Source organism: Streptomyces sp. NPDC054047 (assembly GCF_055585065.1).
On record NZ_JBVJKV010000011.1, the window covers coordinates 57,037 to 113,944 of the forward strand.

Genomic DNA, 56,908 nt, shown 5'->3' on the forward strand with positions numbered 1-56,908 from the left:
TCGGCCGCGAGTTCATCCGCGTCTTCGAGCAGGCCCAGGCGGAGATCGTCGCCGAGGCGCCCGGTGACCAGCCCGTCGAGTTCCTCGTCCAGGGCACGCTCTACCCGGACGTCGTGGAGTCCGGCGGCGGCTCCGGCACCGCCAACATCAAGTCCCACCACAACGTGGGCGGCCTCCCCGAGGACCTCGAGTTCCAGCTGATCGAGCCGCTGCGCCAGCTCTTCAAGGACGAGGTGCGGATGGTCGGGCAGGAGCTCGGCCTGCCGGACGAGATCGTCCAGCGCCAGCCCTTCCCGGGCCCCGGCCTCGGCATCCGCATCGTCGGCGACGTCACCAAGGAGCGCCTCGACCTGCTCCGCGAGGCCGACGCGATCGCCCGCGAGGAGCTGACCGCCGCCGGTCTCGACCGGGAGATCTGGCAGTGCCCCGTGGTGCTGCTCGCCGACGTGCGCAGCGTGGGCGTGCAGGGCGACGGCCGGACGTACGGACACCCGATCGTGCTGCGGCCCGTCTCGTCCGAGGACGCCATGACCGCCGACTGGTCGCGCCTTCCGTACGACGTCCTGGCGAAGATCTCGACGCGCATCACGAACGAGGTCTCCGACGTGAACCGCGTCGTCCTCGACGTGACGAGCAAGCCGCCGGGCACCATCGAGTGGGAGTAGTCCACAGGGCCTGACGCAGGCCCCTCCCAGACTTGGCAAAGGTCTGAACGCCGGTGCCGCCGCCCCTCGAACCGGGCGGCGGCACCGGCGTTCTGCCGTCACGTCCGCCTGGTCGTCCGCGCCGGCGCACCCGGCTTCCACAGCTGCACCGCCAGATACTTCTCGTCCTCGATGTACGTACGGACCACCTCCGTCAGCTCCGTGCGGAAGAGGTGGAACGCGTCCGGGTCCGGCGGGTCCACCTCGCCCACGTACCGCGCGATGAGCTCGGGGTCCTCGGCCTCGATCGCCCGCCCGGAGATCCGGATGTCGCCCCCGGCCATCTCCGTGCCCGGTCCCGGGTTCGCCTGGAGCGAGAAGCGCGGATCGCGGCGCAGGTCGAGCGCCTTCATCGAGCCCGGCATCATGCCGAGCCACAACTCCCCGTGCAGGAAACGGACTTCGAGCCCGGTCGTGCGCGGCGACCCGTCCTTGCGGAGTGTGGCGAGGACGTGGTGCGTGAACAGGCCGAACCGCTCCTCCGCGGTCCGCGCGAAGGTGGGTTCTGCTGCGCTGAAGGCTGCCCAGTTCGTCGTCATGCGGCGAGTGTCCCGCCAATACCCGACACCTTCTGTCCGGCATGACGCACCGATCTCGGCCCGGCGCCGCGTCCCGGCTGCGCACTCTCTTCACAGGGGACCCCTGTCTTCCTGCGCTGACCGGCGGTAACTTCCGCTCCGTACAGTCAGGGATGGAGGACACATGCAGGCGCCCACACCGATACCCGTCGAGCGGTTGCAGTTCGCGATGCCGCCGGTGCACGAATCCTTGGCGGACGAACGGCGCCACCGCAAGGAACGGCTGGCCGGGGCGCTGCGGATCTTCGGGCGGCTCGGATACGAGGACGGGGTGTCCGGGCACATCACGGCACGGGACCCGGAGCACGAGGACTGTTTCTGGGTGAACCCCTTCGGGATGCCCTTCAAGCACGTCACCGTCGGCGATCTGGTCCTCGCCAACGCGGACGGGCAGGTCGTCGAGGGCCGCCACCACGTCAACCAGGCCGCCTTCACCGTGCACGCGCAGGCACACCTGGCGCGGCCCGACGTCGTCGCCGTCGCGCACTGCCACTCGCTGCACGGCCGCGCCCTGTCCACGCTCGGCGAACTCCTGGACCCGATCACTCAGGAGTCCTGCGCCTTCTACGAGACCCACGCGCTGTACGACGGCTACACGGGCGTCGTCGTCGACGCGGACGAGGGCCGGCGGATCGCCTCCGCGCTCGGCGACCACAAGGCGGTCATCCTGCGCAACCACGGGCTGCTCACCGTCGGCGACTCCGTCGACGCCGCCGCCTGGTGGTTCCTCACGATGGAGCGCTCCTGCCAGGTCCAGCTGAGCGCGCGGGCCGCGGGCCGCCCGATCCTCATCGGTCACAAGCAGGCGGTGGCGACCCGCGAGCAGCTCGGCAGCGATCTCGTCGCGTGGATCAACTACCAGTCCCTGTGGCAGGACATCAGCCGCAGCGAACCGGATCTGCTGGCCTGAGCCGATGATCTCCGCCGTCAACACGAGCGCGGGGCAATCACCCTCGCTGACCTGACCCGAGGAACCTGATCGCCTTCCAGTACGGCACAATCCCCTTTCATCGCAAGGAAGTTCACGTTTCGGTGTACGAACGAGGGCGGGGAAGGCGGCGTACGCGGTGGTGGCGGTGCAGGAGGCGCGGCAGGGCGCACACGGGGGCGGCTGCACATGCGGCGACTGCCCGCACGGCGCGCGCGAGGGGCATCGGCGTGCCGTGGCCGCGTTCCTCGCCAAACGCGACGAGCTGGCGGCGGGCCAGGGGCTGCCCGCGGCGGTCGCCCACTCGGCGGGCGCATCACGGCAGTGGGTGTCGGACGAGCTCACCCAGTCCGCGCGCGCCGTCGCCGAACGCGGCCGGGCCGAGGGCCAGGCCTGGCTCGGCCTGCTGTGGCGGCGCACCGTCGTGGTCGTCTGGGTGGCCGTGGGCGTCCTGCTCCTGGTCCAGGCGCTCACCGCGATCGGCACCGGGTGGACCATCGCCCGCACCGCCGGGGTGCTCGCGGCCGCGATCGTCGCCGCTCTGCTGACCGCCGCCGGATACGCGCACCGGACACGCGGCGGCGTACTCGCGCCGTTGATCGGCGAGGACAACCGCCTCTCCACCTCCCGCGCGGTGGCCGCCTGTTGGGTCCTCCTCGTCGTCTTCGCCGTGCTCGTCCTCGTGGGCGAGCTCGCCGGGGCTTCGGGGCACCGCGAGCGGGACGAGCTGATCGCCGGTCTCGACCTGGCCCGCGCCGCCGGGGCCGTGACCGTCCTCGCCGTGGTCTGCGCGGTGGCCGTGCTCGTACGCCGTGTGGTGGGCCTGCGCGTCCTTGGCCAGCGGCTGCAGAAGGTGCCCGCCGACCGCCCACGGGCCGCCGACCTGCTCACCGACGACGCGGGCCGCGGCAGCTTCGCGGACGCGCAGTACGTGCTGGTCAGCGCCGTCGCCGTGGTCTTCGCCGCCGTACGCCTCGCGCGCCGCCCCGAACAGTTGCCCGATCTGCCGTGGGGTCTTGCCCTCCTCGTCCTGGTGTCGGCGGCCACATACCTCGCGGGCAAGTACGCCGAGGGCGGTCGGCCCGTGATCCTCTCCGTGGTGCGCGCCCGCGAGGCGGGCGACCTCGACGCCCCCATCCGCACCGGCGACGACATCGAGATCCGCGGCGCCGGATTCGTGCCCCCCGGCGCGCAGACCGCCGATCGGCTCGCCCGTATGGTCGTTCGCATCGGAACCGTGCACGTCCATGTGCCGCTGGTCCCCGTGCCGGGCGGTTTCACCAACCCGACCGACGCGGCCCTGACCGTCCCCGTCCCGGTCGACGTGGAGCCGGGGCGTGTCGACGTCCAGGTGATCACCGCCGCGGGCGTGGAGACGAACCACTGCACGATCGACGTCACGGACTGAGGACCTTGGCCCGGCACCGGGCCGGTCCTCGCGAATTCGGTGCAAGCCACTGAGCAGGCCCCCTTGTTCGTACGTATCGTCAGATGACGGGTCCACGGGCGAAGCGGGTCAACGGGAGAGGCGGCGAGAGCGATGGCGCACGGCATGCGTACCGACAGCCACACCAGCTACGTCAGAAGCAGCGGCTGGCGGGAGAGCGCTTCCCGATACGCCCTGCTCCCGCTCCGGATCTTCCTCGGTGTCACCTTCATCTACGCGGGCCTGGACAAGCTCACCGACAGCGCCTTCATGTCGGCCAGCGGCGCGGGGTCCATCGGCGAGATGATGGAAGGCGTCCGCGACATCTCCGCCGTCCCGGCCCTCGTCGACCTCTCCCTCAAGAGCCCCGTCGGCTTTGGCTACGCCATCGCCCTCGGTGAACTGGCCGTCGGCATCGGCACCCTCGTCGGCCTCTTCGCCCGGATCGCCGCGCTCGGCGGTGCGCTGATCTCGCTCAGCCTCTGGCTGACCGTGAGCTGGTCCACCGAGCCCTACTACTACGGCAACGACCTGGCCTACCTGATGGCCTGGCTCCCGCTGATCCTCGCGGGGGCATCCATCTTCTCGGTCGACGCGATGATCGCGAACCGGCGCAAATACAGTTCGGGGCTCGGCTGAGCCGTCCGACGGGCCGAAGCGGGATGGGTCGGGCTTGGCCGAGCCGTGGGCCTGGTCGGTCCCGGCAGGGTCGGCTAGGCGTCTTTGGAGTCGTCGCCCGGGCGGTCGGGTATCCGGTCGGCTGTGGTGTCCGCCGGTCGGCTCGGGGCGCGGTCCGCCGAGCGGGCGGTGGGCCGGCCGCGTACGCCGTACGAGACGGCTGCCGCCGCGCCGCCGAGCAGCAGCCCCGCCAGCAGGAGCGGGAACGCCACGAACCACGGCGTGTCCCAGACGCCGCCCGCGTCGCCCGCATAGGCGATGGCCGTGATCAGGAGGAAGAGGCCGAGGACCAGCTTGCCGGGATGGAACTCATGACGTAGCACGGCTCACCTCCACCTGTCCGATGCCCATTTCGATGTGCAGCTCGAGCGTGCCGCCGTCCTTGCTGTCCGCGGGAGGATTCAGCGTCACCGACTTCTCCTTGCCCGGAGCGATGTCCACGTCGCTCTTGGGATCGTCCGGCAACTGGATGTCGCCGATGCCCACTTCCACGTTCAGCTTCACCGTGCTGTCCTTCGGCACGATCACCTTCACCTGCCCGGCCCCCACCTCGGCGCTGGTGCTCAGCGTCCGGCCCTTGCCGGGACCGGCGCGGGTCAGGTCGAGCGTGCCGATGCCCGACCCCAGTTCGTACTGGGGCGCGACCTGTGCCGCCGTGGTCGGCCGCCACTCCGTCTCCGCCCAACTGGTGCTGATGTCCTTGGGCAGTGCGGCGGAGCCCGCGAGGAGCCCGGCCGTGATCACCGCGAGCACGATCGAGCCCACGCCGGTGCGCCCGAGGAAGGCGCTGAGAGCGATGCCGATGCCGAACACGGCGAGGGCGAGGGCGAGGCCGGCCTGCAGGCTGGTGCCGAGCGGCTGCTCCTCCCAGGTGAGGCCGGTGCCGAGACCGCCGGCGAGCAGCGCTCCCAGGAAGACGGAGCCACCGATCCAACGGGGGCCGCGCTGCTGGGGCCGGGGGGCCGCCGCGGGCTCCCGCTGCCGTATCCGCCCGTGCGGTGGGTCGGGCTGATACTGGACGGTCACGCCCTCGGGCCCCCAGAAGTAGCCCGAGATCCCGTCGTGGGTGCCGTCCTTGACGATCGGGTCCCGCCACCACGACGGGACACCGGCCACCGGTGGAGCCTTCGCCTCGGGCGGTGCGTCCGCCACGGCCTGGGCCGCCACCGGGTCGGGATCGGTCGTGCCGCGCTGCTGCGACCAGTACCCCGCGCCCGCGAGGAGCAGGGCGAGGACGGCCGCGAAGGTGAGGGCCCCGCCGTTGTTCAGCAGGGAGAGGAAGACGCCGCAGCCGACGAGGGCGAAGAGCACTGCCGTCAGGGCCTGGCCGTCCACCCGGCCGGAGAGGAGCCGACGCGCCTCGTTCTCCTCCTCGTCCTCGAAGGGGACGAATAGCCACGCGAAGCCGTAGAAGACAAGGCCGAGCCCGCTGGTGACGGAGAGGAGCGCGAGCCCGATCCGGAAGATCACCGGATCCATGTCGCAGTGCTGACCCAGCCCCGCGCACACGCCGCCCAGCCTTTTGTGCCGCCGATCGCGGCGGAAGGCCCGCACGTCCCACGGCCCGCCCGGCTCCCGCGCCGTGGCGGCAAGGTGGTCGCGCGGTGCGGCCTGCGGGCCCGTCCCGGCGGGCTGCTCGTCTGTCATGTGTCCATGGTGACGGGCCCGAGGCCGCCGCGGCAGTCGGGACAACCCTGGCCGAACCCTGAGATCGCCCCTGACACGTCCCTGCCCCGACCTCCGCGCCCCGCCGTCCGGGTCGGAGATCAGGGACGTCTCGGGGGTCGACCCTGATGCCCGCGCCCGCGTACGCGTGTGAATATCGGAGACATGCCGGAAGCCGCAGCAGTATCCATCGAAGACGAGCGGCCGCTGCGAAAGCTCTATCGCAGCGGTGACGGCCGTTGGCTCGGCGGTGTCGCTCGCGGCCTCGCCGGTCATCTCGGGCTGCCCGTGGTCTGGGTGCGGCTGATCTTCGTCGGTCTGTTCATGGCGGACGGGCTGGGTGCGTTGCTGTACGCGGCGTTCTGGTTCTTCGTGCCGCTGGGTGTCGGCGGGGTCGACGCCGAGCGCCCGCCCACCGCCGTCACCACCGAGACGGCGTCCGACGGACGCCGCAGACTCGTGGCCCGCAAGCCGGACAAGGGCCAGCTCGTCGCGCTGCTGGCGATGGTCATCGTCGCCATGGTCTTCGTCGGGAACGTGGATCTGGGCAGCTCGACCAAGGCCTATCTGGTCCCGACCCTGCTCGTCGCCGCCGGTGTCGCCCTGGTCTGGCGGCAGGCGGACAACGCCCGCAGGGCCCGCTGGATGGCCGTCGGCCGCCGCAGGCGCACCCTGACCATCGCCCGCGCGGGGGCCGGAGTGCTGCTCGTCGGCGCCGGTGTCTCCGGCATCTTCGTGCTGCAGGGCTCCACCTCGCACCTCAGCTCCGTGCTGCAGGCCGCGCTGGCGGTGCTCGTCGGCGTCGCGCTGCTCGCTGGCCCCTACCTCGTGCGCATGATGCAGGACCTCTCCGAGGAGCGGCTGATGCGTATCCGCGCCCAGGAGAGGGCGGAGGTCGCCGCCCATGTGCACGACTCGGTCCTGCACACCCTGACCCTCATCCAGCGCAATGCCGAGAGTGCCTCAGAGGTGCGCCGCCTGGCCCGCGCCCAGGAGCGCGACCTGCGTCAATGGCTCTACAAACCGGAGGGCACCGGCAAGGACGAGGCGGATGAGCCCGACACCCTCGCCGAAGCGGTCCGGCGCGACGCCGCGGAGGTGGAGGACAAGCACGGCGTCCCCATCGAGGTCGTCATAGTCGGCGACTGCCCGCTCGACGACCGGCTGACGGCGCAGGCGCAGGCCGCGCGGGAAGCAATGGTGAACGCCGCCAAGTACGGTGGCGAGGGCGGTGCGGTGCAGGTCTTCGCCGAAGTCGAGGGGGAGACGGTGTTCGTGTCCGTCCGGGACCGTGGCCCCGGCTTCGATCTGGATTCCGTGCCGGACGACCGCATGGGCGTACGAGAATCGATCATCGGCCGTATGCAGCGCAACGGCGGCACGGCGCGCCTGCGCGCGGTGCCGGGGGGCGGCACGGAAGTCGAGCTGGAGATGGAGAGGACGGCGACGACATGAGCGACGCGAGCGAGCCCGTGGGGCCCAGGGGTGGATCGGACGGAGCAGTCGAACCGTCCGCGGCCGAAGCGAACACGTCTGCCGGGGCGAATGAACCGGCTCAGGCCGCCGGTGGGGCTGGCGCGGCCAGTGGTGCCGTGGGCGGTGACCAGGAGGGCCGCCGTGCGCGCGTCGTCCTCGTCGACGACCACCGGATGTTCCGCACGGGCGTCCAGGCGGAGATCGGCAGGACCGCGATCACCGGTGTCGAGGTCGTCGGCGAGGCGGCGGACGTCGACCAGGCGGTCACGGTCATCACGGCGACGCGTCCCGAGGTCGTGCTCCTCGACGTGCATCTTCCGGGCGGCGGCGGGGTCGAAGTGCTGCGCAGGTGCGCGCCGTTGATGTCCGATGCCGAGCGGCCCGTGCGGTTCCTCGCGCTGTCCGTGTCGGATGCCGCCGAGGACGTCATCGGAGTCATCCGCGGTGGTGCCCGCGGTTATGTCACCAAGACGATCACCGGTACGGACCTGGTCGACTCCATCTTCCGGGTGCAGGACGGCGACGCGGTCTTCTCGCCGCGCCTGGCCGGGTTCGTCCTCGACGCCTTCGCGTCGACCGACGCGCCCCCGGTCGACGAGGACCTGGACCGCCTCACGCAGCGCGAGCGCGAGGTGCTGAGGCTCATCGCGCGGGGGTACGCGTACAAGGAGATCGCCAAGCAGCTCTTCATCTCCGTGAAGACGGTCGAGTCGCATGTGTCGGCGGTGCTGAGGAAGCTGCAGCTGTCCAACCGGCACGAGCTGACGCGGTGGGCGACGGCGCGGCGGCTGGTCTGACGGTCCCCGCGGCCGGGGGCGGTCCTGGCTAGCGGTGCGCGCCGTTCGCAGCGGGGGCGGGGCCCAACTTCCGTATCGCCCAGCGGTAGTGGCCCACCGCCTTGGTGATGCCGATGAGGCCCGTCAGCCACAAGATGAGGCCCGTGCCCATGCCGAGCGCGACGTCGCTGTACGAGTCGCGTCCCGGCTCGGCGTAGGCGGCGGCCGCGAACGACGCCCACAGGCCGAGTGCGCACACGAGGAGGGACGAGAGGAGCCAGCAGAGGCTGAGGCCGGGGGAGCGGAGAGCGGAGTCCGACGCCGGGTGGCTGTCCAGGGCCAGCCAGCTGTCGGTGAGTTCGCGGGCCTTCCGGTCGTTGCGGATACCGACGACGACGCCGATCACGCAGGGCACGAGGGCCCCGAGGCCCAGGACCGCGCAGAGCGGGACCATGACGAAGGCCATCACGTCGTGGTCCTCGATCATTTCGAGCGGCACCGTCAGGAGCGCCCAGCCGACGACACAGCCGAGCGCGAACAGCCAGAGCAGCAGGATTCGGTGCACGCCCATGATCTGCCTGCGCAGCGCTTCGAGTGCCATGCCGCGGTCGTGCAGCAGCGCGTTCCGGTCCTGCCAGGTGCGCAGGTAGGCAGGTGGCGGAGGGGGCGGCAGCGTACGGCGGGGCATGGCCCTGACAGTACCTCCGGGTCCACAAGGCTTCTCACCCCGCCCGCAGTGCCCTACAACACCCTGCCCGCGATGCCCCGCGCCCCGCCGACAACGGCCTGCGCCCCCCTCACGTGACCTCTCACGCCACCCGCGTCGCGCCCGCGAAGGGCATCTGGCTGATCGGGGCGAGACGTACCGGAGCGCTCGGGTTCGGGGCGTGGATCATCTGGCCGTTGCCCACGTAGAGCCCCACATGGCTGATGCCCTGGTAGAAGAAGACCAGGTCGCCGGGCTGGAGTTGGGAGCGCGGGACCCGCTCGCCCGCCGCGATCTGCGCGTACGTCGTGCGCGGCAGGTCGACCCCCGCAGACCGGTAGGCGGCCTGGGTGAGCCCGGAGCAGTCGAAGGCGTTGGGACCGGTGGCGCCCCATACGTACGGGCTGCCGAGGGCCTTGTGGGCGTACGAGACGGCCGCTGAGGCACGGGCGTTGGGCGCCTTGGCCGGGGCGCCCGAGACGCCGTCGCGGCCCGCGGTGCGGGACGCCCTGTCCTCGCCCGCCAGCTCCGCGCGCTGGTCGCCGGTGAGCTGCGACAGGAGCCGCTTGGCCGCGTCCAGCTTTCCGTTGACCGTCTTCTTGTGCTTCTTCAGCTCCGCCTGGCGGGACTTGAGGTGCGCCAGAGTCCCGTCGGCCTCGGTGTGCAGTTGGTCGACCTCCTGGAGCTGCTTGCGCACTCCGGCCACGGCCGCGGCCTGGCGGCTGTCCGCCCGGTCGGCGAGCGCGGCGCGCTCGAGGTACTGGTCGGGATCGGAGGAGAGCGCGAGCTGGACGGCCGGGTCGATGCCGCCGCTGCGATACTGCGCGGCGGCGATCGAACCGAGGCCCTCGCGTGCCGAGTTGAGCTTCTCCGTCTTGCGGGCCGCCTCGTCCCGCAGTTCGCGCAGGGACTTCTCGGCGCCTTCGGCCTTCTCCTTGGCGCCGTTGTACTTCTCGGTGGCGATCTCCGCCTCGCGGTAGAGCGCGTCGACCTTGGACTTCACCTCGGCCGGACTGAGCCGCGGATCCGCGTGTCCTGTCCCGTCGAACGCGGTGGCCGTGGCGGCCCCCGCGAGGGCGATGGTGGCGGCGGTGCGGGCCGTATGGCCACTGAGCGAGCGCTGTCTGGGCTTGCGGTGCGCTGCCACGAAGGGGGGCTCCTTAAGGGTCCGGCGGCGGCCCGCACAGGGGGAGCGGACCGCCGCCGGATTCTCGGCGGTGGTGTCCGACTGCCGCCCCTGGTCCGGGCGGCGGTGGGGAGCCGGTCACCTGACGAAGGACGCTAAACCTGGCCGTCACGGCTTGGTGGCGGATTGTGCACAACTGACGCAAGTGTTCTAGACGGTGACCGTATGTGGCTGTTCGATCTCTCGGGCGAGGACCCTTCGCGTACGCGTGTGACCGATGCGCCGCTTGGGGCCCACCTGGCTACGGAGCGGTGATAAGGCCCCGGCTAGGCTCCGGAACCATGGACGTTCTCACCCATCTCTTCGTCGGCCTGCACATCATCGGCATCGCCTCCCTCCTGGGCGGCTTCCTTACCCAGATGAAGCAGATGGGCCAGGGCACGGCCCGCTTCAACCCGGCGATGCTGCACGGCGCGCTGACGATGCTCGTCACGGGCGTGATCCTGGTGGGTCTCAACCAGGCGGACGACAATCCGGTCAACAACGTCAAGATCGGCATCAAGATGGCCGTGCTGATCGTGATCCTCGCGCTGGTCTACGTGAAACGGGACGAGGAGAAGGTGGACAAGGCGATGTTCGGCGCCGTCGGGCTGCTGACCGTCGTGAACATCTTCATCGCGGTGCTGTGGACCTGACCCGGCCCGCAGAACTCGGCCCGTAGAAACCGGCCCGCAGAACCCGAGCCGCAGAAAAACGGCCCTCCACGCGCGCGTGGAGGGCCGTTTTCTCGTGTGTGTGACGGTTACGCGGGTCGCACGACGCTGTGGATCGGCATGTAGTAGATCGACTCGACGCGGACGTTCGCGCCCGGCTTCGGGGCGTGGATCATCTTGCCGTCGCCGATGTAGATCCCTACGTGGCTGATGTCGTCGTAGAAGAAGACCAGGTCACCCGGCTTGGCGTCGGCGGTCTTCACGGTCGTGCCGACCTTCACCTGGTCCCACGTCGTACGCGGCAGGGAGATCCCCGCGGCCTTCCACGCGTCCTGGGTGAGCCCGGAGCAGTCGTAGGAGTCGGGGCCGGTGGCGCCCCACACGTACGGCTTGCCGATCTGCGCCTCCGCGAAGTTGATCACCTTCGCGGCCTTCGTCGCGTAACCGCTGTCCGTGTCACCGGAGCCGGAGCCGGAACCCGTGCCGGTGTCGGTGCCGGTGTCGGAGCCGGAGTCCGGGGTCTCCTTGTTCTGCTCGCGTTCCTTGGCCGCCGCCTCTTCCGCCGCCTTGCGCTTGGCCTCCGCCTCGGCCTCCTGCTTGCGGGCCAGCTCGGCGGCCTTGCGCTTGGCCTCTTCTTCCTTCTTCTTCTCGATCGCCGCGAGCCGCGCCTTCTCCTCGGCGGTCAGCTCCGAGAGCATCGTGCGCGCCTGGCCCAGCTTCTTCTGGACGGTCTGCTTGCTCGTCCTGAGGTCGTCCCGCGAGTCGCTCAGCGTCTCCAGGCTCTTGGCGGCCTTCGTGCGCTGCTTCGTAGCCGACGCCTGCTGCGTCTGGTAGTCGTCGACCGCCTTCTTCTGGCGCGCGGTGAGCCGGTCCGACAGGTGGTTCTGGTCGAAGTACCCCTGCGGGTCGTCGGCGAGCATCATCGTGGCGGTCTCGGAGACGCCGCCGGTGCGGTACTGGGCCGCGGCGAACGTGCCCAGCTCCTGGCGGGCCTCGTTCAGCTTGTCGGTGCGCTTGGCCACGTCGTCCAGGAGTGTGTCGACCTTCTTGCGCTGCTTGTCGGTGCGCTCCTTGGCCGAGTTGTACTTCTGGGTGGCGACGCCCGCCTGGTGGTAGAGGTCGTCGACCTTCTTCTGGACCTCTTCGAGGCTGGGCTTCTGCGGAGCGGACGGTGCTGCCTGCGCGCTCTGTGACAGCAGGGCCACGGAGGTGAGGGCCGCCGTCGTGATGCCGAGGGCGGGAGTGGCGCGTAGGCCGGCCATGCGGGTCCGCGGCTTGCGGTGCGACGCCAAGGGAGGCGACTCCTTCCGTAGACCGCCTACCGGGTTAGCTGTCGGGTTCGGGCGGGTGGTTCCGGAAGGTTGCCCTACAGTCCCGTACTTCGTACGGGACCGATTCACCCCAAGTTCAAAGTGGGTCCCCGGCTCCGAGGAGATCGAACTCGGCGGAGGCCACCCGTTCCCGGCGGGGTTCGCCGGTGGGAGTGCGAGCGGCCCGGGCAGCAACCTAGCCAATTCGTGTGGCCCGTGTGAAGGTTGATGTTCGATATGCCCGATACGTTTTCGTTACTTTACGAAGCTCTTGACGCGGGCACGCCGTGCCATGGCGGAGCGTGACCGTCCGCGGGCGGGGCGTAGGCGGGCGTAGGCGGGGTGAGGTGGCCGGAACCCGGGGCGGGTTGTCAGTGGGGCCGCCTAGACTCGGGAGGCGATGAGCAGCCTCTTTGATGACAGCTTCCTGGCGGACCTCCAGCCCTCGCGGGCCTCGGAGGAGGAGCCCCCGCCGCCGCCCGAGGACAGTGCCCCGGAATCCGTTCCGGATGATCTGTTCGACGGGAAGTTCGACGCGCCCACACCCCGGGACGCGCACTACCGCGGCGGCGCCCCCCGCCCGGTGATCGACCCGGCGGCCCTGCTCGACGGGCTGAACGAGAACCAGCGAGCGGCCGTCGTGCACGCACACTCCCCGCTGCTCATCGTCGCCGGCGCGGGCTCGGGCAAGACCCGGGTCCTGACGCACCGCATCGCGTATCTCCTGGCCGAGCGGCACGTGCACCCGGGGCAGATCCTGGCGATCACGTTCACGAACAAGGCCGCGGGCGAGATGAAGGAGCGCGTCGAGCAGCTCGTCGGGCCGCGGGCCAACGCGATGTGGGTGTCGACGTTCCACAGCGCGTGCGTGCGGATACTGCGCCGCGAGTCGAAGACGATCGGCTTCACCTCCTCCTTCTCGATCTACGACGCCGCCGACTCCAAGCGGCTGATGGCCCTGGTCTGCCGGGACCTGGACATCGACCCGAAGAAGTTCCCGCCGAAGTCCTTCAGCGCCAAGATCTCGAACCTGAAGAACGAGCTGATCGACGAGGAGACCTTCGCGGGCCAGGCCGCCGACGGCTTCGAGAAGACGCTCGCCCAGGCGTACGCGATGTACCAGTCGCGGCTGCGCGAGGCGAACGCCCTCGACTTCGACGACCTGATCATGACGACGGTCAACATGTTCCGCGCGTTCCCGGACGTCGCCGCGCACTACCGCCGCCGCTTCCGCCACGTGATGGTCGACGAGTACCAGGACACCAACCACGCCCAGTACGCCCTGGTGCGCGAGCTGGTGGGTCCCGCGGACGGCGAGGGCAGCGAGGGCGAGGGACCCGCCGAGCTGTGCGTCGTGGGTGACGCGGACCAGTCGATCTACGCCTTCCGCGGCGCCACGATCCGCAACATCCTCCAGTTCGAGGAGGACTATCCGAACGCGACGACGATCCTCCTCGAGCAGAACTACCGCTCCACGCAGACGATCCTGACCGCGGCCAACGCCGTCATCGAGCGCAACGAAAGCCGCCGCCCGAAGAACCTGTGGACCAACGCGGGCGCGGGCGCGGGCATCACCGGCTACGTCGCCGACACCGAGCACGACGAGGCGCAGTTCGTCGCCGACGAGATCGACCGGCTCACCGACGCGGGCGACGCGAAGGCCGGTGACGTCGCGATCTTCTACCGGACGAACGCGCAGTCCCGTGTCTTCGAAGAGATCTTCATCCGCGTCGGCCTGCCGTACAAGGTCGTCGGCGGCGTCCGCTTCTACGAGCGCAAGGAGGTCCGGGACGTCCTCGCGTATCTGCGCGTGCTCGCCAATCCGGAGGACTCCGTCCCGCTGCGGCGCATTCTGAACGTACCCAAGAGGGGCATCGGCGACCGCGCGGAGGCGATGATCGACGCGCTCTCGCAGCGCGAGAAGATCTCCTTCCCGCAGGCGCTGAAGCGCGTCGACGAGGCGTACGGAATGGCGGCTCGCTCGGCGAACGCCGTCAAGCGGTTCAACGTGCTGATGGAGGAGCTGCGGACCGTCGTCGAGTCGGGCGCGGGTCCCGCCGTCGTCCTGGAGGCCGTGCTCGAACGGACCGGCTATCTCGCCGAGTTGCAGGCATCGACCGACCCGCAGGACGAGACGCGCATCGAGAACCTCCAGGAACTCGCCGCCGTGGCCCTGGAGTTCGAGCAGGACAGCGGTGAAGTCGGTGGCGCCGGTGAGGCCGGTGAAGCCGGTGAAGGTGCAGCGGAGACCGAGGACGCGGACGCAGGAGCGGACGCGGGCGCGGGCACAGGCGTGTCGGGCACCCTCTCCGAGTTCCTGGAGCGGGTCGCGCTCGTCGCCGACTCGGACCAGATTCCCGACGAGGAGGACGACGGCTCCGGAGTCATCACGCTGATGACGCTGCACACCGCCAAGGGCCTCGAGTTTCCGGTCGTCTTCCTGACCGGCATGGAGGACGGCGTCTTCCCGCACATGCGTTCCCTCGGCCAGGTCAAGGAGCTGGAGGAAGAGCGTCGCCTCGCGTACGTGGGCATCACGCGCGCGCGGGAGCGGCTCTACCTCACGCGGTCCTCGATGCGCAGCGCCTGGGGACAGCCCTCGTACAACCCGCCGTCGCGCTTCCTGGAGGAGATCCCGGAGGCCCACCTGGACTGGAAGCGGAAGGGTTCCGTCGGCGCACCGGCATCCTCCGGACCCGCGGCCGGGATCGCCTCCTCCTTGTCGTCGTCGCGCTCGCGCACCGGGGGCGCGCAGGGCTTCGCCACGCGCCGTGCGACGGAGAAGCCGGTGGTCGCGCTGGCGATCGGGGACCGGGTCACGCACGACCAGTTCGGCCTCGGAACCGTGGTCGGGGTGAAGGGCACGGGCGCGAACGCCGAGGCGACGGTGGACTTCGGAGAGCCCAAGCCCAAGCGGCTCCTGCTGCGGTACGCGCCGGTGGAGAAGCTCTAACGCCGCAGGCGGCGGCCCGAGTTGTGCGGGGTCGCCGCGCGGGCGGCGCCTTGAGTTACGTCGGGTCGAGGCCGTGGCTGCGCAGCCACGGCAGCGGGTCGATCGCCGAGCCGCCGCCGGGGCGCACCTCGAAGTGCAGGTGCGGTCCCGTGGAGTTGCCGGAGTTCCCGGAGAAGGCGATGGGGTCGCCCGCCTTGACGGGGCCGCTGGAGACCTTGTGCGTGGAGAGGTGGCAGTACCACGTCTCCGTGCCGTCCTTGGCGGTCACGATCGCCATGTTGCCGTAGGCGCTGTTCCACTTCGTGGAGACGGTGCCGTCGGTCGCGGCGAGGACCTCGGTGCCGTACGCCACCGGGAAGTCGATTCCGGAGTGCGCGGACATCCAGTTGATGCCGGCCTGGCCGTAGTACGCGCTCAGGCCCTGCTGCTTCACCGGCAGCGCGAACTTGGGGCGCAGGCGCTCCTTGCGCGCGGCTTCCTCGGCGGCCTTCTTCTCGGCGGCGACCTTCTCCGCCTTGAGGTCGATGCGCTCCTGGGTGCGGCTCGCGCGGTCGGCGAAGTCACCTGCGTCCGCGGAGAGGTTCGCCAGCTGCGTGTCGAGCTTGTTGTTGGCGGCGGAGGGCTGCACCGACGCCGTGTCCGGGACCGATGCCGCCTGAGCCTCCTTCTCGTCGCCGCCGCCGAAGTCGCCCACGGACGCGGCGGCGATACCCGCGACGCCCATCACGCAGGCGGAGGGCACGGCGACGGTGAAGAGCGCGGAGCGCTTGGCGGGGGAGCGGCGGCGGGCCCGCGAGCGGGAGCCGTGCGCACGGTCCATGACCGGCGGCTCGTCGTCCCCGGCGGTGTCGCGGCCGACCGGCTCGACCGGACCGAGTGAATCGGCGGGAGCTTCGTCGGGCGTGAACTCGTGCTCGGCGGGAGCCGGTTGGGGGTAGACCTCGGTGGGGTGGGATTCGGGGGCGTAGGCATCGGAGGCGTAGGACCCGGTGTCGTACGGCGAATGCTCGTACGTTTCCGGCGCCTCGTACGTGTCGGGCGCTCCGGGCGTGTCCTGAGCCTCGTACGTCCCGTGCACCCCGTGTGCCTCGTGCGTCTCGGGGGTGCCGTACGCCTCGTGCGTCCCGGTGGCCCCGTACGACATGTCCTGCGCGGCGTCCTGGCCGCCGGAGTTCCACGCGGTCGCGTCGTACGCGCCGGTGTCGAAGGCCTGGGTCTCCCACTGGCCGGTCTGCTGCGGCTGCTGCGGTTGGTTCCAGGCGCCGGTGTCCCACTGGCCAGTGGCGTCGAGGCCGGGACCGGGCTGGGCCGGGATGTCGGCGGAGAGGTGTTGGTAGCCGCCGGTCGACCACGTGGCGCCGGTGTCGTAGCTGCCGGTCTCGTAGCCACTGGTGTCGTACGCGGCTTGGTGCTGCGCGGCGTACGGGTCGTGGTTCAGCGTCTGCTGCGTCCCCGTGGTGGACCACTGGCCGGTGTCGTACTGACCGCCGGGCATGTCGCCGAAGAGCGGGTCGGACGCAAAGCTTCCGGTGTCGGGGCCGGCCGTCGCATAGCTGCCTGTGGTGTCGAAGCTTCCCGTGGAGTAGCCGTCGTAACCGGTGTAGGCGCCGTGCTGGGTGCTCTGCTGGTCATACGCCGCGTAGGGCGCATGGTCGGCGGGTGCCGAGGCCGGGGGTGTTGAGCTCCCCGACGGGTGACGGTCGTTCACCAACTTCTCTTTCGCCTCGGCAGCAGGGGCAGAGCAGTGCGGCGACTGTACCCGGCGGTATGCGGGCGCGACAATCTTCGGCAGGTTTCCGGCTCTCAGGAAACGGGCATTCGGCCGCCTTTCGGCGGACGGCGGGCACAGCTTTGGCCCTGCGTTCGAGATCCGTTCGACAAATTTCCCGCGTCGCGGGGTGCGGGAGCTGCTCCTCAGGCCACGGTTTGTCCGTTCTCGGCGCCCGTCGCGGATTTCCCCGGAGCAGGCAGATCGAGGGCCTGGCGGATTCCGGCGGCGACCGCGGGGTGCACGGGCAGGGCGAGATGACCGATACCGGAGACACGTACGTTCTGCGCGATCAGGTCGGGATGGTTGACGCAGGCCGTCTCGAGGGGCGCCATCAGCTGGTCCAGGTCGCTCCAGAAGCTCACGAAACGGGTCCGGCAGCCCGGCGCGGGCTCGCGCAGCTCCTCGATCACGTCCGAACCGGGGCGCATCTGGCGCACGATCGGGTGCGCGTCGGCCAGTGGCACGACGCGCGTTCCCTCGTGCGGGGTACCGAGGGTGACCAGCGTGCGGACGCGTTCGTCGCCGCCCAGGCGCTGCGCGTAATAGCGGGCGATCAGGCCGCCGAGGCTGTGCCCGACGATGTCCACCTGGTGGTGGCCCGTGCGCTCGCAGATCTCCTCTATGTGGCGGCCGAGCAGCTCGGCCGCCGTGCGGATGTCGCACGTGAGGGGGGAGTAGTTGAGGGACTCCACGTGCTGGCCGCCGTGCTGGGCCAGGGAGCGGCGCAGGAGGACGAAGACCGAGCGGTTGTCGATGAAGCCGTGCAGGAGGACGACCGGGGGCCGGCTCTCCGCGGGGAGCCGGGGCGCGTCGGGCGACGGCAGTTCGGCGGCGATCCTGCGTTCCTGGACGATGCCCGACGGGTACAGGAGGAGGTGGCCGGCAAGGATCGCCACCTCGAGCGCGGTCGCTTTCAGCAGAGCCATGGAGAGCCCCGCCAGTCTGGCGGGCAACGTGAGGCAGGGCGGGCGAAAGGGCAAGACCCTCGTGATGGTCATGGTCGACCTCCCGGTCGGCACGCGAGAGGACGGCTCTGTCCCCCGTGTGCCCGTAGTGGGGAGGCGTGACAGAGGTCGTACGGCGGTACGTGGTCAGCGCCGGCGGCGCCCCGAATACCGGCGCGATCGCCGATGTGCCGCGTCACCACGGCGCGCAGCTGACGGCGCGGTGGCACGGCGACCTCGTTGCGGCTCCCCTTGCGCCGTCCCGAAAACGGTCCGTATGCCGCTCGATACGGGAGTGGCGCGCAGCGAACGTGTCCCATCGTGTGATTTCCCCCTCGCTCTCCACCGTGAAACTGCCGCGTGCGAGATGCTGGAGATAACGTTCGTTCACTTCCCCGGCCGTTGCGGCACGGGGTGCCAGTGCTTGGACAGATGGATATCGGTACATGGAGGCAGTGATGGGTGTGGCAGCCGGTCCGATCCGCGTGGTGGTGGCGAAGCCGGGTCTCGACGGTCATGACCGCGGGGCCAAGGTGATCGCCAGGGCACTGCGTGACGCGGGTATGGAGGTCATCTACACCGGCCTGCATCAGACGCCCGAGCAGGTGGTGGACACCGCGATCCAGGAGGACGCCGACGCGATCGGTCTGTCCATCCTCTCCGGCGCCCACAACACGCTCTTCGCGCGCGTGATCGAGCTCCTCAAGGAGCGCGACGCGGAGGACATCAAGGTCTTCGGCGGCGGCATCATCCCCGAGGCGGACATCGCGCCGCTCAAGGAGAAGGGCGTCGCGGAGATCTTCACTCCCGGGGCCACGACGGCGTCGATCGTGGACTGGGTCCGGGCGAACGTCCGGCAGCCGGCCGGCGCCTGACGGCCACCGCGCCGCGGCGGGAGCGTCATCCGGCCTCCTCCGCGCGGCGGGAGCGTCGTCCGGCCTCCTCACCTCCAGTGCGGGGGCGGCTGGTCCGCTGCGCGCTGGGGTGAGTGCTTCGGTGACGGCGTCAGTGGGGGAGGCCGACAGAGCCGCCGGCCTCGGCCGCTCGGTGGGGTTGCCTGAGGTGGCTGAGGTGACTGCGGTACCTGAGGTGACTGCGGGGTTGCCTAAGATGGCGGCACCTCCGGATCTTCCGGCGCCGAGCCCGGTTTCCCCGGCTCCGCGCTCAGCTTCCCCGGCTCCGCCTCCGGATTCCCCGGCTGCTCCGCGCTCAGCGGCTCCGCGCCCAGCTCCGCCCGCATCGCCGCGCGTAGACGCAACGTACTGACCAGGCGCTGGAAGGCTTCCGACCAGTAGCCGCCCGCGCCGGGGGAAGCGTCCTCCGGCTCGTCCGGTATCGCGGTCAGTACGTCGAGGCGGACCGCCTCCGCGGGGTCGAGGCAGCGCTCCGCCAGGCCCATCACTCCGCTGAAGCTCCAGGGGTAACTCCCGGCGTCCCGCGCGATGTTCAGCGCGTCCACCACCGCCCGGCCCAGCGGCTCCGACCAGGGCAGCGTGCACACGCCCAGCAGCTGGAACGCCTCCGAGAGGCCGTGCGTCGCGATGAACTGCGCGACCCAGTCGGCACGCTCCCCGGACGGCAGCGCCGCGAGCAGCTTCGCGCGCTCGGCCAGCGAAGCCGCGCCGGGTCCCGCCGCGTCGGGGGACGAGGGGGCTCCGAGCAGCGCCCGGGACCAGACCGCGTCGCGTTGCCGCACGGCCGCGCGGCACCACGCGGCGTGCAGCTCGCCCTGCCAGTCGTCGGACACGGGCAGCGCCACGATCTCGGCGGGGGTCCGGCCGCCCAGCCGCTCCGGCCAGGTGTCGAGCGGGGCCGACTCCACCAACTGGCCCAGCCACCAGGAGCGTTCACCCCGCCCTGTGGGCGGCTTGGGGGTGACGCCGTCGCGCTCCATGCCCGCGTCGCACTCGTGCGGCGCCTCGACCGTGAGCGTCGGCGTGCTCTTCGTGCCCTGCGCGTGGTCGATGGCCACGCAGGAGGCCGCGCGGGCCGCCATCCGTGCGGCAAGGGCGGAAGAGGGGAGCGCGGAGAGGAGCTCGGCCGCCGTCGCGCGGACGTTGCGGCTGCGGTCGGTGAGTGCCTGCTCCAGGAACGGCTCGTCGGCCGCGCACAGTTGGGTGCGCAGGGAGTCGAGGAACATCAGGCGGTCCTCCGCCCGCTCCGTGCTCCATGTGCCGGCGAGCAGTTCCCGCGCGGCGGCCGGGTCATGCGCCCGCACCGCGCCGAGCAGGGCGACGCGCTCGGCGAACAGGCCCTCCTCCCACAGCTGTTGGACCTGCGCCGTTTCCTCCGGCGCGGGCAGGGACACCCCGCCGCCCGGCGTGGAGCGGAGCGCGAACTTCCAGTCCGGGTTGAGCCGAGCGAGCCACAGCGCCCGCGGGCCCGCGAAGGCGAGGGCCTGCGGGCGCAGGTCCGTGCGCCCACGGGCCGCGTTCAGGAGGGCCGGAAGCAGCTCGGGCGGCGCCGCGAAGCCTCGCTCGTTCGCCAGCGCCAGCCACTGGGGCAGCAGTTCCATCAGGTCGGGCACCGCGCCTCGGCGTCCGCCGCTGCCGGCGCCGGGGTGATCGGTGAGCAGCGTGGCGAGCCTGCGCCGCGCCGCGGGCGGCACCAACGGCCTGGGGTCGTCCGCGGCCGGCTCGGGAGGCGTCGCGGCGGGCGCGGGGCGAAGCCCGGCTCTGCGCCGGACGGTCTGCACGGCTGCCGCGTCCAGCAGGGCGGCCGGTGCGTCCTTGCCCTGGGTGCGTACGGGGGGTGTGCGGCGGTCGGTGCCGAGGAGTGCGGCGGTGACCAGGTCTTCCCAGGGGGCGGCGGTCGCTTCGGAGAGTGCGGTGGTGCCGGTCATGTGGACTCCTCTCGCGGACGGATCTCTCGGGTCTTTCGTCTGGAGCTGCCGCCTTGGATCTGCTGGAGCGGCTGGATCTGCGGGATGTACTGGATCTGGCGGATCCCACGGTTACGGCGGATCCCACGGTTCTGGCGGATCCAGGAGATCCGCCGTCTCAGGGCTGTCGGTGAGCGTTGCGGTGGTGCTGCGCTGTATCGGTGGACCCTGCGGTGCTCCGCGCGAACGCGGCGGTGTTCGCGGAACGCGTCGATGCCCACAGGACGGTGGCGGTGTGACGGCGGTGAGGCGTGGTGGTCAGCACAGGGCCACCGCCTCTCCCACTCCGCGCGGCCAGGCCGTCAGAGGGGTGAAGCCCTCGTGACCACATTCACCGAAGACCGTCACCGGAGCGCCTCCGGAGAGTGCCACCAACCGCCACAGGCCCGCGCGGGAGGCCGCGGAAGGCCTGATGGGCAGGGCCGTGTCCCCTTTCGCGTCCGCCAGTTGCCAGCCGTCGGAGGAGGGGCCCGGGAGCGGGGTCGGTATCACCTCGCTCAAGGTGACCGGCCAGGAATCCAGCCAGGGGTCGTCCCGCAGCACCTCGCCGTAGCGGCGCGCGGCCTGCTCCGTCCGTACGCCGGGCGGCCGGGCCGTCGTCGGCGCGGGGGCGCTGAACTGCTCGCCCAGGTCGGCCCGCAGCTGCCCGGCGCCCGGATACGCGGTCAGTTCGGCGTCCAGCGCGAGGCCGACCGGTAGCGCGAGCGCGGGTGCGCGCCCCGCGGCTCCGTACGACAGGAGTAGGGCCGTGCGCCCCGACTCCGCGCCGTGCAGCCATATCCGGCGGGTGGTGAGCCTGCTGTCCGCCGTGTCGTACTGCGCGAGCACCAGCCAGTGGTCCCGCACCGCGGGGCCCTCCGACGGCGTGGGCAGGCCTATGCGGGAGCGGACCGTGGCCGCCAGGGCCTCCGGCAGTCGGTCGCGGTGCAGCCAGCCCTGGTCGAGGAGGTGGAGGAGCGCGCACTCCTCCAGCATCCGCACCGGCCAGCCGGGCCCGGAGGAGGGGATGGCGCCCAACTCCCGCACGCGTGCGGCCAGTCCGGGCGCCTGCGCGTCGACCATGCGGGCGGCCGTCTCCTCCCACAGCCCGTACCCCGTCTGCTCGGCGGAGGCTATGCCGCCGCGCAGCAGATCGGAGAGGCGCTGCTCCAGCTCCGTCACCCCCGCCGTGACCCGCTCGGCCCGCCGCTCCGCCCTGCGGCGCGCGGCCTCGGGATCAGCGGGCGCCGCGTCCGGCGCCGCCTCCGAAGCTCGCTTCGTGTCCGCTCTTTTGCGGCGTGCCGCCAGCCACTCCGCCGCCCAGGCGGGCGGCTGCGCGTCCGGCGACGAGCCGAAAGGCCCCTCCCCACCCGCCCAGAGCAACAGCAGCCCGAGCGCGTGCTTGCACGGGAACTTCCGGCTCGGACAACTGCACTTGTACGCCGGACCGGCCGCGCCGGTGATGTCCGCGATGTCGACAACCGTCTGGTACGGCTTGCTGCCACTTCCCTTGCACAGTCCCCACACCGTCCCCTCGCCCGAACTGCCTGCCTCCGACCAAGGGCCGGCGACGCCGAGTTTGCTTCCCGCCTTGCGTGACGGGGCATCAGGCGCCAGCGCCAGCACCTGATCCGCCGTCCAGCGCACCCCCTGCTGAGTCATGTCATCGAAGGTAGATCCCACCACTGACAATCGATCTCGGACTCGGTGTCTGTGCAGGTCAGCGACGCGTGAGGGGCGATTGTCAGTGGCGTGGTGCACGGTTGGAATCACATCCGGGCCAGATGCGTCCGGACGAGTTGGAGGGGGATCGCTCCATGACCGTGTCCGTCGACTCGACGACCTCGACGACCGAGAACCAACCCGTGTCTGCACCTGCCGCATCCACCGCATCCGCTGTATCCGCGTCCGCAGCCGCGCCCGCGGGTGAGGCGCTGCGGCCGCACGCCGAGCACGCCTTCGCCGCCGAACTCGCCGCGCTCGCCGCGCAGGACGACCGGCCCCGGCCTGCCCGCTGGCGGCTCTCGCCGTGGGCGGTCGCGACGTATCTGCTCGGTGGCACGCTGCCCGACGGGACGGTGATCTCACCGAAGTACGTGGGGCCGCGCCGCATCGTCGAGGTCGCCGTCACCACTCTCGCCACGGACCGCGCCCTGCTCCTGCTCGGCGTGCCCGGCACCGCCAAGACCTGGGTGTCCGAGCACCTGGCGGCCGCCGTCAGCGGTGACTCGACGCTGCTCGTGCAGGGCACGGCGGGGACGCCGGAGGAGGCGATCCGGTACGGCTGGAACTACGCGCAGCTGCTCGCGCACGGCCCCAGCCGCGACGCGCTCGTGCCGAGCCCCGTCATGCGGGCCATGTCCGACGGCATGACGGCGCGGGTCGAGGAGCTGACCCGCATCCCGGCCGACGTGCAGGACACGCTGATCACGATCCTGTCGGAGAAGACCCTCCCCATACCGGAGTTGGGCCAGGAGGTGCAGGCGGTCCGCGGCTTCAACCTGATCGCCACGGCCAACAACCGCGACCGCGGGGTGAACGACCTGTCGAGCGCGCTACGCCGCCGCTTCAACACGGTGGTCCTGCCGCTGCCGGAGAGCGCGGACGCCGAGGTCGACATCGTCTCGCGCCGCGTCGACCAGATCGGGCGCTCGCTCGATCTGCCGACCGGGCCCGAGGGGATCGACGAGATACGCCGCGTGGTCACCGTCTTCCGCGAACTGCGGGACGGGGTCACGGCCGACGGGCGTACGAAGGTGAAGTCGCCGAGCGGCACGCTCTCGACGGCCGAGGCGATCTCCGTCGTGACCAACGGCCTGGCGCTGGCGGCCCACTTCGGGGACGGCGTGCTGCGGCCGGGCGACGTCGCCGCGGGCATCCTCGGCGCGGTCGTCCGCGACCCGGCGGCGGACCGGGTGATCTGGCAGGAGTACTTGGAGGCGGTGGTCCGTGAGCGTGACGGCTGGAAGGACTTCTACCGCGCGTGCCGTGAGGTGAGTGCGTGACGTATGGGGGCGGCCCGGCTGGGCCGGATGAATCGGGCGTGGGCGTGACGGTGGCTGCTTCGCGGGAGAAGGGGAGGGGCGGACGTGAGCGACGAGGTGCGGGGGACGATTCGGGCTGGCGAGGGGCCGTTGCTGCTCGGGGTTAGGCATCACGGGCCGGGGTCGGCGCGTGCGGTGCGGGCCGCGCTGGAAGAGGGCGCGCCCCGTGTGGTGCTGATCGAGGGGCCGCCGGAGGCCGACGCGCTGGTGGCGCTCGCGGCGGACGAGGGGATGCGGCCGCCGGTCGCGCTGCTCGCGCACGTGGTGGACGAGCCGGGCCGGTCGGCGTTCTGGCCGCTGGCCGAGTTCTCGCCGGAGTGGGTCGCGATCAAGTGGGCGGCCGGGGCCGGGGTTCCAGTCCGGTTCATGGACCTTCCAGCGGCGCATTCGCTGGCACGGGCGGAGGAGGGGCAGGACGCCGCGGACGCTCCCGGGCCTTCGGGGAACGCGGACGCGGACGGGGACGGGGGCGGGGACGGTGACGTAGAGGCAGTGCGGATCGATCCTCTCGCGGTGCTCGCCGAGACCGCCGGGTACGACGATCCCGAGCGGTGGTGGGAGGACGTCGTCGAGCACCGGGGGGCGGGCGCGGACGTCTTCGCGCCGTTCGAGGCGCTGGGCGAGGCCATGGGTGCGCTGCGCGAGGAGTACGGGACCGGGGGGCACGACCGTGACCTGCTGCGCGAGGCGTACATGCGCATCCAAGTTCGGGCCGCCCAGCGGGAGTTCGGGGCGGACGACGTCGCGGTCGTGTGCGGGGCATGGCATGTGCCGGCGCTGCGGCAGAAGGTGACCGTCGCGGCCGACCGGGCGCTGCTCAAGGGGCTGCCCAAGGTGAAGGTCGACATGACGTGGGTGCCCTGGACGCACCGCCGCCTCTCCCGGGCGAGTGGGTACGGTGCGGGGATCGCGTCGCCCGGTTGGTACGGCCATCTGTTCAGCGCGCCCGACCGCCCCGTCGAGCGCTGGCTGACCAAGGTCGCGCGGCTCCTTCGGGACGAGGACAGGCTCGTGTCGTCCGCGCATGTCATCGAGGCGGTACGGCTGGCGGACACGCTCGCCGCGATGCGGGGGCGTCCGCTGCCGGGGCTCACCGAGACGACGGACGCGATCCGGGCGGTGATGTGCGAGGGCTCGGACGTGCCGCTCTCCCTGGTGCACGACAAGCTCGTCGTCGGTGACGTCCTCGGGGAGGTGCCGGATGCGGCGCCCGCGGTGCCGTTGCAGCGTGATCTCACGCGGCTCCAGCGGAAGCTCCGGCTCAAACCGGAGGCGCTTGAGCGGGAGTTGGAGCTCGACCTGCGCAAGGAGACGGACGCGGCGCGCAGCAGGCTGCTGCATCGGCTCCGGCTGCTCGGCATCGGCTGGGGCGAGCCGGCCGCGTCGCGGGGGAGTACGGGCACGTTCCGCGAGACCTGGCGGCTGCGGTGGGAGCCGGAGCTCTCCGTGCGGGTGGCGGAGGCGGGGGTATGGGGGACGACCGTGCTGGCGGCGGCCACCGCTCGGGCCGAGTCCGATGCGGTCGGGGCCGGTGCGCTGGCCGACGTGACCGCGCTGGCCGAGCGGTGCCTGCTGGCCGAGTTGCCGGACGCGTTGCCGGTGGTGATGCGGGTCCTCGCGGACCGGGCGGCGCTGGATGCGGACGTCGGGCATCTGGCGCAGGCGCTGCCCGCACTGGTGCGGTCGCTTCGGTACGGGGACGTGCGGGGCACGGACACGGCTGCGCTCGGCGAGGTGGCGGTGGGGCTGGCCGAGCGGGTGTTCGTCGGGCTTCCCCCTGCGTGTGCGGGGCTCGACCAGGACGCGGCGGTCGAGATGCGGGGGCACGTGGACGCGGTGCACCAGGCGGTAGGTCTGCTAGGTGAGTTGGGCTCTACGGGCTCAACAGGCTCTGCGGGCTCTGCGCTGGGTGCCGGTATGCGGGTGCGGTGGTACTCCGTGTTGAGGGGCTTGGGGGAGCGGGACAGCGTCGCGGGGGTCGTGCGGGGGCGGTGCGTGCGGATCCTGATGGACGGCGGCGAGCTGGCCGAGGGGGAGGCCGCTCGGTACATGGGGCTGGCCCTGTCGCGGGGAACCGAACCGGCTGAAGCCGCCGCCTGGATCGAGGGGTTCGTGGGCGGCGGCTCAGGGGGCGGCATGTTGCTCGTCCATGACGAGCGGCTGCTCGGGCTTGTCGACGACTGGTTGAGCGGTGTACCGGACCGCGCCTTCACCGACGTACTGCCACTGCTGCGGCGCACGTTCTCGGCGTACGAACCGGGCGTGCGGCGAACGTTGGGCGAGCTGGTGAGGCGTGGGCCGGGGTCGGTCGGCGGCAGCACGGCAGTGGCCGGCGGGATACCTGGCTTCGGGACGGAGCTCGACGCTGAGCGGGCGGATGCGGTTCTGCCGGTGCTGGGTCTGTTGCTCGGGGTCGGCGTCGGGTCCGGGTCGGGGGTGGCCCCGAGGTCCGGGGCCAGTGACGGTGGCGGTGGCGGTAACGAGTTCGTGGGGGTGGGCTGATGACACGGGAGGTGGCGCAGGGCATGGCGGGAGATGTGACGGCGAGCGGGGGCCCGGAGGCGGCGGTGAGCGTGGCAGAGGGCATGGCGCTGGAGGCGGGGGCGGGCACGAGGGCAGTCGTGGCTCGGGGAGGGGCAGCCGCCGCCGTTCAGGCCGGTGGGGCCCGCGTGGCGCAAGCCGGGACAGCTGCCGCAGGTCGAGGCGGGGTAGGTGGGGGTGCTCCGGGTGGGGTGGAAGTTGGTGGCGCTGGTGGGGAGTCGGGGGTGGTGGTGGAGGCCGGGGGAGAGCGGTTGCGGCGGTGGCGGCTTGTGTTGGGTGGGGGTGAGGCCGATGGGACGGGGTGTGAGCTCGGCGGGCGGGATGCGGCCATGGATGGGGCGCTCGGGGCTTTGTACGGGAGTGGGGGCGGGGGGAAGAAGGACCGGGGGCGGGACCGTTCGGCGGGGCTCGGGGCGTCCGCGCCGTCCGTGTCGCGCTGGCTCGGGGACATCAGGAAGTACTTCCCCTCGTCCGTCGTCCAGGTCATGCAGCGTGACGCCATCGAGCGGCTGGGGCTGTCCACGCTTCTTCTGGAGCCCGAGATGCTGGAGGCCGTCGAGGCGGACGTGCACCTGGTGGGGACCCTGCTCTCCCTGAACAAGGCCATGCCGGAGACCACCAAGGAGACCGCGCGGGCCGTCGTACGCAAGGTCGTCGAGGACCTGGAGAAGCGGCTCGCCACGCGCACCCGCGCCACCCTCACCGGCGCGCTCGACCGCAGCGCCCGCGTCAGCAGGCCGCGCCACCACGACATCGACTGGAACCGCACGATCGCGGTCAACCTCAAGAACTACCTGCCGGAGTACAAGACGATCGTGCCCGAGCGGCTCATCGGGTACGGACGGGCTTCGCAGTCCGTGAAGAAGGAGGTCATCCTCTGCATCGACCAGTCGGGCTCGATGGCCGCGTCCGTCGTCTACGCCTCGGTGTTCGGTGCCGTGCTCGGCTCGATGCGGTCGCTCAACACGCGGCTCGTCGTCTTCGACACGAACGTCGTCGACCTCACCGATCAGCTGGACGACCCGGTGGACGTCCTGTTCGGCACGCAGTTGGGGGGCGGGACCGACATCAACCGGGCGCTCGCGTACTGCCAGTCGCAGATCACCCGGCCCGCGGACACCATCGTCGTCCTCATCAGCGACCTCTACGAAGGCGGCATACGCAACGAGATGCTGAAGCGGGTCGCGGCGATGAAGGCGTCCGGGGTGCAGTTCGTGACGCTGCTCGCGCTCTCCGACGAAGGGACACCCGCGTACGACCGAGAGCACGCGGAGGCGCTCTCGGCGCTGGGCGCACCGGCGTTCGCGTGCACCCCTGACCTCTTCCCGGAGGTGATGGCGGCGGCGATCGAGAAGCGCCCGCTGCCCATACCGGACATGAGCACGCATCGGTAACACATGAATACGCATCGGTAACCGGGGACTTGCGCGAGGGCGGGCGGGGCGTGCGAGTATCGGCGGGCTTCACTCCCGGAGCGTCACGCTCCGGGGCCGTGTTCCGGGCCCCGCCCGGCCCAGCGCCAGCAGAGGAACCCCTCGTCTTGACTCCCGCAGCAGTCGTTCTGCCCGATGCCGCCGTGCGCATGCCGCGCGCCGTGGCCGGGCGGCGTGCGCTGCAAGTGGTGCTGCTGCTGGCCGGGTTGCTCGCGTTGGGTCTCCTGTGCGGTGAGCGGGCGCATGCGGTGGACGGGGCGCCGGCCCCGGCGCGTGAGCGGGTGACCGAGCCCGTGCGCGAGCGGGTCACCCAGCCCGTGCGTGAGCGGGTGGTCGAGCCGGTGCGTGACGCTGAGGTCGAGCCGGTGCGTGACGCTGCGGTCGAGCCGGTGGCCGATGCCGCCGAGCCCGTTGTCCGTTCCGCGCGGGGTGTTGTGCGGCCGGTCGTGGATGGGGTCACCGGAGTTCTCGAGGGGGCGCCGCAGCGGGTGGTGCCCGAGGCGCCCGACCTGCCGGGCACGCCCGGCGTCCCCGGTCTGCCCAGCGCCCCCGACGTGCCCGAGCTTCCGCAGCCGGGCCCTGGCCATGGTGCGGGCGCCGGTGCCGAGCCTCCGGCCTCTCATGCCGGTCAGGGCGAGGCGACGGCACGGGCGCACGGGGCGCGGGCCGAGTCCTCGTACGGCACCGGCGCTGTTACCGGTACCGGTAACGGAGCCACCCCGTACTCGATCGGCCAGCACGCCCGTGACGGCGTCTCGTTCGGGGAGGCGCACCGAACCGGGCAGGAGCCGGTCCCGTTCACGCCCGCGCCCGGTGATCCGGCGCGGACGCTGGGCGGTCAGTCGGCCGGTGACGGGAGTTCGACGCGGCACGGCGATCCGTGTGCCGCCTCGCCCGACGGCCGTGCGCCGGTGCGGCTTCTGCAGGGTGCCGGGGCCGGTCAGGTCTCCGCCCCGATCCGCGAACGACACCGGGACATTCCCGAATTCCCTGGCTAGGGCAGCCCTTTCCCCGCGAAGACCTGCCGCGCGGGGGTGGCAAAGGTCTGCCCGCCGACCGGACGTATCTCGTACCGGGTCGGATTCACAGCCTGAGTTCGAAGGATCTGAAGCACGCATGAACAAGAACATCCGTCGTTCCATCGTCATAGCCGCCGGTGTCACGGGCGCCTGGGCACTCGGTTCCGCCGTGGCCAGCGCGGACGAGCTGCCGCAGCACTCCGTCGCCCTGCCGGACAACGCGTCCGACGCGGTCGCCGACGTCACCGGTGATGTCGCCGACGTCGCCGATGTCGCCGACGCGCAGGGCAAGGCGAAGTCCACCGTCACCGACGTCCGGAGCGAGGCGAAGTCCACCGTCGCCGAAGCGAAGGCCGCCGCCTCCAAGGCCGCCCCCACGGTCAGCACCCCGGACGTCAGCACCCCGGACGTCAGCGCCCCCGACGTAAAGACCTCCGACGTCAGCACCCCCGAAGACTCCGTCGACTACCTCTTCGGACCCCTCTCCGCCTTCGCCCCGGACATCGAGGGCACCCCGGAGGCCGCCACCCAGACCGCCACGAAGACCGCCACCCCCATCGTCGACGAGACCGCCGCCTCCGTGCTGCCGCCCGTCGCCGTCACCGCCGTCGACGGTGTCGTGCCGGTCGCCGGGCAGGCGGTCGGCGATGTCGGCTACCTGGCGCAGGGCGTGGTCGGCGACGTGACGCCGTTCGCGGGCGGGGTAGTCGGCGAGGTCCCGCCGTTCGCGCAGGGTGTCGTCGGCGACGACGTGCAGCCCTTCGCGGGCGGGGTCGTCGGATCGGTCGCGCCGCTCGTGCAGACCGTCACCGACCAGGTGCGGCCCGTCGTGCGGGGCGTCGGCGGCAGCGCGGGCGAGCTCGCGTACGGCGTCACGGGTGACGTCCACCCGTTCGCCGGTGGCGTCGTCGGCCAGGCCTCGCCGTTCACGCAGGACCTGACCGGCACCGTCGCCCCCGATGCGCGGGCTCTCGCCGGGAACGCCGTCTCGGGCGTCCAGGGCGTGGCCGACTCGGTCACCCCGGACTACCTGCCGACGTACGAGCAGGCGTACAACGCGACGTACGGCGTCTGACCCGCAAGGCGCGACCGTGCGGCGGCACGCGCAGCGCCAGCAGCAAGCAGCACCAGTGCTAAGCAGCAAGCAGCACCAGCGGTAAGCAGTAACAGGAGCAAACGGGCGGTCCCTGTCACCCCAGGGACCGCCCTCCCCGTACCCGGCCCCGCGATCTGTGACAGTCATCACCGCCCAAATGTGATCTGCGATTTAGGGACCTACGGCCCACGGCGATAACCTGCGAGACGGACATGCCGCGTACCGGACTCCGTCCTACGCCTCCCTTGTGACAGCGCAGTCACGTTGCCCTCCGCGGCACGCCCACGCAGACAGCTGACCACAAAGCAGCGAGATCGCAGCGAGATCACGGAAAAGGGACGGACGCGCGTGGACCTGTTCGAGTACCAGGCGAGGGACCTCTTCGCCAAGCACGGTGTACCGGTGCTGGCCGGTGAAGTCATCGACACGCCTGAGGCGGCGCGCGAGGCCACCGAGAAGCTGGGCGGCAAGTCGGTCGTCAAGGCACAGGTGAAGGTCGGTGGCCGCGGCAAGGCCGGCGGCGTGAAGCTGGCCGGCAACCCCGACGAGGCCGTCGCTCGCGCGACGGACATCCTCGGCATGGACATCAAGGGCCACACGGTCCACAAGGTGATGATCGCCGAGCTGTCCCCGGAGATCGAGGCGGAGTACTACGTCTCGTACCTCCTCGACCGCACCAACCGCACCTTCCTCGCCATGGCGTCGGTGCAGGGCGGCATGGACATCGAGGAGGTCGCGGAGAAGACCCCCGAGGCCCTCGCGAAGGTCCCGGTCAACGCCGTCGAAGGCGTGAACATCGACAAGGCCCGCGAGATCGTCGCGCAGGCGAAGTTCCCGGCCGAGGTGGCCGAGGGCGTCGCCGAGGCCATGGTCACCCTGTGGGACACCTTCGTCGCCGAGGACGCGCTCCTCGTCGAGGTCAACCCGCTGGTGAAGACCAAGGACGGCCGCATCCTGGCCCTGGACGGCAAGGTCTCGCTCGACGAGAACGCCGACTTCCGCCAGGCGGGCCACGAGGCGCTCGAGGACAAGGACGCAGCCAACCCGCTCGAGGCTGCCGCCAAGGCCAAGAACCTCAACTACGTGAAGCTCGACGGCGAGGTCGGCATCATCGGCAACGGCGCGGGTCTCGTCATGAGCACCCTCGACGTCGTCGCGTACGCCGGTGAGGCGCACAACAACGTCAAGCCGGCCAACTTCCTCGACATCGGCGGCGGCGCTTCGGCCGAGGTCATGGCGAACGGCCTGGAGATCATCCTCGGCGACCCGGACGTCAAGTCCGTCTTCGTCAACGTCTTCGGTGGCATCACCGCCTGTGACGAGGTCGCCAACGGCATCGTCCAGGCGCTCGAGCTGCTCAAGTCCAAGGGCGAGGAAGTCACCAAGCCCCTGGTCGTGCGCCTCGACGGCAACAACGCGGAGCTGGGTCGCAAGATCCTGAGCGACGCCAACCACCCGCTCGTGCAGCGCGTGGACACCATGGACGGCGCGGCCGACAAGGCCGCCGAGCTCGCGGCCGCGAAGTAAGGGACGAGGGACAGAACAGCCATGGCTATCTTCCTCAACAAGGACAGCAAGGTCATCGTCCAGGGCATGACCGGCGCCACGGGCATGAAGCACACCAAGCTCATGCTCGGTGACGGCACGAACATCGTCGGTGGCGTGAACCCGCGCAAGGCGGGCACGAAGGTCGACTTCGACGGCACCGAGGTACCGGTCTTCGGCTCGGTCAAGGAGGCCATGGAGGCCACGGGCGCCAACGTGTCCGTCCTCTTCGTGCCGCCGGCCTTCTCCAAGGCCGCCGTCGTCGAGGCGATCGACGCCGAGATCCCCCTCGCGGTCGTCATCACCGAGGGCATCGCCGTCCACGACTCCGCCGCCTTCTGGGCGTACGCGAAGTCGAAGGGCAACAAGACCCGCATCATCGGCCCGAACTGCCCCGGTCTCATCACCCCGGGTCAGTCGAACGCCGGCATCATCCCGGGCGACATCACGAAGCCGGGCCGCATCGGCCTGGTCTCGAAGTCCGGCACGCTGACGTACCAGATGATGTACGAGCTCCGTGACATCGGCTTCTCCTCTGCCGTCGGCATCGGTGGCGACCCGGTCATCGGTACGACGCACATCGACGCCCTCGAGGCGTTCGAGGCCGACCCCGACACCGACCTGATCGTCATGATCGGCGAGATCGGCGGCGACGCCGAGGAGCGTGCGGCGGACTACATCAAGGCCAACGTGACGAAGCCGGTCGTCGGCTACGTCGCCGGCTTCACCGCGCCCGAGGGCAAGACGATGGGCCACGCCGGCGCCATCGTCTCCGGCTCCTCCGGTACGGCTGCCGCCAAGAAGGAGGCCCTTGAGGCCGCGGGCGTCAAGGTCGGCAAGACGCCGACCGAGACGGCGAAGCTCGCGCGGGCGATTCTCGCCGGCTAGCAGTGTTCAAAGCGGGCCCGCACCTTCTTGAGGTGCGGGCCCGCTTTTTTGTTCGTCCGCGGGCCGACCGTGGCTTGTCGCGCGGTTCCCCGCGCCCCTAACGGGGCAGCGGCGTCAGTCTCTCCGGGCCGCTCGACATGTCCTCGCGGAGCTTCCTGTGGAGGATCTGGTCCTCGTACGTCAGGTGGCCCGGACCCATTCTCGGCGGGACTCCGCTGATGGCCTTGCCCGGGGACTGGGGCGGTTCGTAGTGCGTCGGGGCCGTGCGCAGGGTCAGGGCCGTGGCGCCGACGATCAACGCCGTGAAGGCGATCGCCGCCCGGGTCCAGAAGCGGGCGCGGTCCTCGCTTCCGGTGCGCACCCGGCCCGCGTTCGGCGGCTGGAGCTTCTCCGCGGCGCAGAGCTGGCCGAGGCGCTGGTGCAGGGCTTCGGGGGTCGCCGCCTGCTCGGGCAGCCGCTCGGCGATCGCCTCGCGCGCGTGGAGGAGACGGTTGGCCGCCGCGGGCGTGCTCGCCTCCGTCTCGGCCGCGGTCTCGGGCAGGTCGAGCCCGACGCCGTCGTAGAGCAGCAGGGTGCGGCGCTGCGCGGGCGGCAGGCTCATCAGTACGTTCAGGAAGGCGCGGTCGGCCGCCGAGGCGGGCGGGGCGTCCGGCTGCCGGTGGCCGGGGCGCAGGCGGTGCCAGGGGGACATCGCGTACTCGTACGCCGCCGCGCGCACCCAGCCCGCCGGGTCGCGGTCGACGGCGACCTCGGGCCAGCGCTGCCAGGCGAGCTGGAAGGCCCGCTCGACGGATTCCTGGGCGAGCGTGCGGCGGCCGGTGAGGAGATAGGTCTGGCGTACGAGGCCGGGGGCGCAGGTCACGCAGAGCACGTCGAAGGCTTCGGCGGGGGTGGGCCTGGGGGTGGGCCCGGCAGCGGGTTCGGAGGCGGGTTCGGAGGCGGGTTCGGAGGCGGGGCTGGGCTCGGGCGGCTGTTCCGCCTCGGCGACCGCCGGCGCGCGCACCACCGGCTCGGGCCGTGTGTGGCCGTTCATCGCCGCGCCCACCGGGATGCGCTCGGGGGACTTGCCGTCCTTGGCGTCGGCGGTCGGGTCCGGGACGGCCGGTGCCAGGTCCTTGGCCCAGCTGGGGCGCCGCGCGGAGCGCTTGTCCGCGACGGCACGGTCGTTCGAGAACTCGGCGAGCAGCCTCGCGTAGACCTCACGCCTGCGGCCGCGTGGCGCCGAGCGGCCCGACTCCCAGGAGCGGACCGTCTCCCGGGTGACGCCCACCCGCGCGGCGACTTCGCCCTGGCTCAGGGACTTCGCCTCGCGCAGGCGTCGGCGTTCCTTGGGGGACGGCAACGGGGTGGCAGGGCTCTGGGTCATGTCGGACTCTCCGCGCCGTGGGCCGTGGGCCTTCGTGCGGCGGGCAGCCGGGCGTGGCTGATCCGTCGTACGAAAAAGTACATAAACGTATCTTGAGCGACACATCGGGTATTCGCCTGTTACGGGGAGAAAGCGCGTGTCGTTGGGAGCATGGCGCCGTGACTCAAATCACCGACCGCAGCTCTCCGTTGCCGCCCCTCAAAACGCTGGTCGAGCGGGCCCGCGACCGCTCACCCGGACTGGGGACGTGCCTGTTCGGAGGGGCTGTCGCGGCTGGGCTCGGGCTCGGCTCGTGCGCCGTCCTGGTGATGGTCCTCTGGATCAGCTCGCCCTATCCGGACAGCGGGCCGGACGGGGCGCTGCATGTCGCGGCCTCGGTGTGGCTGCTCGCCCACGGCACCGAGCTGATCAGGACGGACACGCTCTCCGGGGCCCCTGCGCCGCTCGGCGTCACGCCCCTGCTCCTGATGGTGCTTCCGGGCTGGCTCGCGCACCGGGCGGCGCGGGACGCGGCTGATCCGCAGGAGCGGGGGATGGCGCCGCGGACCGCGTGGTGCGGGGTGGTCGGCGGCTATCTGCTGGTCGGCGCCGCCGCGACGCTGTACGCCGCCGGGGGCGAGCTGCGGCCGTCGTGGCCGAGCGCGGCCCTGCACCTGCCGCTGCTCGTGGCGGGCGCGGCGGCGGTGGGAGTCTGGACGGCGCTCGAGCGGCCCCGGGAGCCGCTGCCCGGCGTGGCGCGGGCCGCCCTTCGCACCCTGCCCGCAGGGGTACGTCCCTTCTTCGTACGTCGGCACATCCGCGCCGTCACGCGGGCGGGGGCGGCCGGGACGCTGGTGCTCGTCGGCGGGGGAGCGCTCCTTGCCGGGGCCTCGCTCGCGTTGCACGGAGGCCTGGCACGGGCTTCGTTCGCGCAGGTCACGGACGTGTGGTCGGGCCGCTTCGCGGTGCTGCTGCTTGCCGTGGCGCTGGTGCCGAACGCGGCGGTGTGGGGCGCGGCGTACGGCCTCGGGCCCGGTTTCGCGCTGGGCACGGGGAGCGTGGCGGGGCCGCTCGGCGTGAGCGCGGCGCCGATGCTGCCGGCGTTCCCGCTGCTCGCCGCGGTGCCTACGGAGGGGCCCGGGTCGCCGCTGACGTGGGCGGCGGGTGCGGTGCCGGTGGGGGCGGGGATCGCGGTGGCGTGGTTCACCGTGGGGGCGGCAGCGCCCGCGTACGGGGAGCGGGGCGAGGCGTGGTCACGGGGCCGGACGGCGCTGGTCGCCGGGGCGGCGGCGGTGCTGTGCGGGGCGGTCATGGCGGGGCTCGCGGCGTTGGCGGGCGGCCCGATGGGCGTGGCCGTCCTGGCCGAGTTCGGTCCTGTGTGGTGGCTGACGGGGGCGGCGGCGGTGGGGTGGACGGCGGTGGTGGGGGTGCCGGGTGCGTTGCTGGTGCGGGCCTGGCGGGTGCGGGGCCGCCGGGCGGCTCCGCGGTGGGGGTGGCTCCGGGTGCCGAGGCCGCGGGTTCCTCGGCTGCGGCTGCGGCTGCGGCTGCGGGCTCCGCGGTTGCGGCTGCCGCGGCGCCGCGAGAGCCCGCCGCCTTCTCCTCCTGCGGAGCCGGCGGCCTCCGAGCCGTTCGAGCCGTACGACTTCCTGCCGCAGGCCCCGGTGGGGGACGCGGCGGACTGGGGCGTGGCCGCCTGGCACGACGAGGCGTCCCGGGAGGCCCGCTGGGCCGCGCTGCGCTCCGCCAACGAGCCGGAGGAGCGGCCGCCGGGGGCTTGAGGGGGGGGTCGCCCCACCCGCACCACCATGACCGCCGCTTCGCGCCGGATGCTCCCCACCCACCCACCCGATCACCCCGCAGCGCCCACACTCCGCCACACGAGCCCGCCGCTTCGCGCCGGATGTTCCCCGCCCACCCGCCCGATCACCCCGCAGCGCCCACACTCCGCCACACGAGCCCGCCGCTCCGCGCCGGATGCTCCCCACCCGCCCACCCGATCACCCCGCAGCGCCGCCCGCTCCGAACAGGCCCTCCCGCTCGCCCACCCGATCACCCCGGGGCAAACGGGTGGGTGGGCGGGGAAAATCCGCCGCAAAGCGGCGACCGGGCGCAACCGTCCCAACGCGAGAAAGACCATCCGCCAACCCGGCAACCCGCCGGGGCCGCCCCGAAGGCGGGAGGAAAGGCCCGTCGGCTCCCGGCGAGTTGCCGGAGCCGTTCCGAGGGCGGGAGGAAAGGCCCGTCAGTTCTCGGCGAGTTGCCGGGGCCGCCCCGAAGGCGAGAGAAAAGGCCCGTCGGCTCCCGGCGAGTTGCCGGAGCCGTTCCCGAGGGCGGGCAGGAGGGGCCGGGTCGTGCCCCGGCCTCTCAGCTGTCGAAGTCGTGTCCAGAGCGGGAGAAAAGGCCCGTCGGCTCCCGGCGAGTTGCCGGAGCCGTTCCGAGGGCGGGAAGGGGCGGCCTCTCAGCTGTCGAAGTCGCGCCCAGAGCGAGAGAAGAGGCCCGTCGGCTCCCGGTGAGCTGCCGGAGCCCTCCGAATGCAGGAAGGGGGCCGCCCGGTCGGCCCCCGGACCCCAGCTGTCGGAGCCGTCCCCAGGGGGCTGGGGAGGGGAGCCCCGGTCAAGGCCCCGGGGCCAGGGTTAGTCGCGTTCGCTCAGGAGGGGGCGCAGCTGCTTCGGCAGGAGGTCTTCGCACTCCTGCTTCGACTGGCTGGTGAGGGCGTCGGTCACGCACGTGTAGTAGTCGCGGTACACCAGCTGCGCGGCGAACGTCGCCGCCACCATCGCCAGGGCGAGCGACGCCGTCACCAGGCCGCTGATCGCCGCCGTGGTCTGCGGCTTCGTGCTCGCGGGCTCGGCCGAAGGCTGCTTGGCGACCGGCGCCGTCGGATCCGGCTGCTTCGGCTTCGCCCGCAGCGAGCTGATGCCCCAGTTCAGCGCGAGCGCGCCCAGGAGCAGGGCCACGTACCGCCAGCCGAAGAGCGCGAAGAAGAAGGCCCACATGCCGGAGAGTAGGGCGTAGCGCGCGCGGCGCTGGGCCGGGTCGGTCGGGTCCCAGCGCATGCCCGAGCCGGAACCGGAGCCGGAGGAGCCGTCGGGGCCCTGGCCGCCGCCCTGCTGGCCGGGGCGCTCGCCGAAGCCGCCGCCCTGGGCGCGTCCGGGCTGCCGGTCGCTCCACTGGCTGCCCCAGGGGGAGTGGCCCTGGTCGCCGTCGGGGGCGTCGCCGCCGTTGCCGGGGCGCGGGCGCCACGGCTGGTCCGGGGTCCCCTCCGGCGGCGGCGCGAAGGGGTTGTCGTCCTTCTTCCCGGAGCCGCCCGAGCCGGAAGCGCCGCCCGAGCCGGAAGCGCCGCCCGAGCCCGAAGCGCCGCCCGAGCCCGAAGCGCCGCCCGAGCCGGAAGCGCCGCCCGAGCCCGAAGCGCCCGAGGCGCCGGAAGCGCCCGAGGAGTCGGAGCTCCCCGAGTCTTGGGAGTCCTGCGGCGGGGACGACGGGCGGCCGTCGCGCAGCAGCGTCGAGCCGCGCTCCCCTGCGTGCGTCAACCCGAACGCGAAGGACAGCGGGAGGCGGAGGCTACGGTCCGGCATCAGGTGTGCGTCTTCCCCTTGGTTGAGCGAGCTTCTGAACGATGTGACGTCTTGGTGCAGACGCTACCTTCCGGCCGCGCCCCCGTCCCGTGAGGGGCCGCACCGTGTGCCGGTATCGTTGCTGACGGTCGGCCGCTTCGTAGAGTTCCCCGTATCGGAGGGCACGAAGCTTTTGTACGACCGCACAAAGACGCACTCCCGAGAAAGGGCCCCGCTGTGGCCAAGAGCCCTGTGGCCAAGCGCCTCGTCGTGCTGGTCTCCGGATCAGGTACGAATCTGCAGGCTCTGCTCGACAAGATCTCGACGGACGGGACGGCGGGCTACGGCGCCGAGATCGTCGCCGTCGGCGCCGACCGCGACGGCATCGTCGGGCTGGAGCGCGCCGAGAGCGCCGGGATTCCCACCTTCGTCTGCCGGGTGAAGGACCACGCGACGCGCGACGAGTGGGACGCGGCTCTGGCCGAGGCGACCGCCTCGTACGAGCCCGATCTGGTCGTGTCGGCCGGGTTCATGAAGATCGTGGGGAAGGAATTCCTCGCACGGTTCGGCGGCCGGTTCGTCAATACGCACCCCGCCCTGCTGCCCAGCTTCCCGGGGGCCCACGGTGTGCGCGACGCGCTCGCGTACGGCGCGAAGGTCACGGGATGCACCGTCCACTTCGTCGACGACGGCGTCGACACCGGCCCGATCATCGCCCAGGGCGTGGTCCCGGTCGGGGATGAGGACGACGAGAGCGCTCTGCACGAGCGCATCAAGGAAGTCGAGCGAAGGCTGCTCGTCGATGTCGTGGGGCGTCTGGCCCGCAACGGCTACCGCATTGAGGGACGAAAGGTATTTATCCCGTGACCGCCGAAGGTACGCACGGTTCGCAGCGCCCCATCAAGCGCGCGCTCATCAGCGTCTATGACAAGACCGGGCTCGAGGAGCTCGCGCGCGGGCTGCACGAGGCCGGCGTCGAGCTCGTCTCGACCGGTTCGACCGCCGTGAAGATCGCCGCCACCGGGGTGCCCGTCACCAAGGTCGAGGAGCTCACCGGCTTCCCCGAGTGCCTGGACGGCCGGGTCAAGACGCTGCACCCCCGTGTGCACGCCGGGATCCTCGCCGACCTGCGCCTGGAGGACCACCAGCGCCAGCTCGCCGACCTCGGCATCGAGCCGTTCCAGCTGGTCGTCGTGAACCTCTACCCCTTCAAGGCGACCGTCGCTTCCGGCGCGACGCCCGACGAGTGCGTCGAGCAGATCGACATCGGCGGTCCCTCGATGGTCCGCGCCGCCGCCAAGAACCACCCCTCGGTGTCGGTCATCACGAGCCCCGCCCGGTACGCGGACGTGCTCGCCGCCGTCCGTGACGGCGGCTTCGACCTGACCGCCCGCAAGCGCCTGGCCGCCGAGGCGTTCCGCCACACCGCCGAGTACGACCTCGCGGTCGCCTCCTGGTTCGCGGACGACTACGCGGCGGACGGCTCGGACTTCCCCGAGTTCATCGGCAGCGCGTACGCCCGCAAGAACGTCCTGCGCTACGGCGAGAACCCGCACCAGGGCGCGGCCCTCTACGTCGACGGCAACGGCGGCCTCGCCGAGGCCGAGCAGCTGCACGGCAAGGAGATGTCGTACAACAACTACACGGACACCGACGCCGCGCGCCGTGCCGCGTACGACCACGACGACCCCTGCGTCGCGATCATCAAGCACGCCAACCCCTGCGGCATCGCGATCGGCGCGAACGTCGCCGAGGCGCACCGCAAGGCGCACGCCTGTGACCCGCTCTCCGCTTTCGGCGGCGTGATCGCGGTCAACCGCCCGGTCTCCAAGGAGATGGCGGAGCAGGTCGCCGACATCTTCACCGAGGTCATCGTCGCGCCCGAGTACGAGGACGGCGCGCTCGAAGCCCTCACCAAGAAGAAGAACATCCGCGTCCTGCGCGCCCACCAGGCCCCGTCGAACACGGTCGAGGTCAAGCAGATCGACGGCGGCGCGCTCCTCCAGGTCACCGACCGCCTCCAGGCCGACGGCGACAACCCCGCCAACTGGACGCTCGCCACGGGCGATGCGCTCAACGCGGGCGAGCTCGCCGAGCTGGCCTTCGCGTGGAAAGCGTCGCGCGCGGTGAAGTCCAACGCGATCCTGCTCGCCAAGGACGGCGCCTCGGTCGGCGTCGGCATGGGCCAGGTCAACCGCGTCGACTCCGCGAAGCTCGCCGTCGAGCGGGCGGGCGAGGAGCGGGCGCACGGCGCGTACGCCGCTTCGGACGCGTTCTTCCCGTTCCCCGACGGCCTGGAGATCCTGACCGCCGCGGGCGTCAAGGCCGTGGTGCAGCCGGGTGGTTCGGTCCGCGACGAGCTGGTCGTCGAGGCGGCGAAGAAGGCGGGCGTGACGATGTACTTCACGGGTACGCGTCACTTCTTCCACTGAGCCCCGCCGGGTCTCACTGAGCCCCTCCGGGTCTCACTGAGCCCCACCGAGCAAGTCCCGTCAAGTCCCATGCCCAACGGTGGCCGCGCCCTCTCCCCGGAGGGCGCGGCCACCGCTGCTTCACCGAGCTCATCTCGCAGCGCGCGTAGCGCACTTGAGGAAAGCGAAAACCCACGGGCCGTGCCCTCCCTCGGCAGGGTGAGCACGGCCCGTGGGTGTGTACGGCTTGCGCGGCGCGGTGGTTGCCCGCCTCAGTAGCGGGGGCGGTTGAACCAGGCGGCTCCCTGCGCGTTCACCATGGAGGCCAGGATGATGCCGCCGATGGCGAGACCTATGATCGCGCTGAAGACGCCGGTGCTCGTGCCCGAGACCAGGTTGCCGATGCCGCCGAGAATGATCAGCGACGCGTAGACGATGGTGGTGATCCGCACGCCGCTGCCGCCCGTGCTGAACTTCACCGCCAGGATGATGCCGAGGACGGCGAGCGCGATCAGGACCGCGACCAGGGCGAAGCCGAGACCGGCGAGACCGTCGGTCTCGTCGCCCACGCCCACCTCGTTGGACACGTCCTGAGCCGCGGCGACCGCGATGCCCGCGATGATCGCGACGAGGATCTGCAGGCCCGAGATGATGTAGATGAGGACGCGAGCGGTGGTCATCAGACCGGGCATCGTCATGGGCATCTGGTTGCCGCCCGGGTAGCCGGGATAGGCAGGCTGCTGCGGGTAGCCGTAACCGGGCTGCTGGCCGGGCGGGGGGTTCTGGGGATAGCCGTAACCGGGCTGGCCCTGCGGGGCCTGCGGGTAGCCGGGCTGCTGACCCTGCGGCGGACCGTAGGGGTTGTTGGGGTCGCCGTAACTCATGGCGGTCTTCCTCCGTCGGGTAATGCGGGGACGACGCGGCACATCACGGAGGAAAGTTCTACAGATGCGGTCCGTCCCCCCGACACTGCCCGCGGCACTGTGCCGCATATCGTTCTTTAGGCCAGGCTTATTTGTCCAGCCGCATTCCCTATGTGTTGTGCAAGTGCAACAGAGCTGGTCAGGTCTCGGGACACAGCTGGGACACAGCTCGGCCGCGGCGGCGCCCTGATTGGTACCGGGCGGGTCTCATCCGGGAAGATGGAGTCATGACCGCCCAGATTCTCGATGGCAAGGCCACCGCAGCCGCGATCAAGTCCGAACTGACCGCCCGCGTGGCGGCCCTGAAGGAGAGGGGCTTCACGCCCGGCCTCGGGACTGTTCTGGTCGGTGACGACCCGGGCAGCCAGAAGTACGTCGCCGGAAAGCACCGCGACTGCGCGCAGGTCGGCATCGCCTCCATCCAGCGTGAGCTGCCCGCGACCGCGACGCAGGACGAGATCGAGGCCGTCGTCCGCGAGCTCAACGAGGACCCCGCCTGCACCGGTTACATCGTGCAGCTCCCGCTGCCCAAGGGCATCGACGAGAACCGCGTCCTCGAACTCATGGACCCGGCCAAGGATGCCGACGGCCTGCACCCGATGAACCTCGGCCGCCTCGTCCTCAACGAGCCCGCGCCGCTGCCCTGCACGCCCTTCGGCATCATCCAGCTCCTGCGCCAGTACGGCGTGGAGATCAACGGTGCCGAGGTCGTGGTCGTCGGCCGCGGTGTGACGATCGGCCGCTCCATGCCGCTGCTGCTCACCCGCCGTTCGGAGAACGCGACGGTGACGCAGTGCCACACCGGTACGCGCGACCTGTCCACGCACCTCAAGCAGGCCGACATCATCGTGGCCGCCGCGGGTGTGCCGCACCTGATCAAGCCCGAGGACGTGAAGCCGGGCGCGGCGATCCTGGACGTCGGCGTCTCGCGCGACGAGTCCGGAAAGATCGTCGGCGATGTGCACCCGGGTGTCCGCGAGGTCGCCGGGTGGATCTCGCCGAACCCCGGCGGCGTCGGCCCGATGACCCGCGCCCAGCTGCTCGTCAACGTCGTCGAGGCCGCAGAGCGCGCCGCGTCCGCCGCCGCGAGCTGAACCGGGAAAGGGTGAGCCCATGAGCGCAGAACCTGAACCTGATCAAGGGGCTTCGCCGGCCGACGTGACGGAATCCGACGTGACGGAATCCGATGTCACGGAGGCCGAGGCCCTGGAGAACTCCGAGGCCAAGGGTGCCGTCAGCGCCCCCGGTCCCGACGGGCCGAGGAAGACCACGCGGCGCTTCCCGCTCCTGACCCGGGACACCGCGCGCCCCGAGGGCGGCGGCCGGGCCGCGGGCGGTGACGCCCCCGCGCCCGCCCGGCAGTGGCCGCTGCTCAGCGTGCTCTCCACGGTGGGGCTCGGGCTGCTGCTCACGGCCTTCGACGTGTTCCGCGTCGGCACGATACTGATCGGCCTCGCGCTGATCGCGGGCGCCTTCATGCGGTGGGCGCTGCCCGGCGTCGGCATGCTGGCGGTGCGTTCGCGCTTCACGGACATGGTCACGTACGGCGCGCTCGGCCTGGCCATCGTGCTGCTCGCGATGATGGCGCAGCCGGAGCCGTGGCTGGAGATCCCCTTCCTGAGCGAGACCCTGCACCGCACGATCACCACCTAGCGGTACGCACGACCGACGGCCCGTCCTTCCCCCGGAGAGGACGGGCCGCCGTCGTGCGCGGGGCCGCCTCAGCGACCGGGCCCCCGTTGGGTCCCCCGACGGCCCGCGATCCGTGTGTGGCGCCGGTGGTCGGCCGGTGCCGTGGTGCTGGAGGAAGAAGTTACGGCGGCGGGACGGGGGAGTCGTCCCGTGCCGGGTTGAGGTTGCGGCACGCCCCACGGCGTACGCCGCCGGTTCCTGCAACTTCCGCTGTACCGCGGTGGTTTGACGTACCCCCGCCCGCACCGGGGCTACGCTGCGGCGATGCGGATCCGCCCCCTCGTCGCCGACACGTCGATCGCGGTCGCCCTGACCACGGTCGCCGTACTCCTCGGGCAGGAGTCGGTCCGGCAGGGGTGGCCCGAACTCGACGCGCGGGGCTGGGTGTTGGTGGCGCTGGCCAATCTGCCGGTCGTGTTCCGCTCCAGGGCGCCGCTCGCGGTGCTGCTCCTGGTGCACCTGGTGTGGGCCGGGTACGTCACCCTCGGCTACTGGCCCGTCGTGAACACCTTCGCGCCCATGCTCACCGTCTACACGGTCACGTCCCTGCGGCCCGCCCGCGTCTCCGTGCCGTGCGCCGTGCTGATGAGCGCCGTCTGGATCTACGCGGGCCTGGTGAGCGAAGGGGCGGCGATGGCGTCCGTGGTCGGGCAGGCCGTCGGCTTCCCCCTGGTGATCTGGCGGTTCGGCAACGTCGCGCGCCGGTCCGCCGAACTGGCCCGGCAGCTCAAGCGCGAGCAGGACGAGCGTGCGCGGCGCGAGGTGGCCGAGGAACGCGGGCGCATAGCGCGGGAGTTGCACGATGTCGTCGCCCACCACATGTCGGTGATCTCCGTGCAGGCGGGCCTCGCGAAGTTCGTCTTCACCTCGGATCCATCCACCGCTCATGCCGCGCTCTCCACCATCTCCGGCACCAGCGGCGAGGCGCTGGAGGAGCTGCGCCGCATGCTGCGGGTGCTGCGGGCGGGGGAGGACGGCGACAGCGCGCCCGAGGCGCCGATGCCGGGGCTCGCACGGCTGGGCGAGATGGTCGAGCGGGTGCGGGCCGGGGGAGTCGCCGTCGAGCTGCGCGTCGAGGGGACCCCGCGGCAGCTCGCCCCCGGGGTCGAGCTCTGCGCGTACCGCGTGGTGCAGGAGGCCCTGACCAACGTACTGAAGCATGCGCGCGGGGCCGGCGCGGTGGTCGAACTGAGGTATCAGCCGCACCACGTGACGGTTTCGGTCACCGATGACGGGGAGGGGGTGATTACAGACAGAGTGGCCACGGGGAGCGGTCATGGGTTGATTGGGATGCGGGAGCGGGCCAAGCTCTACGGCGGGACGATCAGCATCGGCCCGCGGAGCGAGGGAGGGTTCGCCGTGCGCCTGACCCTGCCGACGTCCGCGCGGGCCGCATCGCAGGGGGACGGCGCGACGTAGATGACCAGGGTGCTCGTGGTCGACGACCAGTTCCTCATCCGGGCCGGGTTGGTGGGGCTGCTGCGCGCCGCGCCCGGCGTCGAGGTCGTCGGTGAGGCTGGTGACGGCGCGGAAGCCGTCGAGCTCGCCGCGGCGACCAGGCCCGACGTGATCCTGATGGACATCCGCATGCCCGGCATGAGCGGCATCGTGGCGACCGAGAAGATCCTCGCCGAGGCCCCCGAACCGCCGCCGCGCGTCCTGGTGCTCACCACGTTCGATCTCGACGAGTACGTGTACGGGGCGCTGCGCGCCGGAGCTTCGGGCTTCCTGCTCAAGGACTCCGGGCCCGAGCGCCTGCTCGCCGCGGTGGCCGCGGTCGGCGGCGGCGACGCGCTCTTCGCGCCCAGTGTCACCTGCCGCCTCGTCGAGGCGTTTGCCCGGCAGGCAAGATCCGGGGCCGGTGAATCGGCCGAACCGCCGCCCGACCTCCGGGCGTTGACCCTCCGCGAGGTAGAGGTCCTGAAGCTGATCGCCACAGGCCTGTCCAACGCGGACATCGCCGACCGCCTCTACATCAGCGAGGCCACCGTCAAGACCCATCTCAACCGGACGATGACCAAACTCGACCTGGACAGCAGGGCGCAGGCGGTGGTGGTGGCGTACGAGTCGGGCCTCGTCACGCCGGGCGGCGGCGGTCGCTGACACGGCTCACGCCTCGCCGAGGAGCGGAATGAAGACGGCGCCCGTCCTCTCCCCCGTGGGAGGACGGGCGCCGCCGGTCTGGGGGCCGTTCCAACGGGATCCAGCGTCATGCCCCCGCCAATTCCGTACAAGGGCTGCCTTGCCCCTGTGGCACGGAGGTGACCATTCCGCAACGGAGTTCCCGGCCCGCAACAGGTGGCGCCCCGGGGGTGTTTCGCAAAAGGAGTAAATCGCGCAATCGGGATGCTTCGGGGCGTCCCAGGCCGCTACCCGGGGTTCCGCATCGTGGACCCGGACAGCGGTGGGACACTGGACGCTGGACCGCACGGAGTGCGACGGTGCACGCCAGTGGCCCGAATGCTCCCGTGCGCCCCCCGTCCGGGAACTGACATCCTGCCTTTCGGCATCCCTCTGGGTAGCCCATGACAGGAGCAGCGGGGGGCTGCCTCATGGGCAGAGCGGGGGTACCACGCGCGGGGGCAAGTTGGCACGTACGGGGGGAATAGGGGGAGTAATGCCTCGTTGGAAGGCACTACCGGATGAGCTCGATCCGCAGGTCAGGGAGTTCGCCAGCCAGCTGCGCAGGCTGGTCGACCGGAGTGGTCTGAGCATCGCCGCGGTGTCGGACCGCACCGGGTACAGCAAGACGTCGTGGGAGCGTTATCTGAACGGGCGACTGCTCGCCCCGAAGGGTGCGATCGTCGCGCTTGCCGAGGTGACGGGCACCAACCCGGTCCACCTCATCACCATGTGGGAACTCGCCGAGCGCGCGTGGAGCCGCTCCGAGATGCGGCACGACATGACCATGCAGGCGATCCGGATCTCCCAGGCGCGGGCCGCGCTCGGGGAGCTGGGGCCGAATCCACCCAAGGGCAGCCCCTCCAAGACCAAGGGGACCGGCGGCGCGGCGCGCAACGGCGCGTCGGGCGCGGGTGCCGGAACCGGCACCGGGGTCGACTCCGCCGACCGTCCCGGCCGCCCCGGCGGCAGTGTCACCGGGGTCGCGGGGCCCGCGGGCGTCTCGCCCACGGTGCCGCCGCAGGCACCGTCGTACGGGCCCGGTGGTGGAGCCGGAGCCGGGGGCGACCCGGGAGGCGTCGCGGCGCCGCCCGGTCCGGTCCAGCCGGGCCGGGGCGGGGACTCGCCCGACCGGCAGCGGCGGCGCAGGAAGCTGACGATGTTCCTCGCGGGCGTCGTCGGAGCACTCGTCGTCATCGCCGCCGCCGTCTTCCTGACGGACTTCGGCAAGGGCGACAAGGACGACGAGAGCGCCAAGCCGTCGGCGTCGCCGAGCACGAGCGACAAGGACCTGCCCGCGGGCGTCGAGTGCAGCGGCAAGAGCTGCACCGGCAAGGACCCGGAGACCATGGGCTGCGGCGGCGAGTTGGCCACCACGACCACGCGCGCGACGGTCGGCAAGGCCCTGGTCGAGGTCCGCTACAGCAAGACGTGCGGGGCGGCCTGGGCGCGGATCACGCAGGCGGCGCCGGGCGACAAGGTCACGATCACCGGCGAGGGCGCCACCAAGCAGAACGGCACGGTGAACGCGGACCTCGACGCGTACACCCCGATGGTGGCCGTCAAGGACGGCACGTCCGCGGAGGCGTGCGCGACGCTCAAGGCCGGGCAGACCGGCTGCACGAAGTAGCCGCGCGAAGCAGTCGCACGAGGGAGCGCGAGGGACGCGAGGGAGGGGGGTACCCCCGGGAGGTGGCGGCCGCCACAGGGGGGGAGCGTGGCGGCCGCCCGGGGGGTGTGACCACTCCCGTGGGGGTACTGCTCCGTGTGCCCGGGCTTTCGCACAACATGCCTGTCGATTGCGCAGAAATTTTGCGGCGCCCTGATCGGGGCCCGCGGACCGCCCACGACCAGCCACGGTGGATCTTTGTGGGGTGGGCCACACCCTCCCGGGGTTCGGGGGTGGGCGGGGCGCGATAGCCTGGCGGCGGATCTCTCTTGATGCCAAGAGATCGATCATCGAGAGGCGATCGACGAGGGCGTCGGCAGGGGATCCAGCACAAGGGGCAGGGACCCCCACCGCCAGCTGTCTTACGGAGATCGCCATGACCCGCACTCCCGTGAATGTCACCGTCACCGGCGCGGCCGGCCAGATCGGCTACGCGCTGCTCTTCCGCATCGCCTCCGGCCACCTGCTCGGCGCGGACGTGCCGGTCAATCTGCGACTGCTCGAGATCACGCCGGCCCTGAAGGCCGCCGAGGGCACCGCCATGGAGCTCGACGACTGTGCCTTCCCGCTGCTGAACTCGATCGAGATCAGCGACGACCCGAACGTCGCCTTCGACGGCGCCAACGTCGCCCTCCTCGTCGGCGCCCGCCCCCGCACCAAGGGCATGGAGCGCGGCGACCTGCTCTCCGCCAACGGCGGCATCTTCAAGCCGCAGGGCAAGGCGATCAACGACAACGCCGCGGACGACATCAAGGTCCTCGTCGTGGGCAACCCGGCCAACACGAACGCGCTCATCGCGCAGGCCGCCGCCCCGGACGTACCGGCCGAGCGCTTCACCGCGATGACCCGCCTGGACCACAACCGCGCGCTCTCGCAGCTGTCGAAGAAGACCGGCGCCCCGGTCTCCGACATCAAGCGCCTCACCATCTGGGGCAACCACTCGGCCACCCAGTACCCCGACATCTTCCACGCGGAGATCGCCGGCAAGAACGCCGCGGACGTCGTGAGCGACCAGACCTGGCTCGCCGACGACTTCATCCCGACCGTCGCCAAGCGCGGCGCCGCGATCATCGAGGCCCGTGGCGCGTCCTCGGCCGCCTCCGCCGCCAACGCCGCCATCGACCACGTGCACACGTGGGTCAACGGCACGGCCGCCGGCGACTGGACCTCCATGGGCATCCCGTCGGACGGCTCGTACGGCGTTCCCGAGGGCCTCATCTCGTCCTTCCCCGTCACCACCAAGGACGGCAAGTACGAGATCGTCCAGGGCCTGGAGATCAACGACTTCTCGCGCACGCGCATCGACGCGTCCGTCAAGGAGCTCACCGAGGAGCGCGAGGCGGTCCGCGGTCTCGGCCTCATCTAAGGACCCTTCACGTACGGTTCCGGCCGTACGCGCGCGTCTTCACCTCGCCCCCGGCAGCCACTCGATCGGCAGCCGGGGGCGACGTGCGTCCGGTCCGGTGGCCGAGGGCGACGAGCGCCGCGGCGGCCACCACCACGAGCCCCACGGTCCGCAGCGCCGCCTCCATCCCGGAGGTGAACCCCGGGTGCGCGGCCACGACCGTCCCCGTGACGGCCACCCCCAGTGCCGCGCCGACCTCACGCGCCGACGTGCCGAGGCCCGAGCCGAGCCCCGCCTGGTGCGGCGGCAGCGACGAGACGACGCCGAGGGTGAGCGCGGGCATGCACAGGCCCGTGCCCGCCGAGATGACGAGCAGCCAGCAGGCGTACGCCGCGTAGGGCGTGCCCGCGTCCGCCGTGGACGCGCCGAGCAGGCCGAGCCCGATCAGGAGCAGGCCGCCGCCCACCAGCGGGCCTGGCCGGGCCGACCAGCGTGCGGCGAGCTTGGGGACCAGGATCATGCCGACCGTGAGCGGGATGATGGCCAGGCCCGCGCGGGCGGCGCCGTACCCCTTCACGTACTGCAAATACTGCGAGTTGACGTAGAAGAGCGAGAAGAGGCCGAAGAAGGACGTGGCCGTTCCCAGGGTCGCCGCGCGCAGCCGTCGCGACCTGAAGACCCGGGGGTCAAGGAGCGGTGAGCGCGAGCCCACCGCGTGCGCCACGAACGCGCCGACGAGCGCGGCGCCCAGCGCGAAGGCGACGAGGATGCGCGCCGACGTCCAGCCGTACATCGGGCTCTCGATGATGCCGAAGAGCACCGCGAGAAGGCCGCCGGTGATGAGGGCGGCGCCGAGCGGATCGGTGGAGGCGTCGGGCGACTTCTCCGTGAGGGGAGCCGTGCGCGCCACCGCGAGGACGAGGAGCGCGGCGAGCGGCACCATCAGCCAGAACAGCGCGCGCCACGGCAGGTACTGGCCGATCAGGCCGCCGACGGCGTTCCCCGCGAAACCGCCGAGCCCGGCGGCGAGCGCCCAGGACGCGACGGCCCGGGGCCGCTGCTCGGGCGATGCGGTGCGCACCAGGATCGACATGGTCGCGGGCATGATCAGCGCCGCTCCGGCGCCGGAGACACCGCGGCCCGCGATCAGCTGGACGGGCCCGGTGGCCAGTGCGCTGACCGCGGCGCCCAGGGCGAACAGGCCGAGCCCGCAGAGCAGCGCGCCCTTGCGGCCGTACCGGTCGCCGAGGGCGCCCGCGGGGATGAGCAGCCCAGCGAAGACGATGACGTACGCGTCGACCGTCCACAGCAGCTCGCTCGACGAGGGGTGGACGGAGGACGAACTCAGCTGCGGGATCAGGAGGTTGATGGCGGCGACCATGCTCTGCGCGACGAGCACGCAGGCGCAGAGCGTGAGTTCCGCCGAGCGCTTGAGCTGGTTCGGGGCAGGCGAAGGCAAGGCTCCTCCAAGGAGCGTCGTGGAGTGGTGTGTGGGGATGCCCCGTCGGGCCCTGTCACCGTAGGCTCGGAACTCACTTGATCTCCAGTGCAACCTTTGCAAGGGATGTATGCGCGTGACGCAATCCGGGATGCGGTCCGATCCGGGCAGGGGTCTCGACCTCAATCTCCTGCTCGCCCTCGACGTGCTCCTCGACGAGGAGAGCGTGTCCGGCGCCGCCCGCCGCCTGCATCTGTCCGAACCCGCGATGAGCCGCACCCTGGGCCGCATCCGCAAGGCCCTGGGCGACCCCGTCCTCGTACGGGCCGGGCGGCGGATGGTGCCCACCCCGCACGCCCTCGCCGTCCGGGCCGAGGTGAGCGCCGTGGTGGAGCGGGCGCGGGGCCTGTTCGCCGGGCCCGGCGCGACCGATCTGCGCACCGTCTCGCGCACCCTCGCCGTCCTCGGGCACGACGCCATCGCCGCCGCCTACGGCCCCGCGCTGTTCGCCCGCGCCGCCGCCGAGGCGCCCGGCGTGCGCATCCGCTTCCTCGGCGAGAGCCAGGGGGACGCGCCGATGCTGCGCGAGGGCACGGCCGACCTGGAGCTCGGCGTGATCGACACGGTCGCGCCCGAGGTGCGGGTGGAGCGGCTGCGCGACGACCGGATGCTGGGGGTCGTACGCCCCGGACATCCGCTGCTGCGGGGCGAGTTGACCCCCGAGCGGTTCGCCGGCGCCGACCACGTCACGGTCTCCCGGCGGGGCAGGCTGCGGGGGCCGCTGGACACCGCGCTCGGCGAACTGGGGCTCACGCGCCGGGTGGTGGGCAGCGTGGGGACCTACCCCGCGTCGTTCTTCATGCTCCTGAGCACCGACCTGGTGGGCCTCGCCATCTCCTGGGCGAAGCCCCTGACGGACACCCTCGGCCTGGTCACCTTCGACATCCCCCTCGGTCTGCCGCGGCTGGAGCTGGGCATGGCCTGGCACCCCCGGCACGACGCGGACCCGGCGCACGCGTGGCTGCGGGGGTGCGTGAGGGACCTGTTGCGGGAGGGCGGCGGATTTCACTCGAGCGAGGGCTGAGCCTTCACTTATTCGAGGGGCATAGTCACCTTTCTGTGGCCCCCGCACGCACGCTCCGTTACCCTCCAATTCCGCTTCACCGCAACGGAGTTGGCCATGGCAGGTAACACCGAGGCCACCAGACTGCTGTGCGCCGGCGTCCACCTGGACGCGGTGTTCCGCAGGAGGGTCGTCTCAGAACTCGTCGGCCACGCGGAGCGCCCCGTGGCGCCGCCGCTGGGTGCCGACGTGCTCCCGGTGCTCGCGCACGCGCTGCGCGCCCGGCGCGAGGAGCTGGTCACCGCGCTGCTCCTGGCAGCCGTGTGGATCGGATTCCTCGTCACCGACGCGGTCATGATCTGGGACGACCTCGAAGACTCCAGCGGCGGTGACTCGGGCGTCACCGGCATGGACCTCGCGCTGCTCGTCTTCGACCCGGACGACCTCGTGGACTCGGGTCCCGACGGCACGTTCGGCGCCTTCGTGCCGGGCGGCTGGGCGATCGGGTACGCCGTCGTGGTCCTGCTGCTGTGGCTGGCGCGGGTCATCTCCGGGCGGGGCACGGACGGGGCAATCCTGCGGCGGATGGAGCTTCCGGCGCCGCTGGCCTGGCTGCGGCGCCGGATCGGCTGGCTGGTGACCGCGTTCGTGTGGTGGTGCGCCGCGGCGTACGCGTTCTCCGCGCTCGCCGAGATCAGGGACACCCCGTACCCGGTGATCTTCCCGCTGCTCGTCGCGGCCGTGGTCTGGCGCCACCAGTTCCTGCGCAAGCGGACACTGCGCACCCAGCTCGCCCGCCAGGCCTTCGCCGAGACCGAACAGCCGCGCATCCCCCGGCGGTTCTCCCGCATCGCCGACTGCATCCACCGCGAGCAGAACGCGCCGATCACCCTCTACGACGCGAACCGCCCCTTCGTCGGCGCCGGAAAACCCCGCAAGCCGTGGTCGGTCGTGCTCGAACTCAAGCGCGCCGACAAGGAGACGGACGGCGGGGTCCCGGCCCAGCGGGCGTACGAACCGCTGGCCGCGCGCGAGGTCATCAAGATGATCGAGCCGCGCCTGAAGGACCTGCGCCGGTCCGCCGCGGCCACCAGCGTGGACCGGCTGCGGGACCTGGAGATCGAGGAGTTCGTCTATCTCCCCGCGGGCGCAGGCCGCGACGAGCAGCTCTACACCGGGCAGGGATACGAGACGGCGGGGCCCTACGACGCCGAGCAGGTCGCCCGGCATCTGGAACGGGCGTCCGGTGAGGGCGGGGAGGCGCGGCGCCACTTCCTGCGGATCCGGGTCGGCGCCTGGAACGAACAGGTCGTCGTCTCGCTCCTGGTCAGGGTGCACACCCAGGGCGGCATGCTGGTCCTGGAAGTGGTGCCGCACGTGCTCGGGCCGATCGTCCCCGAGTTCCGCGAGGTCGACGCGATCGTGGCCCGCGACCCCGAGGGCCCGGTCCGCGACGCCCTGCGCGCCTGCGTCGACGGCCCCGCGGTCGGCGTGGCGATCGGCGCCGCCGCCCTGCGCGCCCTGCCCTCGCTCGTCCCCTCGTTCCGCCTCTGGCTCGCCCAGCCCGAGGGCGAGAGGCCCTCGCCGCCCGCCGCGCGCGCCCTGCGCTCGCTGTGCTCCTGGCTCGAGATCGGCCGCCCGGTGCAGGCGCCGCCGGACGCCCCGCTGGTCTCGCTGCGCCAACTGGCCAGCACCGACGAGCTCTCGCTCTTCCAGGAGATGGACGTGGCCCGCTACACCCGCACCCTCCAGGACCGCATCGGCGAAGGGGTCCGCGACGCGCTGCGGGCCGGCGGCTTCCGCACGGACCGTCTGGAACAGAACATCACGCAGATCAACAACAGCGGGGTCTACATCACGGAGATGTCCGGCGGCGCCCTCGCCACCGGCTCCCACGGCCAGGCCACGCACACCAGCGAGAGGAGTCCGGCATGAGCGGCGACGGCGACAACGGCGGTGGTGCGCACGTCCAGATCGGTTCGATCACCGGTGGCTCACAGGCCTTCGGCTCGCACGGCAGGGCCGAGTCCACCAACCACACGGTGGTGGTCTCCGACCCCCGGCAGCAGCACCTGCTCACCCAGGTCAGGGCCCTGCGCGGCGAGCTGCGCGAGGCCACCGGGCGCACGGCGGAGGACGACGCGCTCGACGCCGAACTGGGCGAGGTGGAGCGGGAGATCGGCCGCGCGGGTCACGGCGACAGCGGCCTGCTCGGCAGACTCCGTACCCGCCTGGAGCAGTACGGCGCCGCCGCCGCGACGGCCGCGTCCGTGACGGCGGTCCTCCAGGCGATCGCCCAGATCACGGGCTGAGGACGAGCGGTGCGGATCTTCGACGCCGACCGCCAGGAGTGGGTCGGCCACGAGCAGGAGCGGCGGATCGCCGAGCTCCACGACCGCGACGCGGTGCGCCAGGGCAAGGCGCTGCGCGGCGCCGTGACGGTGCTCGCGGTGTGCGGCCTGGCCTTCGGCACCTGGGCGCTCGGCTGGAAGGACGAACCGGGGCCGACGGGGTACCTGACGGTGCTTGAGAAGCCCGCGCGGAGCGGGGACCCGGCCACCGAGGGGGACACCGCGGCGCCGTCCCCGGCAGGCGTGCCGCCCGCCCCGTACGAGGAGGTGTTCGACGCGGAGGGCTTCAGGCTCGCGGTGCCGCGGGGCTGGGTCCGCGACCTGGTCACCCCGACCGAGGGCTTCAACGTCGTCAACTACCGCAGCCCGGAGGGGGATCGGCGGCTACAGGTGTACGAGGTGGGGGAGGCGTCCCCGTACGTATCGCTGCGGACCTGGCTGGACGAGACCCCGATGCCCGGCGGCTTCGACCAGCTCGCCCCGCTGGAGCGCACGGACGACGAAGGCCGCCCCGCGGCCCGGCTCGAATACGTGGCCGACAAGTTCAAGGGCGAACCGGACATCGGCGCGTGGCACGTCATCGACCACCGCTTCGAGGCGGTGGACGGGAAGTTGTACGCCCTCGCGGTGTACGGCTCGGACGCGGACGGCAGGGACGACGAGGAGGAGTTCATGTCGACCGCCCTGGCGTGGTTCTGCCCGCCGGAGGAGATCTGCCCCGAGCCGGAATCCCACTGACCGCCCCTCCGCCTGCCGCAAGCCGCTCCGTGATCTCCGTTGCGTACCTGCTCACCAATGTAGTACTTCTTATACATGAGCGAGCAAGTGCACAACAGGTTGGCGATGGTGCGCGCGGAGCGAAAGGTGTCGCGCCAGAGCCTGGCCGAGGCGGTGGGGGTCCACTACCAGACCATCGGCTACATCGAGCGCGGGCAGTACAACCCGAGCCTCGACCTGGCGCTGAAGATCGCGGTGTTCTTCGGCCTCCCGGTGGAGGCGCTGTTCTCCCTGGAGCCGTTCCGCCCGCTCACGGACGAGGTCTACGGGAGGAGTCAGGGATGACTGGCCGGCAGGTGCAGCAGACGCGGGAGAGGCCGACCCAGCGGATGACCGGGTACGACCGGCGGATGTACGCGCTCATGAACCGGCGCGAGGGGGCGCCGATGTACGCCACCGCCGTGCGCAGGCGGATCGCGGTCGGCGCCCACATCGCGCTGACCGTGGCGAGCGTGACGGCCTGGCTGCTCACGGTCGTCGGCGATCAGCGCTGGGCGATGTGGACGATGCTCGGCCTGCTGCTGCCGTGGTGCGTCGCCACCGGCGTCATCAACGGCGCCACGCGCGGCCTGCTCGAACTGCGCGAACGCGTCCTCGACGAGCGGCAGCGCGCGGAGCGGGTGCGGGTGGCGGCGCGCGCCCGGCAGGTGATGCAGTGGCTGCTGCTCGCGGCCGCCGTCGGCACGGGGTTCGCCGCGTACCAGGGGTGGGACACCGAGGGGCTGCTCTTCCCCGTGCTGTTCACCGCGTTCGTCGTGCACTGGCTGATGCCGCTGTGGGTGGCGGGGCTCGCCGCGCAGGACGACCCCGCGGACGGCGACGACGACCCCGCGGACGTTCAGTAGGTGTTGGGCTTGTCCGTCACCTGACCCTGCAACTGGGAGACGTCCACCGAGTCCTCCTCGGAGGGAGTCTTCGACGGGACCGGCTTGTCGTAGTCGCCGAGCGTCAGCGTCGAGTCGGTCCCTGGCCCCTTCTCCGTGGCCCTGACCAGGTACGGAGTGCCTTCGGTCGCGACGTACAGCGTCGTCGTTCTGCCGTCCTCCCTGCCGGAGACGGGGATCACGGACGTTCCGTCGACCTTGGTCGGCTCGCCCTTCCGCAGGGCCGTGCTGTCGTCCGACTTGTTCTTGACCTCGTCCTGGATCGTGTCGAGGTCGCAGACCCCGGCCATGTCCTTGAGCAGGGCGTCGTCGGTCGTGCCGTACAGATAGCGGTCCCCGATGACCTCGGCCGCGGCCTCGCCCTGGCCGCCGGGGAGCTGGGCCTTCCAGAAGGCGAGGTCCGGCTTCATCCAGACCTTCTCGCCCTGTTTGATCAGCTCCAGGCTGCCGCCGTCCTCGGCCATGCGCAGCGAGCCGACGCAGTTGTCGTCCTGGTCCAGGGTGAGGTCCATCGACACCGGCTCGTCGCCGTCCGTGTCCGTGCCCTTCTGCTCCAGCTCCAGGTGGACCGACTTCGCGTCGAGCAGTTCCCGCTCCGCCTTGTCGGAGATCTCCTGTGCGCTCAAGTCCTCCGTGCCGGCGAGCGCGACCGCCGGTGCGACCAGGAGCGCGGCCGCCGTACAGGCCGCGGTGCAGGCCGCGGAACCCCAAGCGCGCTTCCTCGATATTCCACGCATAGCGCCACCTCCGGGGACAAACCCCTCTTCGAGCGTACGTTTCGCCCCAGGTGCCTGCACGCGCAGTGACACAGCGCACTTTCAGTTATGTAATGCGCATGGTTTCTCCGCCGGGGGGCATGTGCACCCGGCTACCGCGAGTGACAGGCGGGGCGTATGACAGGAACGGAAGGCAAACGGGACGTGTCCGCACAACAGACCATCCATGTGGGCGGGGAGTGGCGCACCGCCCTCTCCGGCGCCACGCGCGAGATCCTCGACCCGGCGGATGCCAAGCCGTTCGCTCTGATCGCCGAGGGCGGCACCGAGGACACCGACGCGGCCATCGCCGCCGCACGTGAGGCCTTCGACCACGGACCGTGGCCGGCCACGCCCGTCGCCGAACGGGCCGCGCTGCTGCGCCGCGTGGCAGACCTCCTCGTGCGCGACCGGGAGAAGATCGGGCTCCTGGAGAGCCGCGACGCGGGCAAGACCGTCGAGGAGGGCCGCGTCGACGTCGACTGCGTCGCCGACGCCTTCCGCTACTTCGCCGACCTGGTGATCGGCGAGGGTGCGGGCCGTGTGGTCGACGCCGGGTCCGACGACATCCACAGCGTGGTCGTGCACGAGCCGGTCGGCGTCTGCACGATGATCACGCCGTGGAACTACCCGCTCCTCCAGGCCAGCTGGAAGATCGCCCCCGCGCTCGCCGCGGGCAACACCTTCGTCATCAAGCCGAGTGAGGTCACTCCGCTGACGACGGTCGCGCTGATCGAGCTGCTCGTCGAGGCGGGCCTGCCGGCCGGCGTCGCGAACATCGTGACGGGCCCCGGCCACACCGTCGGCGCGCGCCTTTCCGACCACCCCGACGTCGACCTGGTCTCCTTCACCGGCGGCCTCGTCTCCGGCACCAAGGTCGCCCAGGCCGCGGCCCTCGGCGTCAAGAAGGTCGCACTCGAGCTCGGCGGCAAGAACCCGAACGTCGTCTTCGCCGACGCCTGCGCCACCGAAGAGGGCTTCGACACCGCCGTCGACCAGGCGCTGAACGCGGCCTTCATCCACAGCGGGCAGGTCTGCTCCGCCGGTGGCCGCCTCATCATCGAGGAGTCGGTGCGCGAGCGCTTCGTCGCCGAACTCGCCCGCCGCGCGAGCCGCATCAGGCTCGGCCGCGGCACCGAGGACGGCGTCGAGTGCGGCCCGCTCGTCTCGCAGCAGCAGCGCGAGAAGACCGAGTCGTACGTCGCGTCCGCCCTGGAGGAGGGTGCGGTCCTGCGCACCGGCGGCAAGCGCCCCGAGCCCAGCGAGGTCCGCCCCGCGACCGGCTACTTCTACGAGCCGACCGTGCTCGACCAGTGCCACCGCGAGATGCGCGTCGTACGCGAAGAGGTCTTCGGCCCGGTCCTGACCGTCGAGACCTTCCGCACCGAGGACGAGGCCGTCGCGCTCGCCAACGACACCGAGTACGGCCTCGCGGGCGCCGTCTGGACCAACGACGCGGGCCTCGGCCGCCGCATGGCCCGGCGGCTGCGCCACGGCACGGTCTGGATCAACGACTTCCACCCCTACCTGCCGCAGGCGGAGTGGGGCGGCTTCGGCAAGAGCGGCGTCGGGCGCGAGCTCGGCCCCGCCGGACTCGCCGAGTACCGCGAGTCCAAGCACATCTACCAGAACCTGGCACCGCGGCCGGTCCGCTGGTTCGCGGGCTGAGGCCCGGGCCCGAGTCGTAGAGGCGTGCGCGGGGGCGGCAGTCCCGCCCCCGCGCACGTATGTCCGCAGTTCCGAGCACCCCCCGCGCACCCCCCGCTCAATACGCGCGAGCACCTTGCATCACACCTCGCAGGAAGAGGAGCAGCACGCATGGCTGAGACCACCGAGTACGACTACGTCATCGTCGGCGGCGGCACCGCCGGTTCGGTGATCGCATCCCGCCTCACCGAGGACCCAAACGTCACCGTCGCCGTCATCGAGGGCGGCCCCAGCGACATCGACCGTGAGGACGTCCTCACGCTGCGCCGCTGGCTCGGCCTCCTGGGCGGCGACCTCGACTACGGCTACACGACCACCGAGCAGCCGCGCGGCAACTCGCACATCCTGCACAGCCGCGCCAAGGTCCTCGGCGGCTGCTCGTCGCACAACACCCTGATCTCCTTCAAGCCGCTGCCGTCCGACTGGGACGAGTGGGAAGAGGCCGGTGCCACCGGCTGGGGCGCCAAGGCGATGGACCCCTTCTTCGGCAAGCTGCGCAACAACATCGTGCGCGTCGCCAAGAAGGACCAGAACCAGATCGCCACGGACTGGGTCGAGGCGACGAAGAGCGCACTCGGTGTCCCCGAGGTCATCGGCTTCAACGACAAGCCCTTCGACGAGGGCGTCGGCTTCTTCGACCTGTCGTACCACCCGGAGAACAACAAGCGTTCCTCCGCGTCCGTCGCCTACCTC

Annotated in this window: 48 protein-coding genes and 1 riboswitch (2 of these 49 running past the window's edge); of the genes, 33 read left to right on the forward strand and 15 right to left on the reverse strand. The window is 71.7% G+C overall.

Features of this window, described 5'->3' with window-relative positions; all coding sequences use genetic code 11:
- Positions 1–665, forward strand: the 3' end of a protein-coding gene (guaA, locus tag ACZ6ZP_RS32575) for a glutamine-hydrolyzing GMP synthase (RefSeq protein ID WP_351172136.1). It extends 922 nt beyond the left edge of the window; the window shows 665 of its 1,587 coding nt (coding positions 923–1,587); the start codon falls outside the window, past its left edge; its stop codon occupies positions 663–665.
- A 98-nt stretch (positions 666–763) separates the two neighbouring features.
- Here the strand turns inward: guaA and ACZ6ZP_RS32580 are convergent, their stop codons facing one another.
- The gene (locus ACZ6ZP_RS32580; RefSeq protein WP_361468437.1) at positions 764–1,243 is read right to left on the reverse strand and encodes a pyridoxamine 5'-phosphate oxidase family protein; all 480 of its coding nucleotides are present in this window, start codon (positions 1,241–1,243) and stop codon (positions 764–766) included.
- 163 nt (positions 1,244–1,406) lie between these two features.
- Here ACZ6ZP_RS32580 and ACZ6ZP_RS32585 point away from each other — a divergent pair, with 163 nt between their 5' ends.
- The 3 genes from ACZ6ZP_RS32585 to ACZ6ZP_RS32595 all read left to right on the forward strand — a co-directional run bounded on the left by ACZ6ZP_RS32585 (position 1,407) and on the right by ACZ6ZP_RS32595 (position 4,275).
- A complete protein-coding gene (locus tag ACZ6ZP_RS32585; RefSeq protein ID WP_351172142.1) occupies positions 1,407–2,192 on the forward strand; it encodes a class II aldolase/adducin family protein in 786 nt (261 codons plus the stop codon).
- 160 nt (positions 2,193–2,352) lie between these two features.
- Positions 2,353–3,618, forward strand: coding sequence for a hypothetical protein (locus ACZ6ZP_RS32590; RefSeq protein ID WP_366464489.1), 1,266 nt, complete (start codon positions 2,353–2,355; stop codon positions 3,616–3,618).
- 132 nt (positions 3,619–3,750) lie between these two features.
- Complete coding sequence (locus tag ACZ6ZP_RS32595) at positions 3,751–4,275, forward strand: DoxX family protein (RefSeq protein ID WP_351172144.1); 525 nt, start codon at positions 3,751–3,753, stop codon at positions 4,273–4,275.
- 74 nt (positions 4,276–4,349) lie between these two features.
- Here ACZ6ZP_RS32595 and ACZ6ZP_RS32600 read toward each other — a convergent pair whose 3' ends face one another.
- The gene (locus ACZ6ZP_RS32600; RefSeq protein ID WP_468613844.1) at positions 4,350–4,637 is read right to left on the reverse strand and encodes a hypothetical protein; all 288 of its coding nucleotides are present in this window, start codon (positions 4,635–4,637) and stop codon (positions 4,350–4,352) included.
- Positions 4,624–5,961, reverse strand: a complete 1,338-nt coding sequence (locus ACZ6ZP_RS32605; RefSeq protein ID WP_469409388.1) for a PspC domain-containing protein — start codon at positions 5,959–5,961, stop codon at positions 4,624–4,626. Before ACZ6ZP_RS32605 ends, ACZ6ZP_RS32600 begins: the two co-directional genes overlap by 14 nt.
- A gap of 183 nt (positions 5,962–6,144) precedes the next feature.
- Between ACZ6ZP_RS32605 and ACZ6ZP_RS32610 the strand changes: the two genes are divergently transcribed.
- Both ACZ6ZP_RS32610 and ACZ6ZP_RS32615 read left to right on the forward strand, forming a co-directional pair.
- Entirely contained in the window at positions 6,145–7,434 is a 1,290-nt protein-coding gene (locus tag ACZ6ZP_RS32610) for an ATP-binding protein (RefSeq protein ID WP_351172153.1), read from the forward strand.
- The gene (locus ACZ6ZP_RS32615) at positions 7,431–8,252 is read left to right on the forward strand and encodes a LuxR C-terminal-related transcriptional regulator (protein ID WP_468613848.1); all 822 of its coding nucleotides are present in this window, start codon (positions 7,431–7,433) and stop codon (positions 8,250–8,252) included. The genes ACZ6ZP_RS32610 and ACZ6ZP_RS32615 overlap by 4 nt, the downstream gene beginning before the upstream one ends.
- 28 nt (positions 8,253–8,280) lie before the next feature.
- Here the strand turns inward: ACZ6ZP_RS32615 and ACZ6ZP_RS32620 are convergent, their stop codons facing one another.
- Together ACZ6ZP_RS32620 and ACZ6ZP_RS32625 are read right to left on the reverse strand one after the other, a co-directional pair.
- Positions 8,281–8,919, reverse strand: a complete 639-nt coding sequence (locus ACZ6ZP_RS32620; protein ID WP_469409392.1) for a hypothetical protein — start codon at positions 8,917–8,919, stop codon at positions 8,281–8,283.
- Positions 8,920–9,040: 121 nt separating this feature from the next.
- Entirely contained in the window at positions 9,041–10,084 is a 1,044-nt protein-coding gene (locus ACZ6ZP_RS32625) for a C40 family peptidase (RefSeq protein WP_468613852.1), read from the reverse strand.
- A 320-nt stretch (positions 10,085–10,404) separates the two neighbouring features.
- Here ACZ6ZP_RS32625 and ACZ6ZP_RS32630 point away from each other — a divergent pair, with 320 nt between their 5' ends.
- Complete coding sequence (locus ACZ6ZP_RS32630) at positions 10,405–10,758, forward strand: hypothetical protein (protein WP_351172165.1); 354 nt, start codon at positions 10,405–10,407, stop codon at positions 10,756–10,758.
- Between the two features lie 107 nt (positions 10,759–10,865).
- On the opposite strand, the gene ACZ6ZP_RS32635 is transcribed toward ACZ6ZP_RS32630, so the two are convergent.
- Positions 10,866–12,068 carry a C40 family peptidase gene (locus ACZ6ZP_RS32635; RefSeq protein WP_469409395.1) on the reverse strand — a complete coding sequence of 401 codons (1,203 nt, stop codon included), beginning with the start codon at positions 12,066–12,068 and terminating at the stop codon, positions 10,866–10,868.
- 8 nt (positions 12,069–12,076) lie between these two features.
- A riboswitch (cyclic di-AMP (ydaO/yuaA leader) is annotated at positions 12,077–12,233 on the reverse strand.
- Between the two features lie 253 nt (positions 12,234–12,486).
- Here ACZ6ZP_RS32635 and ACZ6ZP_RS32640 point away from each other — a divergent pair.
- The gene (locus ACZ6ZP_RS32640; protein ID WP_366464482.1) at positions 12,487–15,039 is read left to right on the forward strand and encodes an ATP-dependent DNA helicase; all 2,553 of its coding nucleotides are present in this window, start codon (positions 12,487–12,489) and stop codon (positions 15,037–15,039) included.
- A 55-nt stretch (positions 15,040–15,094) separates the two neighbouring features.
- Here ACZ6ZP_RS32640 and ACZ6ZP_RS32645 read toward each other — a convergent pair whose 3' ends face one another.
- Positions 15,095–16,747, reverse strand: a complete 1,653-nt coding sequence (locus tag ACZ6ZP_RS32645; protein WP_399984507.1) for a M23 family metallopeptidase — start codon at positions 16,745–16,747, stop codon at positions 15,095–15,097.
- 206 nt (positions 16,748–16,953) lie between these two features.
- Positions 16,954–17,808: a lipase family alpha/beta hydrolase gene (locus ACZ6ZP_RS32650; RefSeq protein ID WP_351172177.1), complete on the reverse strand. Its 855-nt coding sequence runs from the start codon at positions 17,806–17,808 to the stop codon at positions 16,954–16,956.
- 404 nt (positions 17,809–18,212) lie between these two features.
- Between ACZ6ZP_RS32650 and ACZ6ZP_RS32655 the strand changes: the two genes are divergently transcribed.
- Positions 18,213–18,629, forward strand: coding sequence for a cobalamin B12-binding domain-containing protein (locus ACZ6ZP_RS32655; RefSeq protein ID WP_160506729.1), 417 nt, complete (start codon positions 18,213–18,215; stop codon positions 18,627–18,629).
- A gap of 230 nt (positions 18,630–18,859) precedes the next feature.
- On the opposite strand, the gene ACZ6ZP_RS32660 is transcribed toward ACZ6ZP_RS32655, so the two are convergent.
- Together ACZ6ZP_RS32660 and ACZ6ZP_RS32665 are read right to left on the reverse strand one after the other, a co-directional pair.
- Positions 18,860–20,596, reverse strand: coding sequence for a DUF5691 domain-containing protein (locus ACZ6ZP_RS32660; RefSeq protein WP_469409400.1), 1,737 nt, complete (start codon positions 20,594–20,596; stop codon positions 18,860–18,862).
- 297 nt (positions 20,597–20,893) lie between these two features.
- A complete protein-coding gene (locus ACZ6ZP_RS32665) occupies positions 20,894–22,276 on the reverse strand; it encodes an SWIM zinc finger family protein (protein ID WP_469409402.1) in 1,383 nt (460 codons plus the stop codon).
- A gap of 155 nt (positions 22,277–22,431) precedes the next feature.
- Between ACZ6ZP_RS32665 and ACZ6ZP_RS32670 the strand changes: the two genes are divergently transcribed.
- The 7 genes from ACZ6ZP_RS32670 (at position 22,432) to sucD (ending at position 32,180) form a co-directional block, all read left to right on the forward strand.
- Positions 22,432–23,619: an ATP-binding protein gene (locus ACZ6ZP_RS32670; protein ID WP_469409405.1), complete on the forward strand. Its 1,188-nt coding sequence runs from the start codon at positions 22,432–22,434 to the stop codon at positions 23,617–23,619.
- An 84-nt stretch (positions 23,620–23,703) separates the two neighbouring features.
- A complete protein-coding gene (locus tag ACZ6ZP_RS32675; protein ID WP_469409407.1) occupies positions 23,704–26,160 on the forward strand; it encodes a DUF5682 family protein in 2,457 nt (818 codons plus the stop codon).
- A 230-nt stretch (positions 26,161–26,390) separates the two neighbouring features.
- Complete coding sequence (locus tag ACZ6ZP_RS32680; RefSeq protein ID WP_469409409.1) at positions 26,391–27,593, forward strand: vWA domain-containing protein; 1,203 nt, start codon at positions 26,391–26,393, stop codon at positions 27,591–27,593.
- Between the two features lie 146 nt (positions 27,594–27,739).
- Positions 27,740–28,630 carry a hypothetical protein gene (locus ACZ6ZP_RS32685; protein ID WP_469409411.1) on the forward strand — a complete coding sequence of 297 codons (891 nt, stop codon included), beginning with the start codon at positions 27,740–27,742 and terminating at the stop codon, positions 28,628–28,630.
- Positions 28,631–28,748: 118 nt separating this feature from the next.
- Positions 28,749–29,726 carry a hypothetical protein gene (locus ACZ6ZP_RS32690; RefSeq protein WP_469409413.1) on the forward strand — a complete coding sequence of 326 codons (978 nt, stop codon included), beginning with the start codon at positions 28,749–28,751 and terminating at the stop codon, positions 29,724–29,726.
- Between the two features lie 369 nt (positions 29,727–30,095).
- Positions 30,096–31,274 (forward strand): ADP-forming succinate--CoA ligase subunit beta, encoded by a 1,179-nt coding sequence (gene sucC / locus ACZ6ZP_RS32695; protein ID WP_469409415.1) that lies wholly within the window; start codon positions 30,096–30,098, stop codon positions 31,272–31,274.
- Between the two features lie 21 nt (positions 31,275–31,295).
- Positions 31,296–32,180, forward strand: coding sequence for a succinate--CoA ligase subunit alpha (sucD, locus tag ACZ6ZP_RS32700; protein ID WP_160506736.1), 885 nt, complete (start codon positions 31,296–31,298; stop codon positions 32,178–32,180).
- A 97-nt stretch (positions 32,181–32,277) separates the two neighbouring features.
- Here sucD and ACZ6ZP_RS32705 read toward each other — a convergent pair whose 3' ends face one another.
- On the reverse strand, positions 32,278–33,546 hold the full coding sequence (locus ACZ6ZP_RS32705) for a sigma factor-like helix-turn-helix DNA-binding protein (RefSeq protein ID WP_366464472.1): 1,269 nt from the start codon (positions 33,544–33,546) through the stop codon (positions 32,278–32,280).
- Between the two features lie 158 nt (positions 33,547–33,704).
- On the opposite strand from ACZ6ZP_RS32705, the gene ACZ6ZP_RS32710 reads away from it, so the two are divergent.
- Positions 33,705–35,303 (forward strand): cell division protein PerM, encoded by a 1,599-nt coding sequence (locus tag ACZ6ZP_RS32710; RefSeq protein WP_469409418.1) that lies wholly within the window; start codon positions 33,705–33,707, stop codon positions 35,301–35,303.
- An 855-nt stretch (positions 35,304–36,158) separates the two neighbouring features.
- On the opposite strand, the gene ACZ6ZP_RS32715 is transcribed toward ACZ6ZP_RS32710, so the two are convergent.
- Positions 36,159–37,100, reverse strand: a complete 942-nt coding sequence (locus tag ACZ6ZP_RS32715; RefSeq protein ID WP_469409420.1) for a hypothetical protein — start codon at positions 37,098–37,100, stop codon at positions 36,159–36,161.
- Positions 37,101–37,316: 216 nt separating this feature from the next.
- On the opposite strand from ACZ6ZP_RS32715, the gene purN reads away from it, so the two are divergent.
- Both purN and purH read left to right on the forward strand, forming a co-directional pair.
- Positions 37,317–37,946 carry a phosphoribosylglycinamide formyltransferase gene (gene purN, locus ACZ6ZP_RS32720; RefSeq protein ID WP_351172677.1) on the forward strand — a complete coding sequence of 210 codons (630 nt, stop codon included), beginning with the start codon at positions 37,317–37,319 and terminating at the stop codon, positions 37,944–37,946.
- Positions 37,943–39,511 carry a bifunctional phosphoribosylaminoimidazolecarboxamide formyltransferase/IMP cyclohydrolase gene (purH, locus tag ACZ6ZP_RS32725; protein ID WP_469409422.1) on the forward strand — a complete coding sequence of 523 codons (1,569 nt, stop codon included), beginning with the start codon at positions 37,943–37,945 and terminating at the stop codon, positions 39,509–39,511. The genes purN and purH overlap by 4 nt, the downstream gene beginning before the upstream one ends.
- 251 nt (positions 39,512–39,762) lie before the next feature.
- Here the strand turns inward: purH and ACZ6ZP_RS32730 are convergent, their stop codons facing one another.
- Positions 39,763–40,374, reverse strand: a complete 612-nt coding sequence (locus ACZ6ZP_RS32730; protein WP_351172683.1) for a hypothetical protein — start codon at positions 40,372–40,374, stop codon at positions 39,763–39,765.
- Between the two features lie 266 nt (positions 40,375–40,640).
- Between ACZ6ZP_RS32730 and ACZ6ZP_RS32735 the strand changes: the two genes are divergently transcribed.
- From ACZ6ZP_RS32735 to ACZ6ZP_RS32760, 6 genes are all read left to right on the forward strand, one after another.
- Entirely contained in the window at positions 40,641–41,507 is an 867-nt protein-coding gene (locus ACZ6ZP_RS32735; RefSeq protein ID WP_351172686.1) for a bifunctional methylenetetrahydrofolate dehydrogenase/methenyltetrahydrofolate cyclohydrolase, read from the forward strand.
- A gap of 79 nt (positions 41,508–41,586) precedes the next feature.
- Positions 41,587–42,066 (forward strand): DUF3017 domain-containing protein, encoded by a 480-nt coding sequence (locus ACZ6ZP_RS32740; RefSeq protein WP_351172861.1) that lies wholly within the window; start codon positions 41,587–41,589, stop codon positions 42,064–42,066.
- Positions 42,067–42,369: 303 nt separating this feature from the next.
- Positions 42,370–43,524 carry a sensor histidine kinase gene (locus ACZ6ZP_RS32745; RefSeq protein ID WP_469409425.1) on the forward strand — a complete coding sequence of 385 codons (1,155 nt, stop codon included), beginning with the start codon at positions 42,370–42,372 and terminating at the stop codon, positions 43,522–43,524.
- A complete protein-coding gene (locus tag ACZ6ZP_RS32750; protein ID WP_351172692.1) occupies positions 43,525–44,208 on the forward strand; it encodes a response regulator transcription factor in 684 nt (227 codons plus the stop codon).
- Between the two features lie 514 nt (positions 44,209–44,722).
- Positions 44,723–45,856, forward strand: coding sequence for an XRE family transcriptional regulator (locus ACZ6ZP_RS32755; protein ID WP_469409429.1), 1,134 nt, complete (start codon positions 44,723–44,725; stop codon positions 45,854–45,856).
- Between the two features lie 415 nt (positions 45,857–46,271).
- Entirely contained in the window at positions 46,272–47,261 is a 990-nt protein-coding gene (locus ACZ6ZP_RS32760; protein WP_351172698.1) for a malate dehydrogenase, read from the forward strand.
- Between the two features lie 7 nt (positions 47,262–47,268).
- Here the strand turns inward: ACZ6ZP_RS32760 and ACZ6ZP_RS32765 are convergent, their stop codons facing one another.
- Positions 47,269–48,699 (reverse strand): MFS transporter, encoded by a 1,431-nt coding sequence (locus ACZ6ZP_RS32765; protein WP_469409431.1) that lies wholly within the window; start codon positions 48,697–48,699, stop codon positions 47,269–47,271.
- Between the two features lie 109 nt (positions 48,700–48,808).
- Here ACZ6ZP_RS32765 and ACZ6ZP_RS32770 point away from each other — a divergent pair, with 109 nt between their 5' ends.
- From ACZ6ZP_RS32770 to ACZ6ZP_RS32795, 6 genes are all read left to right on the forward strand, one after another.
- Positions 48,809–49,762: a LysR family transcriptional regulator gene (locus ACZ6ZP_RS32770; protein ID WP_351172704.1), complete on the forward strand. Its 954-nt coding sequence runs from the start codon at positions 48,809–48,811 to the stop codon at positions 49,760–49,762.
- A 96-nt stretch (positions 49,763–49,858) separates the two neighbouring features.
- Positions 49,859–51,676 carry a hypothetical protein gene (locus ACZ6ZP_RS32775; RefSeq protein ID WP_361468514.1) on the forward strand — a complete coding sequence of 606 codons (1,818 nt, stop codon included), beginning with the start codon at positions 49,859–49,861 and terminating at the stop codon, positions 51,674–51,676.
- Complete coding sequence (locus tag ACZ6ZP_RS32780) at positions 51,673–52,053, forward strand: hypothetical protein (RefSeq protein WP_351172710.1); 381 nt, start codon at positions 51,673–51,675, stop codon at positions 52,051–52,053. Before ACZ6ZP_RS32775 ends, ACZ6ZP_RS32780 begins: the two co-directional genes overlap by 4 nt.
- Before the next feature lie 9 nt (positions 52,054–52,062).
- Positions 52,063–52,830: a hypothetical protein gene (locus ACZ6ZP_RS32785; protein WP_351172713.1), complete on the forward strand. Its 768-nt coding sequence runs from the start codon at positions 52,063–52,065 to the stop codon at positions 52,828–52,830.
- A 75-nt stretch (positions 52,831–52,905) separates the two neighbouring features.
- Positions 52,906–53,154, forward strand: coding sequence for a helix-turn-helix transcriptional regulator (locus tag ACZ6ZP_RS32790; protein WP_160506754.1), 249 nt, complete (start codon positions 52,906–52,908; stop codon positions 53,152–53,154).
- Positions 53,151–53,714: a hypothetical protein gene (locus tag ACZ6ZP_RS32795; protein ID WP_351172719.1), complete on the forward strand. Its 564-nt coding sequence runs from the start codon at positions 53,151–53,153 to the stop codon at positions 53,712–53,714. The genes ACZ6ZP_RS32790 and ACZ6ZP_RS32795 overlap by 4 nt, the downstream gene beginning before the upstream one ends.
- Here the strand turns inward: ACZ6ZP_RS32795 and ACZ6ZP_RS32800 are convergent.
- Positions 53,708–54,490: a hypothetical protein gene (locus tag ACZ6ZP_RS32800; protein ID WP_351172722.1), complete on the reverse strand. Its 783-nt coding sequence runs from the start codon at positions 54,488–54,490 to the stop codon at positions 53,708–53,710. The two genes, ACZ6ZP_RS32795 and ACZ6ZP_RS32800, sit on opposite strands and share 7 nt — an antisense overlap.
- Positions 54,491–54,646: 156 nt before the next feature.
- On the opposite strand from ACZ6ZP_RS32800, the gene ACZ6ZP_RS32805 reads away from it, so the two are divergent.
- The gene (locus ACZ6ZP_RS32805) at positions 54,647–56,176 is read left to right on the forward strand and encodes an aldehyde dehydrogenase family protein (RefSeq protein WP_351172725.1); all 1,530 of its coding nucleotides are present in this window, start codon (positions 54,647–54,649) and stop codon (positions 56,174–56,176) included.
- 150 nt (positions 56,177–56,326) lie between these two features.
- Positions 56,327–56,908, forward strand: partial view of a GMC family oxidoreductase gene (locus tag ACZ6ZP_RS32810; RefSeq protein ID WP_351172728.1) — the 5' end (the start) only. The gene runs 963 nt beyond the window's last position; the window shows 582 of its 1,545 coding nt (coding positions 1–582); its start codon is at positions 56,327–56,329; the stop codon falls past the right edge of the window.

Bases quoted from the DNA above. Each gene is read 5' to 3' on its own strand.
- sucD (WP_160506736.1), top strand. From the start codon at position 31,296: ATGGCTATCTTCCTCAACAAGGACAGCAAGGTCATCGTCCAGGGCATG.
- ACZ6ZP_RS32800 (WP_351172722.1), bottom strand. From the start codon at position 54,490: ATGCGTGGAATATCGAGGAAGCGCGCTTGGGGTTCCGCGGCCTGCACC.
- ACZ6ZP_RS32735 (WP_351172686.1), top strand. From the start codon at position 40,641: ATGACCGCCCAGATTCTCGATGGCAAGGCCACCGCAGCCGCGATCAAG.
- ACZ6ZP_RS32650 (WP_351172177.1), bottom strand. From the start codon at position 17,808: ATGACCATCACGAGGGTCTTGCCCTTTCGCCCGCCCTGCCTCACGTTG.
- ACZ6ZP_RS32690 (WP_469409413.1), top strand. From the start codon at position 28,749: ATGAACAAGAACATCCGTCGTTCCATCGTCATAGCCGCCGGTGTCACG.
- ACZ6ZP_RS32605 (WP_469409388.1), bottom strand. From the start codon at position 5,961: ATGACAGACGAGCAGCCCGCCGGGACGGGCCCGCAGGCCGCACCGCGC.
- ACZ6ZP_RS32615 (WP_468613848.1), top strand. From the start codon at position 7,431: ATGAGCGACGCGAGCGAGCCCGTGGGGCCCAGGGGTGGATCGGACGGA.
- ACZ6ZP_RS32745 (WP_469409425.1), top strand. From the start codon at position 42,370: ATGCGGATCCGCCCCCTCGTCGCCGACACGTCGATCGCGGTCGCCCTG.
- ACZ6ZP_RS32630 (WP_351172165.1), top strand. From the start codon at position 10,405: ATGGACGTTCTCACCCATCTCTTCGTCGGCCTGCACATCATCGGCATC.
- ACZ6ZP_RS32595 (WP_351172144.1), top strand. From the start codon at position 3,751: ATGGCGCACGGCATGCGTACCGACAGCCACACCAGCTACGTCAGAAGC.
- ACZ6ZP_RS32705 (WP_366464472.1), bottom strand. From the start codon at position 33,546: ATGACCCAGAGCCCTGCCACCCCGTTGCCGTCCCCCAAGGAACGCCGA.
- ACZ6ZP_RS32665 (WP_469409402.1), bottom strand. From the start codon at position 22,276: ATGACTCAGCAGGGGGTGCGCTGGACGGCGGATCAGGTGCTGGCGCTG.
- ACZ6ZP_RS32620 (WP_469409392.1), bottom strand. From the start codon at position 8,919: ATGCCCCGCCGTACGCTGCCGCCCCCTCCGCCACCTGCCTACCTGCGC.
- ACZ6ZP_RS32805 (WP_351172725.1), top strand. From the start codon at position 54,647: ATGACAGGAACGGAAGGCAAACGGGACGTGTCCGCACAACAGACCATC.
- ACZ6ZP_RS32790 (WP_160506754.1), top strand. From the start codon at position 52,906: ATGAGCGAGCAAGTGCACAACAGGTTGGCGATGGTGCGCGCGGAGCGA.
- ACZ6ZP_RS32660 (WP_469409400.1), bottom strand. From the start codon at position 20,596: ATGACCGGCACCACCGCACTCTCCGAAGCGACCGCCGCCCCCTGGGAA.
- ACZ6ZP_RS32715 (WP_469409420.1), bottom strand. From the start codon at position 37,100: ATGCCGGACCGTAGCCTCCGCCTCCCGCTGTCCTTCGCGTTCGGGTTG.
- ACZ6ZP_RS32795 (WP_351172719.1), top strand. From the start codon at position 53,151: ATGACTGGCCGGCAGGTGCAGCAGACGCGGGAGAGGCCGACCCAGCGG.
- ACZ6ZP_RS32655 (WP_160506729.1), top strand. From the start codon at position 18,213: ATGGGTGTGGCAGCCGGTCCGATCCGCGTGGTGGTGGCGAAGCCGGGT.
- ACZ6ZP_RS32610 (WP_351172153.1), top strand. From the start codon at position 6,145: ATGCCGGAAGCCGCAGCAGTATCCATCGAAGACGAGCGGCCGCTGCGA.
- ACZ6ZP_RS32780 (WP_351172710.1), top strand. From the start codon at position 51,673: ATGAGCGGCGACGGCGACAACGGCGGTGGTGCGCACGTCCAGATCGGT.
- ACZ6ZP_RS32760 (WP_351172698.1), top strand. From the start codon at position 46,272: ATGACCCGCACTCCCGTGAATGTCACCGTCACCGGCGCGGCCGGCCAG.
- ACZ6ZP_RS32670 (WP_469409405.1), top strand. From the start codon at position 22,432: ATGACCGTGTCCGTCGACTCGACGACCTCGACGACCGAGAACCAACCC.
- ACZ6ZP_RS32580 (WP_361468437.1), bottom strand. From the start codon at position 1,243: ATGACGACGAACTGGGCAGCCTTCAGCGCAGCAGAACCCACCTTCGCG.
- ACZ6ZP_RS32730 (WP_351172683.1), bottom strand. From the start codon at position 40,374: ATGAGTTACGGCGACCCCAACAACCCCTACGGTCCGCCGCAGGGTCAG.
- ACZ6ZP_RS32755 (WP_469409429.1), top strand. From the start codon at position 44,723: ATGCCTCGTTGGAAGGCACTACCGGATGAGCTCGATCCGCAGGTCAGG.
- ACZ6ZP_RS32750 (WP_351172692.1), top strand. From the start codon at position 43,525: ATGACCAGGGTGCTCGTGGTCGACGACCAGTTCCTCATCCGGGCCGGG.
- ACZ6ZP_RS32770 (WP_351172704.1), top strand. From the start codon at position 48,809: ATGCGCGTGACGCAATCCGGGATGCGGTCCGATCCGGGCAGGGGTCTC.
- ACZ6ZP_RS32775 (WP_361468514.1), top strand. From the start codon at position 49,859: ATGGCAGGTAACACCGAGGCCACCAGACTGCTGTGCGCCGGCGTCCAC.
- ACZ6ZP_RS32640 (WP_366464482.1), top strand. From the start codon at position 12,487: ATGAGCAGCCTCTTTGATGACAGCTTCCTGGCGGACCTCCAGCCCTCG.
- ACZ6ZP_RS32585 (WP_351172142.1), top strand. From the start codon at position 1,407: ATGCAGGCGCCCACACCGATACCCGTCGAGCGGTTGCAGTTCGCGATG.